This is a genomic window from Zooshikella sp. RANM57 (assembly GCF_050749885.1).
Taxonomy (GTDB): Bacteria; Pseudomonadota; Gammaproteobacteria; order Pseudomonadales; family Zooshikellaceae; genus Zooshikella.
Window position 1 is genome coordinate 114508 of sequence record NZ_JBOIUB010000008.1, and the last position, 57671, is coordinate 172178.

The 57671-nt window shown below is 36.8% G+C and carries 58 protein-coding genes; 25 read left to right on the forward strand and 33 right to left on the reverse strand.

The genetic code is table 11. From position 1 onward, the window contains the following. Nucleotides 1-473 precede the first annotated feature (473 nt). From def to ACQ96U_RS17250, 10 genes are all read left to right on the forward strand, one after another. Nucleotides 474-995 carry a peptide deformylase gene (def, locus tag ACQ96U_RS17205; RefSeq protein WP_431722497.1) on the forward strand — a complete coding sequence of 174 codons (522 nt, stop codon included), beginning with the start codon at nucleotides 474-476 and terminating at the stop codon, nucleotides 993-995. 110 nt (nucleotides 996-1105) lie between these two features. Next, nucleotides 1106-2062, forward strand: a complete 957-nt coding sequence (fmt, locus tag ACQ96U_RS17210; RefSeq protein ID WP_431722498.1) for a methionyl-tRNA formyltransferase — start codon at nucleotides 1106-1108, stop codon at nucleotides 2060-2062. 5 nt (nucleotides 2063-2067) lie between these two features. Further along, a complete protein-coding gene (gene rsmB / locus ACQ96U_RS17215) occupies nucleotides 2068-3435 on the forward strand; it encodes a 16S rRNA (cytosine(967)-C(5))-methyltransferase RsmB (RefSeq protein WP_431722499.1) in 1368 nt (455 codons plus the stop codon). 222 nt (nucleotides 3436-3657) lie between these two features. Beyond that, nucleotides 3658-5031 carry a Trk system potassium transporter TrkA gene (trkA, locus tag ACQ96U_RS17220; protein ID WP_431722500.1) on the forward strand — a complete coding sequence of 458 codons (1374 nt, stop codon included), beginning with the start codon at nucleotides 3658-3660 and terminating at the stop codon, nucleotides 5029-5031. Nucleotides 5032-5057: 26 nt separating this feature from the next. Beyond that, a complete protein-coding gene (locus tag ACQ96U_RS17225) occupies nucleotides 5058-6506 on the forward strand; it encodes a TrkH family potassium uptake protein (protein WP_431722501.1) in 1449 nt (482 codons plus the stop codon). Nucleotides 6507-6758: 252 nt separating this feature from the next. Next, a complete protein-coding gene (locus tag ACQ96U_RS17230) occupies nucleotides 6759-7703 on the forward strand; it encodes a universal stress protein (protein WP_431722502.1) in 945 nt (314 codons plus the stop codon). Between the two features lie 268 nt (nucleotides 7704-7971). Then, a complete protein-coding gene (glyQ, locus tag ACQ96U_RS17235; protein WP_431722503.1) occupies nucleotides 7972-8925 on the forward strand; it encodes a glycine--tRNA ligase subunit alpha in 954 nt (317 codons plus the stop codon). Next, nucleotides 8925-11015 carry a glycine--tRNA ligase subunit beta gene (gene glyS, locus ACQ96U_RS17240; RefSeq protein ID WP_431722504.1) on the forward strand — a complete coding sequence of 697 codons (2091 nt, stop codon included), beginning with the start codon at nucleotides 8925-8927 and terminating at the stop codon, nucleotides 11013-11015. Before glyQ ends, glyS begins: the two co-directional genes overlap by 1 nt. 49 nt (nucleotides 11016-11064) lie before the next feature. Further along, on the forward strand, nucleotides 11065-11613 hold the full coding sequence (gene gmhB / locus ACQ96U_RS17245) for a D-glycero-beta-D-manno-heptose 1,7-bisphosphate 7-phosphatase (RefSeq protein ID WP_431722505.1): 549 nt from the start codon (nucleotides 11065-11067) through the stop codon (nucleotides 11611-11613). Beyond that, nucleotides 11610-12356, forward strand: a complete 747-nt coding sequence (locus ACQ96U_RS17250) for a lysophospholipid acyltransferase family protein (protein ID WP_431722506.1) — start codon at nucleotides 11610-11612, stop codon at nucleotides 12354-12356. Before gmhB ends, ACQ96U_RS17250 begins: the two co-directional genes overlap by 4 nt. Before the next feature lie 25 nt (nucleotides 12357-12381). Here ACQ96U_RS17250 and fghA read toward each other — a convergent pair whose 3' ends face one another. Both fghA and ACQ96U_RS17260 read right to left on the reverse strand, forming a co-directional pair. Further along, nucleotides 12382-13224 (reverse strand): S-formylglutathione hydrolase, encoded by an 843-nt coding sequence (gene fghA, locus ACQ96U_RS17255; protein WP_431722507.1) that lies wholly within the window; start codon nucleotides 13222-13224, stop codon nucleotides 12382-12384. Nucleotides 13225-13260: 36 nt separating this feature from the next. Beyond that, nucleotides 13261-14373 (reverse strand): S-(hydroxymethyl)glutathione dehydrogenase/class III alcohol dehydrogenase, encoded by a 1113-nt coding sequence (locus tag ACQ96U_RS17260; protein ID WP_431722508.1) that lies wholly within the window; start codon nucleotides 14371-14373, stop codon nucleotides 13261-13263. An 874-nt stretch (nucleotides 14374-15247) separates the two neighbouring features. Here ACQ96U_RS17260 and ACQ96U_RS17265 point away from each other — a divergent pair. Both ACQ96U_RS17265 and ACQ96U_RS17270 read left to right on the forward strand, forming a co-directional pair. Further along, nucleotides 15248-15613, forward strand: a complete 366-nt coding sequence (locus ACQ96U_RS17265) for a hypothetical protein (protein ID WP_431722509.1) — start codon at nucleotides 15248-15250, stop codon at nucleotides 15611-15613. A 14-nt stretch (nucleotides 15614-15627) separates the two neighbouring features. Continuing rightward, nucleotides 15628-16305, forward strand: a complete 678-nt coding sequence (locus ACQ96U_RS17270; RefSeq protein ID WP_431722510.1) for a hypothetical protein — start codon at nucleotides 15628-15630, stop codon at nucleotides 16303-16305. A 66-nt stretch (nucleotides 16306-16371) separates the two neighbouring features. Here ACQ96U_RS17270 and gyrB read toward each other — a convergent pair whose 3' ends face one another. From gyrB to dnaA, 4 genes are all read right to left on the reverse strand, one after another. Then, nucleotides 16372-18786: a DNA topoisomerase (ATP-hydrolyzing) subunit B gene (gene gyrB / locus ACQ96U_RS17275; RefSeq protein WP_431722511.1), complete on the reverse strand. Its 2415-nt coding sequence runs from the start codon at nucleotides 18784-18786 to the stop codon at nucleotides 16372-16374. Nucleotides 18787-18811: 25 nt separating this feature from the next. After that, the gene (gene recF, locus ACQ96U_RS17280) at nucleotides 18812-19894 is read right to left on the reverse strand and encodes a DNA replication/repair protein RecF (RefSeq protein ID WP_431722512.1); all 1083 of its coding nucleotides are present in this window, start codon (nucleotides 19892-19894) and stop codon (nucleotides 18812-18814) included. A gap of 1 nt (nucleotide 19895) precedes the next feature. Further along, nucleotides 19896-21005, reverse strand: a complete 1110-nt coding sequence (dnaN, locus tag ACQ96U_RS17285) for a DNA polymerase III subunit beta (RefSeq protein ID WP_431722513.1) — start codon at nucleotides 21003-21005, stop codon at nucleotides 19896-19898. Nucleotides 21006-21069: 64 nt separating this feature from the next. Then, nucleotides 21070-22809, reverse strand: coding sequence for a chromosomal replication initiator protein DnaA (gene dnaA / locus ACQ96U_RS17290; RefSeq protein ID WP_431722514.1), 1740 nt, complete (start codon nucleotides 22807-22809; stop codon nucleotides 21070-21072). An 803-nt stretch (nucleotides 22810-23612) separates the two neighbouring features. On the opposite strand from dnaA, the gene rpmH reads away from it, so the two are divergent. The 4 genes from rpmH (at nucleotide 23613) to mnmE (ending at nucleotide 27536) form a co-directional block, all read left to right on the forward strand. Then, nucleotides 23613-23747 (forward strand): 50S ribosomal protein L34, encoded by a 135-nt coding sequence (gene rpmH, locus ACQ96U_RS17295; RefSeq protein WP_215819843.1) that lies wholly within the window; start codon nucleotides 23613-23615, stop codon nucleotides 23745-23747. Between the two features lie 19 nt (nucleotides 23748-23766). Beyond that, the gene (gene rnpA, locus ACQ96U_RS17300) at nucleotides 23767-24129 is read left to right on the forward strand and encodes a ribonuclease P protein component (RefSeq protein WP_431722515.1); all 363 of its coding nucleotides are present in this window, start codon (nucleotides 23767-23769) and stop codon (nucleotides 24127-24129) included. A gap of 191 nt (nucleotides 24130-24320) precedes the next feature. After that, a complete protein-coding gene (gene yidC, locus ACQ96U_RS17305; protein WP_431722516.1) occupies nucleotides 24321-26030 on the forward strand; it encodes a membrane protein insertase YidC in 1710 nt (569 codons plus the stop codon). Between the two features lie 129 nt (nucleotides 26031-26159). Next, entirely contained in the window at nucleotides 26160-27536 is a 1377-nt protein-coding gene (gene mnmE, locus ACQ96U_RS17310) for a tRNA uridine-5-carboxymethylaminomethyl(34) synthesis GTPase MnmE (RefSeq protein WP_431722517.1), read from the forward strand. Between the two features lie 48 nt (nucleotides 27537-27584). Here the strand turns inward: mnmE and ACQ96U_RS17315 are convergent, their stop codons facing one another. Then, nucleotides 27585-28172 (reverse strand): DUF99 family protein, encoded by a 588-nt coding sequence (locus tag ACQ96U_RS17315; protein ID WP_431722518.1) that lies wholly within the window; start codon nucleotides 28170-28172, stop codon nucleotides 27585-27587. 251 nt (nucleotides 28173-28423) lie between these two features. Here ACQ96U_RS17315 and ACQ96U_RS17320 point away from each other — a divergent pair, with 251 nt between their 5' ends. The 9 genes from ACQ96U_RS17320 (at nucleotide 28424) to ACQ96U_RS17360 (ending at nucleotide 37060) form a co-directional block, all read left to right on the forward strand. Further along, complete coding sequence (locus ACQ96U_RS17320; protein WP_431722519.1) at nucleotides 28424-29869, forward strand: PAAR domain-containing protein; 1446 nt, start codon at nucleotides 28424-28426, stop codon at nucleotides 29867-29869. After that, the gene (locus ACQ96U_RS17325; RefSeq protein WP_431722520.1) at nucleotides 29850-30404 is read left to right on the forward strand and encodes a hypothetical protein; all 555 of its coding nucleotides are present in this window, start codon (nucleotides 29850-29852) and stop codon (nucleotides 30402-30404) included. The genes ACQ96U_RS17320 and ACQ96U_RS17325 overlap by 20 nt, the downstream gene beginning before the upstream one ends. 209 nt (nucleotides 30405-30613) lie before the next feature. Further along, nucleotides 30614-31576 carry an aminoimidazole riboside kinase gene (locus ACQ96U_RS17330; protein ID WP_431722521.1) on the forward strand — a complete coding sequence of 321 codons (963 nt, stop codon included), beginning with the start codon at nucleotides 30614-30616 and terminating at the stop codon, nucleotides 31574-31576. A 41-nt stretch (nucleotides 31577-31617) separates the two neighbouring features. After that, on the forward strand, nucleotides 31618-32988 hold the full coding sequence (locus tag ACQ96U_RS17335; RefSeq protein WP_431722522.1) for a sucrose-specific PTS transporter subunit IIBC: 1371 nt from the start codon (nucleotides 31618-31620) through the stop codon (nucleotides 32986-32988). Next, on the forward strand, nucleotides 32981-34384 hold the full coding sequence (locus tag ACQ96U_RS17340; RefSeq protein ID WP_431722523.1) for a sucrose-6-phosphate hydrolase: 1404 nt from the start codon (nucleotides 32981-32983) through the stop codon (nucleotides 34382-34384). Before ACQ96U_RS17335 ends, ACQ96U_RS17340 begins: the two co-directional genes overlap by 8 nt. Nucleotides 34385-34529: 145 nt before the next feature. Next, nucleotides 34530-35537: a LacI family DNA-binding transcriptional regulator gene (locus tag ACQ96U_RS17345; protein WP_431722524.1), complete on the forward strand. Its 1008-nt coding sequence runs from the start codon at nucleotides 34530-34532 to the stop codon at nucleotides 35535-35537. 24 nt (nucleotides 35538-35561) lie between these two features. Continuing rightward, on the forward strand, nucleotides 35562-36023 hold the full coding sequence (locus ACQ96U_RS17350) for a response regulator (protein WP_431722525.1): 462 nt from the start codon (nucleotides 35562-35564) through the stop codon (nucleotides 36021-36023). A gap of 109 nt (nucleotides 36024-36132) precedes the next feature. Continuing rightward, nucleotides 36133-36741, forward strand: coding sequence for a hypothetical protein (locus ACQ96U_RS17355; RefSeq protein ID WP_431722526.1), 609 nt, complete (start codon nucleotides 36133-36135; stop codon nucleotides 36739-36741). Continuing rightward, nucleotides 36731-37060: a hypothetical protein gene (locus ACQ96U_RS17360; protein WP_431722527.1), complete on the forward strand. Its 330-nt coding sequence runs from the start codon at nucleotides 36731-36733 to the stop codon at nucleotides 37058-37060. Before ACQ96U_RS17355 ends, ACQ96U_RS17360 begins: the two co-directional genes overlap by 11 nt. An 8-nt stretch (nucleotides 37061-37068) precedes the next feature. Here ACQ96U_RS17360 and ACQ96U_RS17365 read toward each other — a convergent pair whose 3' ends face one another. From ACQ96U_RS17365 to ACQ96U_RS17490, 26 genes are all read right to left on the reverse strand, one after another. Further along, entirely contained in the window at nucleotides 37069-37782 is a 714-nt protein-coding gene (locus ACQ96U_RS17365; protein ID WP_431722528.1) for a sigma-70 family RNA polymerase sigma factor, read from the reverse strand. 18 nt (nucleotides 37783-37800) lie between these two features. Continuing rightward, the gene (gene fliP, locus ACQ96U_RS17370) at nucleotides 37801-38541 is read right to left on the reverse strand and encodes a flagellar type III secretion system pore protein FliP (protein ID WP_431722529.1); all 741 of its coding nucleotides are present in this window, start codon (nucleotides 38539-38541) and stop codon (nucleotides 37801-37803) included. Then, nucleotides 38538-38927, reverse strand: a complete 390-nt coding sequence (locus tag ACQ96U_RS17375; RefSeq protein ID WP_431722530.1) for a hypothetical protein — start codon at nucleotides 38925-38927, stop codon at nucleotides 38538-38540. Before ACQ96U_RS17375 ends, fliP begins: the two co-directional genes overlap by 4 nt. Further along, nucleotides 38924-39247, reverse strand: a complete 324-nt coding sequence (locus tag ACQ96U_RS17380) for a FliM/FliN family flagellar motor switch protein (RefSeq protein WP_431722531.1) — start codon at nucleotides 39245-39247, stop codon at nucleotides 38924-38926. The genes ACQ96U_RS17375 and ACQ96U_RS17380 overlap by 4 nt, the downstream gene beginning before the upstream one ends. A gap of 11 nt (nucleotides 39248-39258) precedes the next feature. After that, a complete protein-coding gene (locus ACQ96U_RS17385) occupies nucleotides 39259-40005 on the reverse strand; it encodes a FliM/FliN family flagellar motor switch protein (RefSeq protein ID WP_431722532.1) in 747 nt (248 codons plus the stop codon). A 2-nt stretch (nucleotides 40006-40007) separates the two neighbouring features. Then, nucleotides 40008-41180, reverse strand: coding sequence for a flagellar basal-body rod protein FlgF (gene flgF / locus ACQ96U_RS17390; RefSeq protein ID WP_431722533.1), 1173 nt, complete (start codon nucleotides 41178-41180; stop codon nucleotides 40008-40010). Nucleotides 41181-41190: 10 nt separating this feature from the next. Further along, on the reverse strand, nucleotides 41191-41598 hold the full coding sequence (locus ACQ96U_RS17395; protein WP_431722534.1) for a flagellar hook assembly protein FlgD: 408 nt from the start codon (nucleotides 41596-41598) through the stop codon (nucleotides 41191-41193). A gap of 37 nt (nucleotides 41599-41635) precedes the next feature. Continuing rightward, nucleotides 41636-42268, reverse strand: a complete 633-nt coding sequence (locus ACQ96U_RS17400; RefSeq protein ID WP_431722535.1) for a hypothetical protein — start codon at nucleotides 42266-42268, stop codon at nucleotides 41636-41638. Between the two features lie 215 nt (nucleotides 42269-42483). Continuing rightward, a complete protein-coding gene (locus ACQ96U_RS17405) occupies nucleotides 42484-42951 on the reverse strand; it encodes a hypothetical protein (protein WP_431722536.1) in 468 nt (155 codons plus the stop codon). A 17-nt stretch (nucleotides 42952-42968) separates the two neighbouring features. Continuing rightward, on the reverse strand, nucleotides 42969-44273 hold the full coding sequence (locus ACQ96U_RS17410) for a FliI/YscN family ATPase (RefSeq protein WP_431722537.1): 1305 nt from the start codon (nucleotides 44271-44273) through the stop codon (nucleotides 42969-42971). A gap of 2 nt (nucleotides 44274-44275) precedes the next feature. Then, the gene (locus ACQ96U_RS17415) at nucleotides 44276-44980 is read right to left on the reverse strand and encodes a FliH/SctL family protein (RefSeq protein WP_431722538.1); all 705 of its coding nucleotides are present in this window, start codon (nucleotides 44978-44980) and stop codon (nucleotides 44276-44278) included. Further along, nucleotides 44977-45396, reverse strand: a complete 420-nt coding sequence (locus ACQ96U_RS17420) for a hypothetical protein (protein WP_431722539.1) — start codon at nucleotides 45394-45396, stop codon at nucleotides 44977-44979. Before ACQ96U_RS17420 ends, ACQ96U_RS17415 begins: the two co-directional genes overlap by 4 nt. Next, entirely contained in the window at nucleotides 45386-46786 is a 1401-nt protein-coding gene (gene fliF, locus ACQ96U_RS17425; RefSeq protein WP_431722540.1) for a flagellar basal-body MS-ring/collar protein FliF, read from the reverse strand. The genes ACQ96U_RS17420 and fliF overlap by 11 nt, the downstream gene beginning before the upstream one ends. Nucleotides 46787-46802: 16 nt before the next feature. Then, nucleotides 46803-47087, reverse strand: a complete 285-nt coding sequence (locus ACQ96U_RS17430; RefSeq protein WP_431722541.1) for a flagellar hook-basal body complex protein FliE — start codon at nucleotides 47085-47087, stop codon at nucleotides 46803-46805. A gap of 3 nt (nucleotides 47088-47090) precedes the next feature. Next, the gene (locus ACQ96U_RS17435; RefSeq protein WP_431722542.1) at nucleotides 47091-47465 is read right to left on the reverse strand and encodes a flagellar basal body rod protein FlgC; all 375 of its coding nucleotides are present in this window, start codon (nucleotides 47463-47465) and stop codon (nucleotides 47091-47093) included. Continuing rightward, nucleotides 47465-47848, reverse strand: a complete 384-nt coding sequence (locus tag ACQ96U_RS17440) for a flagellar basal body rod protein FlgB (protein ID WP_431722543.1) — start codon at nucleotides 47846-47848, stop codon at nucleotides 47465-47467. The genes ACQ96U_RS17435 and ACQ96U_RS17440 overlap by 1 nt, the downstream gene beginning before the upstream one ends. A 15-nt stretch (nucleotides 47849-47863) precedes the next feature. Beyond that, nucleotides 47864-48976 carry a flagellar basal body P-ring protein FlgI gene (locus ACQ96U_RS17445; RefSeq protein WP_431722544.1) on the reverse strand — a complete coding sequence of 371 codons (1113 nt, stop codon included), beginning with the start codon at nucleotides 48974-48976 and terminating at the stop codon, nucleotides 47864-47866. Further along, a complete protein-coding gene (locus ACQ96U_RS17450; protein WP_431722545.1) occupies nucleotides 48977-49534 on the reverse strand; it encodes a flagellar basal body L-ring protein FlgH in 558 nt (185 codons plus the stop codon). Between the two features lie 2 nt (nucleotides 49535-49536). Next, nucleotides 49537-50505 (reverse strand): flagellar basal body P-ring formation chaperone FlgA, encoded by a 969-nt coding sequence (gene flgA / locus ACQ96U_RS17455; protein ID WP_431722546.1) that lies wholly within the window; start codon nucleotides 50503-50505, stop codon nucleotides 49537-49539. Nucleotides 50506-50508: 3 nt separating this feature from the next. Further along, on the reverse strand, nucleotides 50509-51267 hold the full coding sequence (locus ACQ96U_RS17460; RefSeq protein WP_431722547.1) for a flagellar hook-basal body protein: 759 nt from the start codon (nucleotides 51265-51267) through the stop codon (nucleotides 50509-50511). A 27-nt stretch (nucleotides 51268-51294) separates the two neighbouring features. Then, a complete protein-coding gene (locus ACQ96U_RS17465; RefSeq protein ID WP_431722548.1) occupies nucleotides 51295-51966 on the reverse strand; it encodes a flagellar basal body rod C-terminal domain-containing protein in 672 nt (223 codons plus the stop codon). A gap of 66 nt (nucleotides 51967-52032) precedes the next feature. Beyond that, complete coding sequence (locus ACQ96U_RS17470; protein ID WP_431722549.1) at nucleotides 52033-54096, reverse strand: flagellar biosynthesis protein FlhA; 2064 nt, start codon at nucleotides 54094-54096, stop codon at nucleotides 52033-52035. After that, a complete protein-coding gene (locus tag ACQ96U_RS17475; RefSeq protein ID WP_431722550.1) occupies nucleotides 54093-55175 on the reverse strand; it encodes an EscU/YscU/HrcU family type III secretion system export apparatus switch protein in 1083 nt (360 codons plus the stop codon). Before ACQ96U_RS17475 ends, ACQ96U_RS17470 begins: the two co-directional genes overlap by 4 nt. 5 nt (nucleotides 55176-55180) lie before the next feature. Continuing rightward, nucleotides 55181-55942 carry a flagellar biosynthetic protein FliR gene (locus tag ACQ96U_RS17480; RefSeq protein ID WP_431722551.1) on the reverse strand — a complete coding sequence of 254 codons (762 nt, stop codon included), beginning with the start codon at nucleotides 55940-55942 and terminating at the stop codon, nucleotides 55181-55183. Between the two features lie 19 nt (nucleotides 55943-55961). After that, a complete protein-coding gene (gene fliQ, locus ACQ96U_RS17485; RefSeq protein ID WP_431722552.1) occupies nucleotides 55962-56231 on the reverse strand; it encodes a flagellar biosynthesis protein FliQ in 270 nt (89 codons plus the stop codon). Between the two features lie 96 nt (nucleotides 56232-56327). Further along, a complete protein-coding gene (locus ACQ96U_RS17490) occupies nucleotides 56328-57440 on the reverse strand; it encodes a tetratricopeptide repeat protein (protein WP_431722553.1) in 1113 nt (370 codons plus the stop codon). Nucleotides 57441-57671 lie beyond the last annotated feature (231 nt).

A 57671-nucleotide genomic window follows, 5' to 3' on the forward strand; every position in this document is an offset into this window, starting at 1 on the left:
TTTACACATATCAATACACACAGTCTGTTGTATATACAAAGTGATCGTGACTCATATGGGCACTCATATCATCAATGCCTCTAAGCGCAATATAGCGCAGGATTTTCTGTATTACCGTTACTTTTTCACAAAAAATGTGAAACATATAACTATTTATTTGTGAATAACCATTATTTAATCAAGAGATACTGATAGCTAAAAATTATAGATGCTGATCTCATATCAAACCAGCCGTTGAACTAATACCTTCATTAAACAGACAAACTGTTAAGAGCAAAAGGCTAAGAAGTGGATGATAGTGTACGCTCACTCACTATTTCTGTTGAGAAAAGCCTCTTGAGTAATTAAAAATAGGAGAGAACACCTAGAAGCAGACCAAAGGCCATAACTAAAGCCAGTTTTTTGTTTTGCGCTATTGTATTATTATGGGCTTCCTAAAGTGGGTAGCGGTTGAATAGAGGTAGAGAGAAAGCATGGCTATCTTAAACATTCTGGAGTTTCCTGACTCTCGTTTACGAACCAAGGCACAACCAGTTGAAAAGGTAGATGATGCTATTAAGCAACTTGCCAAGGATATGCTGGAAACAATGTATGCAGCTCCAGGTATCGGCCTTGCAGCTACTCAAGTCAATGAGCATAAGCGTGTAGTGGTAATGGATACTTCAGAAGAGCAGAATGATCCATTAGTGTTTATCAACCCCGAAGTTACCCCACTTACTGATGAACAGGGCCACCTTCAGGAAGGCTGTTTGTCTGTACCCGGATTTTATGAAGAGGTTGTTCGTCCTACCCGTGTCAGAGTAACAGCGCTAAACGTTGACGGTGAATCTTTTACACTGGAATTAAAAGACTTACAAGCTGTGTGTATCCAGCACGAAGTGGATCATTTGGATGGTAAGCTGTTTGTTGATTATTTATCTCCACTGAAGCGGAATCGCATCAAGAAGAAACTTGAGAAAGCACACCGCTTACAACAACACCCTGTGAGTGCATAGCCCTAACGCTACTTTCAAACATATCTCATCTAGTTCTAATCTCCCTCAATAGAGTATGCTTCTGGCTTGTTTTAAACAAAGCAAGCCTTATCGCCTTGTCAGGAGAAACCATGAGTCAATCACCACTTAACGTTGTGTTTGCAGGTACACCCGATTTTGCTGCAACCCACTTAGCGGCATTATTAAACAGTGAGCATCAGATTATTGCTGTTTATAGCCAACCTGACCGCCCAGCAGGTCGTGGCCGAAAAGTTACCATGAGCCCTGTAAAAACACTGGCTCAACAACATCAAATCCCTGTTTATCAGCCCAAAACATTACGTGATCCTGATGCACAAGCTGAATTAGCCGCCTTAAAGCCTGATGTCTTGGTCGTTGTTGCTTATGGCTTAATACTGCCCCAAGCTGTATTGGACATCCCACGTTTAGGCTGCATCAATGTACATGCTTCACTACTCCCACGATGGCGAGGTGCAGCCCCTATCGAGCGAGCCTTGCTGGCTGGAGATCCAAAAACCGGTGTCACCATAATGCAAATGGATGCGGGGCTAGATACGGGCGATATGCTCGTAAAGTCTGAATGCCCTATTCTCGATTCAGATACAACAGCAGACCTCTATCAGCGCATCACCGCACTTGGTGCACAAACGCTACCTGATGCGCTTTCTGCACTTGCGCAAGGAAATTTAGCTCCTGAGCAACAAGATCATGACCAAGCAACCTATGCTGAAAAAATAAGCAAGGCTGAGGCAGAAATTAATTGGCAGCAACCCGCAGAGGTAATACAGCGATTAATTCGTGGTTATAATCCTCGCCCCATTGCTTTCAGTTATATGGATGGTGAGACCATTCGAATTTGGGAAGCAGAACTGGAAGCTAATACTCAACAAGCTAAGCCAGGCACCATTTTAACGGCTAACAAACAAGGTATTACAGTTGCCTGCCTACACAATGCAATTCGTATTACCAAACTGCAACTTGCAGGTGCAAAAGCGATGAGTGCTCAAGATATCCTTAATAGTCGTGGCCACTTATTTAAAACTAATCAACAATTCACATCCGTATAGACGTTATGAGTGGACAAACGCCCCCTGCTAAAAAATTAAACCCAAACAAGCTTGCAAACAAAAAGCAGGGAGGCAAACTAAGTGCCCGCACTGCTGCAGCCTTGGTTATCAAAGAAGTTATCGTTAATAAGCAATCACTCGCTAGCTTATTACCCAGGTATTCTTTGCGAGTTGCCCAAGCAGAAAGCGGGCTATTTCAAGCGCTATGTTTTGGCTGCTGCCGACACTTTTATGAGTTGCACTACACTGCGCGCCATTACCTGCAAAAGCCCCTTAAGCCCAAAGATCAAGATATGATGGCGCTTATTATGCTGGGCATTTTACAACTAACTCATATGCGAACACCTGCTCATGCTGCTGTATCTGCAACCGTGGCTGGAGCCAAAGAATTAAAAAAACCATGGGCTAATAAATTAATAAATGGCGTTTTAAGAAGCTACCAACGGCAGCAAAGCGATGCATCGCCAAATAACAACACTGAAGCTGTCTTCAATCACCCTTCATGGCTGTTGGCAATGTTAAAAATGCAATACCCTGATCAATGGCAGGCCATTGTAGCAGCCAATAATCAACATCCGCCAATGACCTTAAGAGTAAACCAACGCAACATACAGCGAGATGAGTACTTACAAACACTGCAACGCAATGGCATTGAAGCATTTGCAACCCCTCACTCACCTGTTGGCATTCAACTTAATCAACCTACTGATGTAGCTTTATTACCTCACTTTGCTGAAGGTTTTGTCAGTGTACAAGATGAAGCTCCCCAGTTAACGCCAGCCTTATTAGATCTGGCTCCTGGCCAACATGCCTTAGATGCATGTGCCGCCCCAGGAGGCAAAACCTGTCATATGTTAGAGCATGAGCCAAAGTTGGCCAGCATGCTTGCGCTAGACTGTGACAGTGAGCGTTTACAACGGATCAGTGAGAATTTAACCCGGCTTAATCTTAGTGCGCACTGTATTGCAGGTGATGCCAGTAAACCTGAAGAATGGTGGAATGGTCAGTTATTTGATCGTATTTTGCTGGATGCCCCTTGTTCAGCAACAGGTGTTATCCGTCGCCACCCAGACATCAAATTACTCAGACAAGCCAATGACATAGAAAATCTGGCAAAACTCCAACAACAAATTCTGTCGGCACTTTGGGCTTTGCTAAAACCTGGAGGCAAGTTACTCTATGCAACATGTTCTGTTATGCAACAAGAAAATAGCCAACAGATTGCGCACTTTTTACAACAAACAAGTAACGCTTCATTGCTAAATCTTGAAGTAGATTGGGGTGTTGACACAGGTTATGGCAGACAACTATTTCCGACTGACAATAGCCATGATGGTTTTTTTTATGCACTCTTACAGAAAAAAAATACATAACCTCATTAGAATCATCAGCCTATAGCCAGTAGAGCAAGCTACTTTAAGGATATACGGTCTGTGAAGGGTATTTATGTAAAAATACTTATACCAATTCATTAATGCATAACTATTGTGTACACAACCTCCGTTTTCTGGCAACGCCAGAAAAATAAAAATCATGAATCACGTAGGGTACTCAGCCTGTTGTGAACATCTTGTCAGAGGCTGTAAAGAGCGACTATGAAAATAATTATATTGGGTGCTGGTCAAGTTGGCGGCACACTCGCTGAAAATTTAGCCGATGAAGCAAACGATATTACAGTCGTGGATACTAACGGTGATCGTTTGCGAGAACTACAAGACAGGATAGATATTCGAACCATTCAAGGCCATGCCTCTTTTCCTAACGTGCTACGGCAAGCTGGTGCAGATGATGCGGATATGCTGGTAGCTGTCACTAACAGTGATGAAGTGAATATGGTAGCCTGTCAAATTTCTTATACCTTATTTCGTACTCCCACAAAAATTGCTCGTATCCGTCAAACGTCTTATTTAAATCAGTCCGAACTATTCAAAAACGATGTCATTCCTATCGATGTACTGATTAGCCCAGAACAAGTCGTCACAAACTATATTCAACGCTTAATTGAACACCCAGGGGCCTTACAGGTACTTGATTTTGCCGGTGGCAAAGTACAGCTGGTAGCAGTAAAAGCCTATTACGGCGGTCCTCTTGTTAAACAAGAGTTACGCTTCCTTCGTGAGCATATGCCTTCCGTTGATACCCGTGTCGCGGCTATTTTTCGTCGAGGCAAAGCCATCATGCCTGAAGGATCAACAGTCATCGAAGCCGATGATGAAGTTTTTTTTATTGCTGCACGAAAACACATTCGCGATGTTATGAGTGAGTTAAGACGACTGGATAATGTCTATAAGCGAATTATTATTGCTGGGGGTGGAAATATTGGTCAGCGCTTAGCGGAGTCTATTGAGAACCGATATAACATAAAAATTATAGAGCGTGATTTATCTCGCTGTCATTTCTTGTCTCAACTACTCAATAAGTCAATTGTCTTCCATGGTCATGCATCAGACCGAGAGTTATTACTTGCAGAAAATATTGAAGAGACAGATATATTTTGTGCTTTAACGAATGACGATGAAGCCAATATTATGTCAGCGATGCTGGCCAAACGTTTAGGCGCAAGGAAAGTCATGGCGTTAATTAGCAATCCAGCTTATGTTGACCTCGTTCAGGGTGGAGAAATTGATATTGCCATCTCTCCCCAAATGGCAACAATTGGCAGCTTATTAACCCATGTGCGTCGTGGTGATGTTGTTAATGTCCACTCATTAAGAAGAGGCGCGGCAGAAGCCATTGAGGCTATCGCCCACGGGGATGCCAAAAGCTCAAAGGTTGTTGGTCGCACCATAGGGGAAATTGAGTTACCTCCAGGCACATCGATTGGTGCTATTGTTCGCAAAGAACAAGTCTTAATTGCTCATGATCATATTGAGATTGAATCTGATGATCATGTCATTTTATTTGTAACCGACAAACGCCGTATTAAAGAAGTTGAGCGTCTATTCCAAGTGGGCCTCACATTCTTCTAGCGTAAAGGACTACTTTTAAGGCAAGCATGCGCTTTTCTATTATCATTAAAATTCTTGGCATTTTGCTCATGCTTTTTAGCTTTACACTATTGCCTCCAGCAATAGTGGCTAAATGGTATGGTGAGCAAGAGGTGGCCATTTTTGGGTATGCCTTCCTTATCACACTAGTAACTGGTTTTATAAGCTGGGCTCCAGTCTGGAAAGTGAAACAAGAGTTACGAATTCGTGATGGATTTTTGGTCACAGTTTTATTTTGGACAGTGCTAGCCACCTTTGGAACACTGCCATTATATTTAATGACCAACCCTCAACTGTCGTTTATTGATACACTTTTTGAGTCATTGTCTGGACTGACCACAACAGGTGCGACAGTTATAACCAACTTAGACACCCTGCCGAAATCTATTTTATTCTATCGCCAGCAACTTCAGTGGCTTGGCGGTATGGGAATAATTGTTCTTGCTGTGGCAATTTTACCCATGCTGGGTATTGGAGGCATGCAGCTTTATCGGGCAGAAACACCCGGCCCAATCAAAGATACTAAGCTAACACCGCGAATTACAGAAACAGCTAAGGCGCTGTGGTATATCTATTTATGTTTAACCCTAGTCTGTTTCCTTGCTTACTGGTTAGCTGGAATGAGCTTGTTTGACGCCATTTGTCACAGCTTTTCGACGATCGCAATTGGTGGATTTTCTACACATGATGCCAGTTTAGGCTACTTCAATAATAGTACTATAGAAGCCATCGGTATTATCTTTATGACCCTGGCAGGTATTAATTTTGCGCTCCATTTTTTTGCCTGGAGGCACAGAAGTGTAAAACATTACCTAAATGACTCAGAGGTCAAGCTCTATCTATGGTTACTTATTTCAATAAGCTTTGTCGCCGTTATCGTTTTATATTTTGATTCTCCCTACAACCTTTCAGAATCAATCCGTTATGGTGTTTTTGAAGTTGTATCCATCGCAACAACCACAGGGTTTGGCACTGCAGACTTTTCAATTTGGCCACACTTTTTACCTTACTTACTCTTTTGGACTTGTTTTGTTGGGGGCTGTGCGGGATCAACTGCGGGTGGTATCAAAGTGATTCGTGTTCTATTGATTTTTAAACAGGGTATACGAGAAATTCAAAAGCTTCTTCACCCCAATGCCATTGTGCCGATTAAACTTGGAAAAAAAGCATTGCCTGAACGTGTTATTGAAGCCGTCTGGGGTTACTTTTCTGTTTATGTGTTTATTTTTATCGCGTTTTTCTTGACAATGCTGGCTCTGGGTTTGGATTTACCCACATCTTTTTCAACCGTTGCATCCTGTATGAATAACTTAGGGCCTGCTCTTGGTGATGCAGCAGCAAATTATGCAGATCTACCTGATGCAGCAAAATGGATTCTTTGTTTAGCAATGTTATTAGGTCGCTTGGAGATTTTCACATTACTTGTATTATTTTCTCCATCATTTTGGCGACGTTAAGAAGCTATATGGACAGCCTGCTATTTTTTATGAAGGGATAAGCGTTTCCCTTACCTTAAATTCATATGAAGTGACTAAGTCAATACTGAACAAGTTAATATATGATATCTAACAAGTGAAACAGGCTGTTTCACTTATAGTGTAATACAACTGATTTAGATCGTTAATTTACCTTAAGCTTATCGACCTATGAGGTCTAATCTATAGGGAATATGCTGATAAATATAATAAACAATTCTTCAGGAGCTGGACATGAATGAGTTTAAAAATATTCTGGTAGCCATTACTCACACTCATTACAACAATGATGAAGTCGACAAGGCCATTAAACTTGCAAAAGCAAATAATGCAAAACTCACTATTGCAGCAATAGATGAACCGATCTCTCGCCTGGCCGAACTGGCTATGGAAACAAAGTTAAAACGACTATTTACTCACCAGTTAGATGAAGTGGTTAATGAGTTTCGCAATAAAATAACTCAAGCGGGTATTAGTAACTTTGATACCCGAATTCTTTGGGGCAAAGCTTATACCGAAATTACACGACTGGTTCAAAAAGAAAGTTTCGATTTAGTCATCAAGCTAGCTGACCCTTTTGTTAACTTTAGCCGTAAAAAGCTAACGGGAGATGACCTTAACTTATTACGAAAATGCCCTGTTCCTGTTTGGTTACTGGTCGATACTGGAACACACACCGGTGATGTGAAGAAAATATTAGTGGCTATCGACTCTGACTTTGACAACGATGAGCGAGTCAATCTTAACAAACGGCTGCTCAACTATGCTGATTATCTATATAAGATGGAGCAGGCTGAAGAGCTTCACATCATACAAGTATGGAGCCTATATGGTGAAGAGCGATTAAGAGGACCATTTATTAATCTTCCCGAAGAAGAAATTGATGAAATGCTCGAAAAGACCCGCAGTGAAAATGAACGAGCAATGAACAACTTAATCAGTGCAGAAGGAATGGATAAACCTGGTGTTATCCCACACCTCATCAAAGGGAGTGCCTCCGTTGAAATACAACGCCTCGCTCAAAAAGAAGATGTTGATATGATTGTGATGGGTACAGTGGGTCGAACAGGTCTTGCAGGATTCGTCATAGGTAATACGGCTGAAAACGTACTTAATGAAGCAAGTTGCTCTGTGTTAGCGGTAAAACCAGAGGGTTTTGCCGCTCCTACCATAAAATAGCTTATACAACGAGAACACTATCAAGTAACCTCAATCCTATAGAGGGTTTTGCAGCCCTCTATAGATGAGTAAGAAGAAATACCAACCAACTTTGGTACATGGATTGCCAATCACACAAAAGTCTCCAAGCAAGAAACGTTTATGAAAGTAGCTACTTTCACTTTCATGTAATGCAAGTATTTGGGGCTTTCTCTATATTTTCATACTCATAACACGCTATAATCCCGCTCATTTTTCCATCGCATAATGCTATTACCGAGGTGGTATTGTGGCTAAGCAGAATTCACCAGACATCAGTACATTTCAGGGATTGATCCTAGCACTCCAAGAGTACTGGGCAAACCAGGGCTGTGTTATTTTGCAACCATTGGATATGGAAGTAGGTGCAGGCACATTTCACCCAGCCACCTTCCTACGTGCTATTGGTCCTGAGCGCTGGAGTTCTGCTTATGTGCAACCCAGTCGTCGGCCTACTGATGGTCGTTACGGTGAAAACCCAAACCGATTACAACATTACTATCAATTTCAGGTTGTCATAAAACCTTCTCCAGACAACATTCAAGAACTTTATCTCGGCTCGCTGAAAGCCTTGGGAATCGATCCACTGGTTCATGATATTCGCTTTGTTGAAGACAATTGGGAATCCCCCACTCTAGGTGCTTGGGGGCTTGGCTGGGAAGTCTGGCTTAATGGTATGGAAGTCACTCAGTTTACTTACTTTCAGCAAGCAGGTGGCATAGAGTGCTATCCCGTAACAGGTGAAATTACCTACGGTTTAGAGCGTATTGCAATGTATCTGCAAGAAGTGGATACCGTATATGACCTAGTATGGACTGATGGCCCATTAGGTAAAATAACTTATGGCGATGTTTTCCATCAAAATGAAGTGGAAATGTCGACGTTTAACTTTGAACATGCTGACACAGAGGAATTATTCAAACAGTTTGACTTCTTTGAACGAGAAAGTCAGCGCCTCGTCGACTTAAACTTGCCTCTTCCCGCTTATGAGTATGTATTGAAGGCTTCTCACACATTTAACCTGTTGGATGCCAGGCACGCCATTTCAGTGACAGAAAGACAACGCTTTATTTTGCGTGTACGTACACTGGCTCGAGCTGTTGCCCAAGCTTATTTCAACACACGTCAAGCATTGGGCTTTCCTCTCGCTGATCCATCTATTCGCGCAGAAGTTCTGGCTAAATCTCACGAGGAACAAAAGTAATGGCAAAGCAAGATTTCTTAGTTGAGCTGGGAACCGAAGAGTTGCCACCTAAGGCTTTACAGTCACTTTCCATTGCCTTTGCCAACGGGATTATTGATGGCTTAAAAGCGGCCAACCTGAAGTATGCTAACCACCAAGTATTTGCGACTCCACGCCGATTAGCACTGCTTCTTAACCAGCTAGAAGTTCAACAGCCTGATCAGGAAGTAGAGCGAAGAGGTCCTGCACTTACAGCAGCGTTCGATGCTGACGGAAAACCGACAAAAGCAGCAGAAGGTTTTGCTAGATCCTGCGGTACAACTGTGGATAACTTGGATACATTAACTCAAGGGAAAAATGCCTGGTTAGTTTATCGTACAGTACAAAAGGGCTCTAAAGCATCGACCCTACTACCATCAATTGTGGATAAATCTGTTGATAGTTTGCCAATACCCAAGCGTATGCGTTGGGGGGCAAAGCGCGATGAATTTGTCAGACCTGTGCAGTGGCTCGTCATGATGCTAGGACAAGATGTCATCAACTGTGAAGTATTAGGTCAACACGCTAGCAACATAACTTATGGGCACCGTTTCCACTGTGGTAAACCTTTACAACTGAAAGCACCACAGGACTATGCTGAAGTACTCAAAGCACAAGGCTCTGTCATAGCCGACTTTGCTATGCGAAAAAAACTAATTCATCAACAAATTGAGGACTTAGCCAAAACAATCTCTGGCCATGCTGTCATTGATGAAAGCTTATTAGATGAGGTAACCGCTCTGGTTGAATGGCCTGTTGCGCTGTTAGGTTCATTTGATGAGCGTTTTCTGGCAGTACCCGCTGAAGCGCTCATCTCATCAATGAAAGGTCACCAAAAATATTTTCATTTAGTTGATAAAAACCAACAGTTGTTACCTAACTTTATCACTATCAGCAACATTGAAAGTAAAGACCCCAGCCAGGTCATTTCAGGTAATGAAAAGGTAATACGTCCTCGCCTGGCTGATGCAATGTTTTTCTTTGAAACAGATAAGAAAAAGACTTTATTTGATTTCAGAGAAAAACTTAAACCTATTGTATTTCAAGCAAAACTAGGCAGTGTTTTTGATAAAACCGAACGCGTAGCCAAACTAGCAAGTTACATTGCCACTATCATAAATGGTGATGCAGAACTGGCTTTACGTGCAGGTCAGTTATGCAAGTCAGACCTTGCTTCAGAAATGGTGCTGGAATTTCCAGAACTACAAGGCACTATGGGCTACTATTATGCCCAAAATGATAATGAGCATACTGAAGTTGCAAGCGCTCTATGCGAGCAATATATGCCTAGATTTGCTGGTGATCAGGTACCCACCACTACGACAGGTGCAGCACTCGCGATTGCAGATAAGTTAGATACCCTAGTAGGTATTTTCGCGATTGGTCAGCTCCCTACAGGAACCAAAGATCCATTTGGTTTACGTCGTGCAGCTTTGGGTATTCTTCGTACCATTATTGAAAAATCGCTTGATTTAGATTTATTAAGCTGTATTCAAAAAGCGATCGAACTTCATACTGAAAACAACTCAAAACTTAACACCACAGATGACTTACAAGAGCTTGTCTTTGAATTTCTGTTAGAACGTTTTAGAGCGTGGTACCACGATGAAGGTATAGCCGCAGAAGTGTTTTTAGCCGTTAAGGCACTCAAACCAGCTAAACCTTTAGACTTTGACCAGCGTATTAAAGCCGTTGCCCGCTTTACTGAGCTACCAGAAGCAGCTGCTCTCGCCGAAGCCAATAAGCGTGTTTCTAATATTTTGGAAAAACAAGGTAAAGCCTTTGCTGAGCAGCCTGTTAATAAAAAACTGCTTCAAGAAAAAGCAGAGCAGCAATTAGCTAAAGCGCTCAATAGCAAACGCCAAGAAGTTGCTCCACTCTTTCAACAACGCTCTTATACTGCAGCGTTAGAATCATTAGCATCACTTAAAGATAGCATTGACCACTTTTTTGATGATGTTTTGGTAAATGCCGAAGATACTGCATTACGTCAAAATCGTTATGCATTACTTAGAGAATTACGCACCTTATTTTTAGGCGTAGCGGATATTTCTCTATTAACCACTAAGTAAAAAAATAAAGCAGCTGTTTTGCAGCTGCTTTTTTCACACCAGAGCAGTTATGAGCAAGCTAATCATTCTCGATAGAGATGGTGTCATAAACCAAGATTCAGACAGTTACATTAAGACTGTCGAAGAATGGCAGCCGATACCAGGCAGTATTGAAGCTATTGCAAAACTTTCTCAAGCAGGTTATACGATTGCAGTTGCCACTAACCAATCTGGCATTGCTCGTGGACTGTTCTCAGAAAAAACATTACTGGCCATGCATGACAAACTCTTATCAATGGTTAATGATGCGAAAGGCAAAATAGAGTGTATTGTTTATTGCCCTCATGGACCCAATGACGCATGCGACTGCCGGAAGCCACAAATTGGCTTAATAAAAAAAATTGAGTCAACTTTAAAAACATCAGCCATCAATGCCTGGTTAGTGGGTGATTCCTTACGTGACATCGAAGCCGCTCAAAAAGCCGGTTGTAAACCTATATTGGTTAAGTCAGGTAAAGGTCTGCGCACATTAAAAGCAACACCAGCAATAAAGGCAGAAATATATGATGATTTGGCAGACTTTGCCAAAGCTCTTTTATCCCAGGACCACATAGCATGAAGGATAACACTATTATATTATTTTCCAGAACCATTTTATTTTATTTAGTACTATCAATATGGACATGTTTGTGGACAAGCTTTTTTATTTTAGTAGGGCTTGCTATCCCTCCACAAAAACGTCATGCCATTATTGTCAGTCCTTGGGCTAAAGTGGCTGTTTTTATATGTAAAATTATTTGTGGTATAACCTTTGAAATAAAAGGTAAAGAAAATATACCTAAAGATAGCTGTGTTATTATTAGTAACCACCAAAGCGCCTGGGAAACTTTTTTCCTTCAAACACTAATTAGTCCACAAAGTCAGGTAATAAAACGAGAACTTCTTTTCATTCCTTTTTTTGGCTGGGCTTTCTGTCTAGTGCAACCAATTGCTATAGACCGTAGTAATAGACGTCAATCGATGAAACAAATTTTGAAAAAAGGATCTAGCTTACTTAAAAAAGGCTATTGTGTTTTAATTTTTCCTGAAGGCACACGCAAACCATCAGGCCACTTAGGTAAATTTTCAACGGGTGGTGCAGTCTTAGCAGTGAATTCTGGTAAAAAAATTCTACCTATCGCACATAATGCTGGTGACTGTTGGCCACCAAAATCATTCATAAAACGCCCTGGTCATATTACTATTCATATAGGTAAACCTATTCCCACGGCAGGTCGTGAGTATAAAACCATTAATGATGAATGCCGCCAATGGATTTTTTCAGCATTAGACTCAACACGTAATGAAAGTGAAGCAGCCTGACTGCTTCACTACAGCTCTTATACTTTTATAAAAACCGTTTATGAAAACGTAAATGATCTTCGATAAAGGATGCTATAAAGTAATAGCTGTGGTCATATCCTGGGTGCAGCCTATATTCCAAAGGGTAGTCGATAGCATCACAAATATTTTTTAGTTGATCTGTTTTGAGTTGATTCACTAAAAATTCATCTTCACTACCTTGATCCACCAGCATTGGTAAATGACTGATATTCTCCTTTTTTAGAATACAACATGTATCGTATTCATCCCACGCTGAAATATTTTCTCCAAGATAATTTCGAAATGCTTTTTTACCCCAAAGAGAATCAGTTGGATTAACAATAGGTGCAAATGCAGATACTGATTTAAACTTGCCAGGATTTCTTAATGCAATCATCAATGCACCATGACCTCCCATAGAGTGACCACTAATACTCCAATCCTCACTTAATGGAAACTCCTTCATCACAAATGAGGGCAATTCATTCACAATATAGTCATACATTAAGTAATGTTCAGACCAAGGTGACTGTGTTGCATTGATATAAAAACCAGCGCCAAGCCCCAAATCATAGAGTCCATCAGGATCATCTGGAATGTCATTTCCTCGAGGACTGGTATCAGGCATGACCAATGCAATACCTAATTCTGCTGCAATACGCTGAGCCCCCGCTTTTTGTGTAAAATTTTCATCAGTACAAGTCAATCCTGATAACCAATATACAACAGGTACCGACTGCCCCATTAATGACTGAGGAGGCATATAAATAGAAAATGTCATCTGACAGTTTAATGTGGATGATTGGTGACTATAGCGTTGCTGATGTCCGTTAAAACAATAATTATCTGCCAGCTTTTCTAGTACCATGGCCAAACTCCTGATGGCTGGTTTTAATCTGTCTTACTAAAAGTGGATAACTGTTCGTATCGACTTACCTTCGTGCATTAAATCAAAAGCAGTATTTATCTCTTCTAATGGCAAAGTATGGGTAATAAATGTATCTATCTCAAATTCACCTTTTAAATACCTTTCTACATAATCAGGTAATTGAGATCTACCTTTTACACCACCAAATGCAGAACCTCTCCACACTCGTCCTGTTACTAATTGAAAAGGCCTTGTGCTTATTTCTGCTCCAGCTTCAGCAACACCAATAATAACAGACTCGCCCCAACCTTTATGACAACACTCCAATGCTGAGCGCATGACATCAACATTACCAATACACTCAAAGGAAAAATCCACACCGCCATCAGTCATATCAATGATCACTTCCTGAATAGATTTATCGTGTGACTTTGGATTAACAACATCTGTTGCTCCAAGCTGCCTTGCTATTGAAAACTTATCTTCATTAATATCTATAGCAATGATACGACTTGCTTTAGCCATACGAGCACCAATGATGGCAGATAATCCAACTCCACCTAATCCAAATACTGCTACTGTATCTCCCTCCTTAACTTTTGCTGTATTAATCACAGCCCCCATGCCCGTTGTGATACCACAACCAAGTAAACATACTTTTTCTAAGGGTGCTTCTTTACTAATTTTAGCAAGTGCAATTTCAGGCAAAACAGTATATTCAGAAAACGTTGAAGTCCCCATGTAGTGAAATATTGGCTTTCCATCTAGGTAAAAACGCGTTGTTCCATCTGGCATTAAACCTTGTCCCTGCGTACTTCGAATCGCCTGACAAAGGTTTGTTTTACCTGATTTGCAAAATTTACAAACTCCACACTCTGGTGTGTAAAGTGGGATTACGTGATCTCCAGGCTTTACACTGGTCACACCAGAACCAACCTGTTCTACAATACCAGCCCCTTCATGCCCTAAAATAGCAGGAAAAACACCTTCAGGGTCTTTTCCTGATAATGTGTAATCATCCGTATGACAAACTCCAGTTGCCACGATTCTTACTAAAACTTCTCCCTCTTTCGGGGGCATAAGATCCACAGTTTCTATGGACAAAGGTTTACCAGCTTCCCAAGCCACGGCTGCACGTGTTTTAATCATTTTGTAACTCACTCCATTTATACAGTGCACACATGTATCTTGTTAGATTATAAATTTTGAAAACATAAATTAACAACTAATGATTATACATAAACATAAGTATAAACTTATACAACTCGCATTTGAGTATATACTTGTTTAATTAATATAAAGTAAAGTTATCTACTATTTATAAAAATGGACTTTCATAACAACTAAGATAGCTCACAATATTCAGTGGTTAAAAAAGGACATTACATCACTTCGTTATAAATGAATACAGTTTCTATTTTTATAAATTTTTAAGGAGAATTTTAAAAGGTATTGGTACTAACAATTAATCGACCATAGCGAGAAGTAATCTTCAAAGAATAGGGTAGTTTTCACTGTGTTTCAGAGTCGAACCATTTATATTATAAACTTATCAAAATACATTTGTTAATCTATTCAATAAGCTTTTTAAATAAGCAATAGCTAAATCCTTAGTTTTATTTTTTAACATGTATCATTCATAGAAGAACACATTTATTTTATTTCAATGCGTATAAGACTCTTGATTTCAAGTAATAAATGCAATCCTTTATTAACAATACAAAATAATGTGCTGTTTAAAAATATAACTCTACTTTACTGATTACAGCAGAATAATACGCCTAACCCAAACCAATTCATTCCTTGAAAAGTTTTGTTTATCAAATTTATTTATTGCCTTTTGCCACTAAAACAAGCTTTTCTTAAATTATAAATTTAGCTTTCGTCTAACTTTAATAATTTTTAAATACCCCTTAAAAATCTCAATTAGATTGAGAACCTTTTAACTATTTATGATTTTTAATTAATTAATGATGAATTATTTTTTATCTTTTAAGCCTAATTTTCAAGAGGTATACGCATTATGGATAATAGAAAATCATATACTGAAAAAGAAATTTCTGACTTAAAAAACACTTTAAAATCAATGAAACAATGTACCCCAAAAAAACAGAAAAAATCTGCTTATGCAGTAATTACAACTCTAGAAGATGATATTAATGATCTCATCGAGCTAGGCTTTTCTTTAGATGAAATTTATCAACGCTTACAAAAACAAGAGTTTGATATTACGTTAAAAACGTTTAAAAGTTACTGGAAAAAAATCAATATTAATCCAAAACCACTGAATAATTCATCTAAGTCCATTCAAAAAGAGAAAACTCCTCTTACTTATTCGTCAAGAACACAAACAGACTTCGTTCAAGATATTCCAGATAATGAACTTTAAATAGGTAGTCGACTATGAGTAATATTATTTTTTTCCATGGCGATAAAGGCGGTGTTGGAAAATCCTTTGCTGCAAATTTATTTATTGACTTTCAAGTCAACCTAAAACAGGCCAAACCAATTGTAATTGATGCCGATTCAAGAAATCCCGATGTCGCTAGAGTTTGGCACAAACTAGTTGATGTTATACCTGTAAATTTACATCGTCATGAGGGTTGGATGGATCTGATGGATATAATGGCAGATAATCCAAAACTAGATCTTATTGTTTCATTACCAGCGGGTGTTGGTGGAGTCATTAGACGAGAAGCAGCTACTTTTAAAGAAGCACTTCGAACACTTAAACGACAGTTTATTCTATACTGGGTCATGAATAGATTGAAGGATTCAATTATTCTATTAAAAGAAGCACAGCAAGATCTAGGCGATATTACTTATAAAAAGGCAATAATAAAAAATGGATTTTATGGAGATGAAGATAAATTTTATCGGTGGGAAAACTCCCAAACACGACAAGAGTTTTTAAATACCGGCGGGGCTGAAATTTTCTTACCCGAGCTACATGAGCGTGTAACAGATAAAATTCATAATTTACCTTTTTCTCATGCTATTAGTAATTCCGACTTAAAATTCTCTGAAAAAAATGAGCTCCAGCGTTGGCTAGCTCATGCTCATAAAATTATTAATATTTAAAATTTTTTTATCTCACAAAAAAACCGGGCTACACAAAGTAACCCGGTTTTTTTAGGTTTATAATTTTTAAACGTCTAAGTTTGCAACGTTTAAAGCATTACTTTCAATAAAATCTCTACGAGGCTCGACCTGATCACCCATAAGTGTAGTAAAAATCTGATCCGCAGCAATAGCATCTTCAATGGTTACTTGAAGCATACGACGTGTATCTGGATCCATTGTCGTTTCCCATAACTGATCAGGATTCATCTCTCCCAACCCTTTATAACGTTGGATAGAGTGACGCTTAGTTGATTCATTCATGAGCCAAGTTAAGCCTTCATCAAAATTTGTTATGTTTTTCTTTCTTTCACCTTTTTGAATAAATGCAGATTCGCCAAGTAATCCTTGTAAAGCTTGGCCAAGTTCAACAATTAACCTGTAATCTTTTGAATTAAAAAACTCAAAACTAATGGTGTATTTATAGTCGACCCCATGATTAATCATCGTCAACTTTGGCAACCAATGATGATGTTCTTTATCTTCAAGTAAACTTACCTGATAAATTTTACCTTCACCAATCATAGAAGCTAACTGTTGTGAGAGCGTTTCAACCCACTCTTCCATAAAAGCTTTATCTCGTAAAAACTCTTCGTTTACAGGTTTTGAGTAAATTAAACGATCCAGTACTTCTTCAGGATAGAGTCGTGATAAACGTTCAATAGACTGTCTAACTTTACGATATTGCAGTACTAGCTTCTCTAACTGTTCACCCTGAATTGGCAAAGTATCTTCTGCTGTAAATAAACAAGCACCTTCTAGTGCAGAGTTCGTTAGATAACTACTTAAAGCTTCATCATCTTTAATATATTGCTCTTGTTTACCTCTCTTAACTTTATATAAAGGAGGTTGAGCAATAAAAATATGCCCTCTTTCAAGAATTTCGGGCATTTGTCTAAAAAAGAAAGTTAATAACAATGTACGTATATGTGATCCATCCACATCCGCATCAGTCATTATAATGATGTTATGGTATCTTAATTTATCAATATTAAATTCTTCCCGACCAATACCACAACCTAGAGCCGTAATTAACGTACCCACTTCTGCAGAAGAAAGCATTTTATCAAAACGAGCTTTTTCTACGTTCAGTATTTTTCCTTTTAACGGTAGTATTGCTTGAGTTTTTCGATTTCTACCTTGTTTTGCAGAACCACCCGCTGAGTCACCCTCCACAATATATAGTTCAGATAACGCAGGATCTTTTTCCTGGCAGTCTGCTAACTTTCCAGGTAAACCAGCAATGTCTAAAGCTCCTTTTCGACGAGTCATTTCTCTGGCTTTTCTTGCTGCTTCACGTGCTCTTGCAGCATCCACCATCTTACTTACAACAGCTTTTGCATCTTGCGGATTCTCAAGCAAATAATCATTAAGTGCTCGATTCATTTCCTGCTCAACAGCACTTTTTACTTCAGAAGAAACCAGTTTATCTTTAGTTTGTGAGGAGAATTTGGGATCAGGAACTTTAACAGAGACAATTGCAGTCAATCCCTCTCTAGCATCATCACCCGTTGTGTTTACCTTTTGCTTTTTCTGTACACTTTCATTATCAATATACTGATTCAATGTACGAGTAAGTGCAGCTCTAAATCCAGCAAGGTGTGTTCCGCCATCACGCTGAGGAATATTATTAGTAAAGCAAAAAATACTTTCTTGGAATCCATCATTCCACTGCATTGCTACTTCAACCCCAACACCATCTTCACGTTGGTGTGTAAAGTGAAATACTTTGTTTAATGGGTTTTTATTCTGATTTAAATATTCAACGAAAGCTTTTAGTCCACCATCATATTTAAAAACATCTTCCTTCGTTGTTCTCTCATCAAATAATCGGATTGATACCCCAGAGTTTAAGAAGGATAGCTCCCTTAAACGTTTAGCAAGTACATCATAACTAAAACTGATATTTGTGAAAGTTTCTTCTGAAGGATAAAACTGAACTTCAGAACCTGTTGTATCAGTTTCTCCAACAATAGTTAGTGGTGCTTTAGGGATACCATGTTCATAAATTTGTTCATGAACATTACCACTCCTGCGTATAGTCAACCTTAAGTATTTTGAAAGGGCATTAACTACTGAAACCCCAACACCATGAAGTCCACCAGATACTTTATATGTATTATCATCAAACTTACCACCAGCATGAAGAACCGTCATGATTACTTCTGCAGCAGAAACACCTTCTTCTTCATGAATATCAACAGGTATTCCTCTTCCATTATCTTTTACTGTTACTGAATCATCAGTATGGATAATGACATCAATCTCAGAGCAAAAGCCAGCTAGTGCTTCGTCAATCGAGTTATCAACTAACTCAAACACCATATGATGTAGCCCAGTACCATCATCAGTATCACCAATGTACATACCAGGCCGCTTACGAACTGCATCTAAGCCTTTCAATACTTTAATATTAGATGCATCGTAATTATTATCCGCCATATTTTATGCTCCTATACAAACATCGTTATGGCTGCATTTCTTTTACCTGACCATGTTCCACGTGGAACATTTTCACTTTAGACATATCTTTCCAACTATCAGCAATCAAAATATTATCTATTACTGTGATGAAAACCTGTGCACCACTACTTTCCAATAATTGGCAAATATTTTCTCTAAAGTGTTGATCAAGCTCTGAAGCCAGATCATCAATCAAAAAAATACAAGGTCTCTTTAACTGTTTTTGGAACAAAAGACCTTGAGCAATTTTTAAAGCACAAACAATAATTTTCTGTTGTCCTCTAGAGAGAACATCAGTTGCTAATTTATTACCTACTTTTATTTTCAAGTCTGCTTTGTGCGGTCCTAGGCTTGTATAACCTAATTTACTATCTCTTTGAAAATTACTAGTTAAAACTTCAGTGTATTCTTTGTCTTTATCCCAACCACGATAATAGGAAAGCTTTAGCTCTTTAATTTCAATTAATGTTTCTACTATCTGATTGAAAATATTTTTGAGTTGACTGATATAGTGTGATCTAAGTTGATCAACTTTTTCAGCATTTTCAATAAGAGATAAGTCCCATGCAGCAACTTGCGAATGGTTAATTGTACCATTTTTAAGCAGGTTATTCCTTTGTTTAAGTACCTTTCTCGTGTTTTTCCAATGAGTTAGAAAACTATGTTCCACGTGGAACACACCCCAATCAATAAACTGGCGTCGTAAAGAAGGAGACCCAGACACTAATTGAAAAGTATCAGGAGTAATGATTATTAAAGGTAATTTACAAGCAAGGTCAGCAACAGAGAACAGTCGTTTCCCTGCATACTTAATTAACAACTCACCATCTGTTAATCGTTGAATTCCAATCGGATAACCATCATCGAGTCTACCAAAAACAGTACAACAATTTACTCCGTGCTGAATAACAGGCTGGATTTTTGAGCTTCTAAAAGAACGAGCAAGACCAAGTAAATGTATAGACTCTAGTATTGAGGTTTTACCACTACCATTAATACCACAAATAATATTAATGGTAGAAGAGGGCTCAATGACCACCGACTTAAGGTTACGAACACCTACGATCTGAAGATGGTCAATAGGCATATTATAACCGCATAGGCATTACAACATATAAAGACTCGCCACCTTCAGAGTCTTCAACAAGTGCACTGCGATCAGGACCTGATAGAGTTATTTTCACAGACTTCCCAGATATAACAGAGAGAACATCAAGCAAATATGAAACATTAAAACCAATTTCTAAAGTTTCACCATCATAATCAACAGGAAGTTCTTCTTGGGCTTCTTCTTGTTCAGGGTTGTTTGCAATGATTGTCAGTTGGTTAGGTGCAAAAGTTAAACGGACTCCACGATATTTTTCATTAGAAAGTATTGCGGCCCTATTTAATGCTTGTCTTAGTAACTGCCTGTCAGCAATAACCTCTTTATCCCCACCTCTTGGTAAAACACGCTCATATTCAGGGAACTTTCCATCCACTAATTTTGAAGTGAATGTATAATCCCCAGTTACAGCACGCATATGATTTGAACCAAGCAAGATATCTACAGTTTCTGCTCCATCTGTCAAAATTCGTGCAAATTCTAAAATACCTTTTCTTGGAACAATTACTTGGTGTCTGTCATCAGTACTTCCATCACGCTGTAAGCTACTGGTACACATTGCTAACCGATGACCATCTGTCGCAACAGTCCTTACATGCTCATCCGTTAATTCAAGTAGCAAACCATTTAAGTAATACCGGACATCCTGTTGAGCCATAGCAAAACCAGTATTATCAATTAGTGAGCGAAGCATATGCTTATCAGCACTAAATGAAATGGAACCAGGATCTTCATCAATACTTGGGAATTCAGCTGCTGGAAGGGTAGATAAGGTAAAGCGGCTGCGGCCTGCTTTGACTATAACTCGCTGATCATCTTGTTTAAATTCAATAATGGCATCATCAGGTAAAGACTTACAGATATCCATTAACTTACGAGCGGGAACCGTGATTTCACCATCCTCTGCACCTTGCTGTAAATTAACACGGCCAATCAATTCAACTTCTAAATCAGTGCCAGTCAGTGATAAGCGATCACCTTCAACAACCATCAATACATTTGATAAAACAGGTAGAGTATGTCTGCGCTCAACTACACCAGTTACAAGTTGAAGAGGTTTAAGTAATGCTTCTCGAGTGACTGTAAATTTCATAATCCTGTTCTCTCGCCTTAACTAACATGGAGATTAACCAATGAGAGCTTAATAAATAGAAGAATCAAGTTGTTAATAATCGCAATAAGTTTTTATAGTCTTCTCTTATTTCTGCATCAGCTTCAGTAAGCTCTTTGACTTTGCGACAAGCATGCAAGACCGTTGTATGATCACGGCCACCATATGCATCACCAATTTCAGGTAAGCTGTGATTTGTCAGTTCTTTTGAAAGTGCCATTGCTATTTGACGAGGCCTGGCAACAGAACGGCTTCTTCGCTTTGACAAAATATCAGAAATCTTTATCTTGAAGTATTCAGCAACTGTCCGCTGAATATTATCAATGCTAACTTGCTTATCCTGCAAAGCTAATAAATCCTTTAGAGACTCCCTAATTAGGTCTAGGGTAATATCACGCCCCATAAACTTTGCACTTGCAACAACACGTTTAAGCGCTCCTTCTAGTTCTCGGACATTAGAGCGAATTCGTTGTGCAATAAAAAAAGCTGAGTCATGGGGTAAATTAACCTTAATTTGCTCCGCCTTTTTCATCAAAATTGCAACACGTGTTTCTAGTTCTGGAGGCTCTACAGCAACAGTAAGTCCCCAGCCAAAACGAGATTTCAAACGTTCCTCTAGTCCAGAGATCTCTTTTGGATATCTATCACAAGTTAGAATCATTTGCTGTCCACCTTCCAACAACGCATTAAAAGTGTGGAAAAACTCTTCCTGAGATCGCTCTTTACCAGCAAAAAATTGAATATCGTCAATCAACAACGCGTCTACAGAACGGTAATAACGTTTAAAATCGTTGATTGCGTTGAGTTGTAACGCCTTCACCATATCTGCAACAAAACGCTCTGAGTGTAAATAAATTACTTTTGCAGAAGCATTTTGTTGAACTAAATAGTTACCCACAGAGTGCATTAAGTGAGTTTTACCAAGACCCACGCCGCCATATAGAAAAAGAGGGTTATAAGCTGCTCCAGGATTTTCAGCCACTTGTCTTGCAGCAGCAAGTGCTAGCTGATTTGATTTACCCTCAACAAACGTTTCAAATGTAAACTCTTCATTTAATGAGCTGTTATGCTTAAGACCACCCTCAACATCCACTTGACGCTCATTCAGCTTTTTACTGGAACTAACGATAGCTGGTGGTACAGATTGTCCAGCAATGTTGTCTTCAAGTTCAGCAAGCAGAGAGTGATTGATTGGAGGTAAAACAGAATCTTTGAATACCTTATCTTTTAATGCTTTTGATTCATTTGACGTTCGAGTAGTATTTTGCTTTCTATTCAGTGTACGAGAAACATCATAATCACTGGTTGCTCTATCAAGCGGATGAGCAGATTTAGAGATACCTTCACTGGTTCTACTTTCTGTAGTATCTAGGTCATTAACAACTTCATCAGAAACGTCTAACAAATGTGAGCTATTACTATTGAAGCTCTGTCGTGAAGTTGACAAATTACGAGTCGAGGTCGGGGGGGAGTGCATAACCTCATCATTTCTTGCACTCGAGCGTGAAAAATTATTTCTAGTTGATAAAAAACTTTGGGTTCTGTTTACCACACCTAATGTTACAATTGGTGCAAAACCTTCAGACCAATCATTTAAAATTTCTTCAATACGCTTTAAAAACTTTTCTTGCACCCAGTCCTTAACAAAACGATTGGGGGCTATCAAAACTAAGCCTCCATTTTCAAGGACTTCTGTCTTTAATGGGCGGATCCAGGTATTAAATTGCTGAGATGGCAATTCATCCTGTAACGTTTCAAGACACTGTTGCCAGAGAGTTAGTGGCACAGAATTATCCCCTCAAAAACAGCTGAGTTGTTAATAAGCATCAGTTAGCGTGTTAATTCTATACTTATCCAATCTAGTTATCCACACCCTAATGCAAAATTTATCTTATTTACTTTATACAAACTAATATACTTGATTTATCAAGCACTTTATGTGGATAAATCAAAAAATTTGTATCAAATTTAGTGACAAAATTGAGTTTGAATAAACTTGTGGATAAATTGTTATTATAAAGTAGACTTTCTTGTGGATATGTTGGGGGTTTTTATTAACAGTAAATCAGTCAACAGGTTATACATCCATAATACTCAGGTAACTGACAGATAATTCCCGTGTTTTTAACAGAGTTATACTTTTCATAACTTATTGATATTTAAGATAATAAATCAGTTGTACACAGAATAAGGGGACTATAATAAACAATAACAACAATAAATAAATAAAAAATATTAAATATATATATTTAATTAACTTTATTTATATAAATTAACTTGGCTAGAAAAAATTTGGTCAATAGTTGAACAGTAAGATACTAAATAACAAAATTGCATAAAAAAATTCAGTATTTTGAAAGTAATGTCTTTTAATAGATCAGCATCTAAACTATACACAGGTCACGATCAATCAGGTTATTTAAGAAAGTTATTCACTGTCCCTATAAATAATGCTCAGATCAAATTGACGATTGCATTGATATTCTCTAGAATTACGCGCCTTAAACTATATCCACAAGAGCCCGGTTCATTGTTAACCTGCTCTTTAACTAACGTAATAGGTTAGTGATTACTGCTAGTAGGTGAGCTATGAAAAGAACATTCCAACCTAGTTGTCTTAAGCGTAAACGCACTCATGGTTTCCGTGCACGCATGGCTACCAAAAACGGACGTCAAGTATTGAAACGTCGTCGTGCTAAAGGGCGTAAGCAACTAGCAGCTTAAGCTGTCAGGCTTTAATAGCGTGCGGCAGTTATTTCCAAAACGGTTTCGGCTCCTAACATCAGCTGATTATCGTTATGTCTTTGATCACTGTTGTATCAAAGTGCCGCACAAATTTTTACTGATGTTAGCTGTACCCTCTAAAACAGAAGATTCTCGTTTAGGGGTTATAGTGTCTAAAAAAGTTGCTAAAAAAGCAGTTCAAAGAAACCGCATCAAGCGGCTTTTCCGAGAGTCATATCGACTCACTCATAACAAGCTTCCTGCAATAGATATCGTAATCTTAGCCCGGCCAGGTCTGACCGAGCTGGAAAATGAACAAATATTTCGTCTCCTAAGCCAGTCATGGTTGCGTTTAAATAAACGTGCTGCAACCCAAAAATAGTTTTAATAACTACTAGTGCGCTAAAGGGGGGCTGTTGACCTAAGCTAAAAGAACACAAAAACGACAACTTTGGGTTGGCAGTAAAACTGTTTTTTTTCGTATAATCACTAGTTTCCATTGCGGCTGGATATGTATTATTCAGACCTTCATTGGGATAATTTTTATTAACTACAACGTTTGGCCCTTGAACCATGGATTTGCAGAGAACTTTAATCGTTGCTGGCTTAGTCGTTGTGGGATATTTAATGATCCTGCAGTGGAATCAAGACTTCAACCAGCATAATGTTACCGCTGAGCAAACTGCCAGTGTTACAAGCTCGATACCTGAAGTTGGTCCAACAACGACTTTAGATAATACTGATGCACCAACAATTGTTGAGGCTACAGACGATGATGCACCAAAGTTAACAGAAGCTACGGCAAGTGCAGTTCAGCCCAGTCAGCAGATAATAAAAATCACCACAGATAAGCTCTATATTGAGATTAATCCTGAGGGTGGTGATATTATCAAAGCTTCGTTAATCGATTACCCTGTTACACTTCCTTCAGAACAAAATCCATCTCCTGAACCTTTTACAATTTTAGAAAGCTCTAAACAGCGTACTTTTGTAGCTCAAAGTGGCCTTGTAGGTAAAAATGGTCCACATAGTAAAGGTACTCCAACTTACTCATCTCCAAAAACAACATATGAACTTAAAGATGGTGAAAAGCAATTAGTTGTTGATCTTTCTCTAAGTACTGCAGAGGGCGTTGAGTTAGTTAAGCGATACACATTCCATAGAGATGACTATGCTGTTGATCTTGAGTATTTAGTAAACAATAAGTCTTCTAATAGCTGGAAGGCAGTTTTTTATGCACAATTAAAGCGGGATAACTCACCAGATCCCAGTTCCACACAAGGTGCTACAAGTTTTAGAACCTTTTTAGGGGCAGCAGTTAAGTCTACTGAAGAAAAATATCATAAGTTACCTTTTGATGAGTTCAAAGAAGAACCCTTCAAAGAAAAAGTAGAAAAAGGTTATGCTGCCATTTTGCAACATTACTTTGTTGCTGCTTGGGTTCCAAAGCATGAAAACCCTGTTGAATACTCTACGCGTGAAAATGATCAATCTCAGTACATTGTCAGTATGGTTGATGTGAATAATCCGATTGTTTTAGCGCCTGGAGAGCAGGGTAAAGCGAGTGCCACACTCTACGTTGGGCCAAAAATTCAAGATAAGTTACAAGCGTTAACTGATGGCCTGGAGTTAACTGTTGATTATGGCATTCTTTGGTTTGCAGCTAAGCCATTATTTTTATTGTTAGGATTTATTCACAGCCTGATTCCAAACTGGGGTTGGTCCATTATCATCCTGACTATTATGGTCAAAATGGCATTCTTCCCTCTGTCTGCAGCTAGTTATCGCTCCATGGCAAATATGCGGCGTATAGCTCCTAAGATGCAGGAGTTGAAAGAAAAGTTTGGCGATGATCGCCAAAAGATGTCTCAAGCTATGATGGAGCTTTATCGCAAAGAGAAAGTGAATCCCATGGGGGGTTGTTTGCCCATACTTGTACAAATGCCTGTGTTTATCGCTTTGTACTGGGTGTTAATGGAATCAGTTGAGTTACGTCAGGCTTCATGGTTAGGTTGGATCCATGATTTATCACAAATGGACCCATATTTTATCCTCCCATTAATTATGGGGGCATCGATGTTTGTTCAGCAGCAGCTTAATCCAACACCTCCTGATCCAACTCAGGCTAGGGTGATGAAATTACTACCTGTGATATTTACAGTGTTCTTTTTATGGTTCCCTGCAGGCTTAGTATTGTACTGGGTAGTGAACAATGTCTTATCAATTTTGCAACAATGGATAATTACTCGACGAATTGAGAGTCAGGCTGAAAGTAAGAGTTGATACACTGGTTACTCACAGAGTTATCCACAGGCCTCGGTTACTACCGAGGCCTTTTAGTTTCAGGCTTTAGCTAATTTAGGTGTTACTCTAAAATTACTGTTGTTAACAAGCTGTCAAAAGAACGCAACAATGACTGCAACAAATTATAACCCTGATACGATTGCGGCTATTGCAACACCTCCTGGAAGAGGGGGCGTTGGAATAATTCGTGTTTCTGGCCCACTGTCAAAACTTATTATGAGTAAGATGTTGGGTAAAACCATTAAACCTCGATACGCACATTACGGACCCTTTTATAATCAGTTAAAGCATGTCGTCGATGAAGGACTTGCACTGTTTTTTGCAGGACCAAATTCTTTTACTGGAGAAGATGTTCTTGAGTTACAGGGACATGGTGGACCTGTTGTGCTGGATATGCTGTTGAAAGATGTATTAAGTCATGGAGTACGACTTGCTAATCCTGGAGAGTTTTCTGAGCGAGCATTTTTAAATGACAAACTGGATTTAGCTCAAGCCGAAGCGATTGCCGATTTGATTGAAAGTGCTTCTGAACATGCTGCCCAAAGTGCAATTCGTTCATTACAGGGGGTTTTCTCAGACAAAGTTCGTAGCCTTGTGGATAAGCTGATTCAATTAAGAATCTATGTTGAGGCTGCAATTGACTTTCCAGAAGAAGAAATTGATTTTCTTGCTGATGGAAAAGTGGCTAATGATTTAGAAGGTATCATCAGTCAGTTTGATGCTGTGTTAAAAGAAGCAAATCAAGGTGCAATCTTACGTGAGGGTATGACAGTTGTTATTGCTGGTCGACCAAATGCAGGTAAATCAAGTTTATTGAATGCCCTTGCTGGTAGAGAAACTGCGATTGTGACTGATATTGCGGGTACAACACGAGATGTGCTTCGTGAGCATATTCATATTGAGGGAATGCCTCTGCATATCATTGATACTGCTGGACTAAGAGAGAGTGACAATGCAGTAGAACAGATAGGGGTTCAACGTGCCTGGCAAGAAATAGCTCAAGCAGACCGAGTATTGTTGATGGTTGATAGCAGCACGACTGATGCTACTGACCCACATATTATCTGGCCTGAGTTTGTGGATAAGCTACCCCACCCTGAAAAAATTACTGTAATACGTAATAAAATAGACTTAACAAAAGAAGGGGCAAAGCAATACGCTACAAATGAAAAGTTACCTGTTATTGGTCTATCAGCAAAAGAAGGTAAAGGGGTAGATTTATTGAGAGAGCATCTCAAAGCATGTATGGGCTTTACAGGTAGTACTGAAGGAGGATTTACGGCTCGTAGGCGACATTTGCAGGCATTATATAAAGCTAGAGACTACTTAGCAAATGGCCAATTACAATTATCAGGTTATGGTGCTGGTGAGTTACTCGCAGAAGATTTAAGGTTTGCGCAAAATGAGTTAAACACAATAACGGGTGAGTTTACCTCTGATGACCTTTTAGGCAAGATATTTGGTTCTTTTTGCATAGGAAAATAACGTTATTATAAATGTTCCTTAAATCACTCTTTTGTATTGACTCATATCCTAAGCTCTACTGGAACTTTGGCCTGTTTTCACTGCAGCACCAATTAAGTGAGCTAGTCGTAAAACCTCAGGTACGTTACCTCGGTCAATAAGCTTATCTATGATTTTAGCTGCCGTCATAGATGAGCAGCCCGCCACCTGGAAATAAAGCTTATCATGTGTATAAATTTTTCCTGCCTCCTGAAGTATCTTTTTTCGTAATTGATAATCTGAGAAGACTTGAAGTGCTTTATCAATACGTTCTAAATCAGGAAGCTTGCGCATAATAGCAATACATGGCCGCTGTAAACTTTTGCTCAATAAAGTTAAGTTAATAAGATTAAAACCACCTATTGCAATACCATCAGTTAATACAACATGTGTTTGTGGATAAAATTTACTGTTGATAAGCATTTTTGTTAAGATTTGTGTAGCATCTAACCCATCCTTCGTTGCTTCTCCCCAAAGCATGCCTTCAAAACGTGTATTGGCACAAACTATTCCTGAGAGATTAACAGGACTACCTCGTTCTTTCTGAAAAGGCGCGTCATCAAATCCTACGGCTCTTACGATCTTATTTAAACGTAAAAGGTCTTCAAGCGAACGCATAATCAAAATATATTCATTGGTGAGAGAAAGTTATTTGTATGTGAGTGAATTAAGCTCACAATAATACAAAACTTTTCATTTATAAGTATCTAAATTTTATAAGATTATCTCTTTACAAATTATACCTGCTGTAAAGAGTGTAAACACGATAAATCGTGCTTTAAGTTTAAGAGAAGATACCTAAAGAAAAGAGTATCGTCGGTAACCATAATAGTTTTTAAATTTGCTGTGATGTAAGAATAGGAAGTGTTATGTCTGGTAAACCCGTAGCGCGTGTCGGTGATACAAATGCGTGTGATGATCACAAGCCCAATGCAATTAGTACGGGTTCACCCAATGTTTTTTTCAATGGTATTCCTGTTGCTCGAATGGGTGACAAAACGGCTTGTGATGACACTATCGTTGAAGGGATTCCAAATATATTGATAAATGGCCAACCTATTGCACATGTGGGGAGTAAGACGGCTCACGGTGGTGTTATTGTTTCGGGCTCTCCAACAATTATTGTTGGTAGTGGTGCTGGTGGTGCGTCAATAGCTAATGGGGCATATAAAGTAGCTTCAGGGGATACTCTTTGGGATATTGCTAAGCGTCTTGGTGTTTCATTAGCTGCGCTAATTAAAGCTAATCCCCAAATCTTAAATCCTGATGTTATTCACCCTGGTGATGAAATCAATATTCCTGGTGAAGGCCAGCAACCTCAGACTTCTGCTTCAAACAACCAAAATGATGAACAAAAACAAAATGCCAGTGAAGAAGAGTTTGGGAGAAAAATAACGCATATTGTCATTCACTGTAGCGCAACTGAAGAAGGTAAAGCATTTCGAGCTGCTGATATTAAACGTTGGCATGTAAGGGATAATGGTTGGCAGGATATTGGTTACCATTATGTTATTTGTCTTGATGGTACTCTAGATAAAGGCCGTTCTATAAAAATAGCAGGTGCCCACGTCAAAGGTCATAATAAAAACAGTATTGGTATTTGTTTGATAGGTGGGTTGAGAAATGGAAAACCTGCAAGTACTTATACACAGAAGCAATTTACTACGCTTAATTATATAGTGCATAAACTAGTGGATCGCTTTCCTCTAGCCGAAGTCCTTGGTCATAGGGACTTTCCTGGTGTGAGCAAGGCGTGTCCCTGTTTTGATGTAGCTAGCTGGTGGAATAAACATAAGTCAGACACGATTACAGAAGAAGTATCAACAGAAAGTACCACCACCCAAAATACGTCAGGCGTTGGTGGTATGGGTGGTGGTGCCAATGAAAGTAATAACACCCAGTATGGGGATGGTCAATCAGATGGGTTATACAATCACCATCATGATTTTAAAGGTGAATGGCCTTGGTTGGATATTTCAATTGAGCATTTAGCCTGTAAATGTTGTGGGGAGTACTATCACTGTAGTCAGTCATTAAATATGTTACAAAAAGCGATAGATATTGCAGACAAAACTTTCTTGCTTAATAGTGCTCATCGATGTGTTAAGCATAATAAAGAAGTTGGTGGGGCTGTAAATAGTGAACACTTGAAAATTGCCTTCGATATCGACGTAACGAGCATTGCTAGGAAAAGAGTTTATCAAGCCTTACAGCAAGCTGGATTTAGTACTTTTGGTTTTTATAAACAGTTTATTCATACTGATAAAAGACCTGGTAGACGTTGGTGGGGAGAAGGTGCAAGGCCTTATTGGTAATGTTTGTTTTCTTAGGTTTGCTATAATTATGTGCAAAGGTTGTATTACTGCATTTCTATTACTTATTATGTCTCTTTGCTCCGTTAAGCTAGTAGCTTCGGAAAATTTATGTAAGATAGGGGAAAAAATAATTTTTTCCTGTCTTACTTCAAAAAAGAAAATTATTTCACTTTGTTTAGAAAAAAACAAAAATAAATTGCAATACAGGTTTGGTAAAAAATCTAAAATAGAAATGATCTTTCCGAATCAAGAAAGTAATACATTATCATATTTTAAATATTCTAATTATTTTAGATATCAAACTGAATATAGCGCTATTTCATTCAAAAATGATGATTTTATTTATAGTATATATAATAAATATGAAGGAAATGGATATAAAGAAAACATGTCAGGTATTGACGTTTACCAAGTTAAAAAACACAAACATATAGTTGCTATTCAATGCAAAAAAAATTCATTAGAAAATTTTCCACTCGTTAGCGACCAGTTAGCATGCGATACGGACAATCCATTATCGAGTTGTATCGACTAATAAAATTTTTCTACCATTTTTTGCGAATAATAATCGTAAGGAATGTAGTTCAATACGGCAAAAGTAATACCATTTAGTATTAGTAAAAATAGATATAGTCTAAATTTTAACCCCTCTTCACAAAACTTAATCGATTAAGCATAATATTGTTGCTAAGCTAAACCGTTTTAGTATGCTTGATTTGTATTGGTATCATCATAGGAGGGTTAATGAGTAACCAGGTGTGGGTATTAGGAGATGCAGTCGTTGACCTTATTCCAGATAGCAGAGATAGGTATCTCAAGTGCCCTGGCGGTGCCCCTGCTAATGTAGCTGTGGCTGTTTCTCGCTTAGGGAGCAGAAGTAGCTTTATTGGTCGAGTAGGGCAGGACCCTCTAGGCGAGTATTTGAAAACAATTCTGGAAAGGGAAAGGGTCAATACGGAATACCTTACTTTTGATATCAATCATCGTACCTCTACGGTCATTATCAACTTAGATAAGACTGGGGAGAGGAGTTTCACCTTTATGGTGAAGCCGAGCGCTGATCAATTTCTTCAGGTTGGGGATCTGCCACATTTTGCAAAAGGCGAGTGGTTGCATTGTTGTTCAAATGCATTTGCTAATGAGCCAAGTCGTTCGACAGCATTTAAGGCAATACAAGCTATGCAAAATGCAGATGGATTTGTTTCATTTGATCCAAACTTGCGTTCTGAAGTTTGGTTACATCCGGAAGAAATGAGAGATGTAGTAAAGCAAGTGCTTCTCGTTGTTGATCTAGTGAAATTTTCTGAAGAGGAGTTGCTTTGGCTGACAGAAACAAGTGATATCAAAACAGCGTTGAATAAGTTGAAATCAGTTGCTATCCCCCTTGTAGTGATAACACAAGGCAAACAAGGGGCTTTGCTCTCCATTAAAAATAAAGAACCAGTGTTATACAAAGGAAAAGCAGCTAAGGCTGTTGATACAACAGGTGCTGGTGATGCGTTTGTGGGTGGGTTATTAGCTGTACTAGTCCAAGAGAATAATTGGTTTACTGAGGCAACTATAAGTAAAGCAATGGCATGGGCTAATTCATGTGGCAGATTAGCTATTTCAGCAAAAGGGGCTATGACAGCACTTCCAACACGAGAAACACTAATAAAAGAATTATCTACTGAGAGTGCATCTTTAAAGGTGACCGACAATAAATAAGTAATAAATCAAATCGACTTCAGACTGATAGGAGTAGCCTGATGAATACTGCTGAGGTTGTAAAAAACTTAGTTCCATTATTAGGTGGTGTAGAAAATATTGCAAGTGCAACACATTGTGCAACACGATTAAGGTTAGTACTTCATGATGATAACAAAGGAGATAAAGTCGCAATAGATCAGCTAGATAATGTAAAAGGATGTTTTGCCAATGCGGGCCAGTTTCAGATTATCTTTGGTACAGGACTGGTTAATGAAGTATATGACGAGTTTATGAGAGTGACTCAATTAGAACAACGGAGTAAAACTGAAGTAAATTCAATTGCTTCTCAAAAACAAAATATCATACAACGTTGTGCTCGAACGCTTTCCAATATATTTGTTCCCATTATTCCAGCAATTGTTGCATCGGGTTTATTAATGGGATTATTGGGAACACTACGTACCTATAATCTTGTTGACTCACAAAGTACTTTATTTGTTCTGCTTGATATTTTTAGCTCATCTGCTTTTATTATCTTACCTATATTAATTGGTTTTACTGCAGCAAAAGAGTTTGGAGGTAATCCTTATTTAGGCGCAACATTGGGAGGTATTTTAACTCATCCTGCTTTAACTAATGCTTGGAGCGTTGCTGGTGGATTTGAAACTATGCAACTTTTGAATTTTGATATTGCAATGATTGGTTATCAGGGTACAGTTTTTCCTGTTGTGTTAGCGACTTGGTTTATGAGTGTTGTTGAAAAAAATATACGCCGAGTTGTTCCAAATGCACTAGATATTATTTTAACTCCTTTCATAACAGTGGTACTCACAGGCTTTGTTGCCATGATATTCATTGGCCCTGCAGGTAGAGCCCTAGGGGATGGAATCTCATGGGTACTTAATGTACTTTATACTCATGTAGGTTGGTTTGCAGGTATACTGTTTGGAGGTAGCTATTCAGCAATAGTTATTACAGGAATACACCATAGTTTCCATGCTATTGAGGCTGGCTTACTGACAAATCCAGAAATTGGTATAAATTTCTTGTTACCTATTTGGGCTATGGCAAATGTAGCTCAAGGTGGTGCCTGTCTTGCTGTTTATTTTAAAACGACAAATGAAAAAATAAAATCAATTGCTGTTCCTTCAGCCGTATCGTCTTTATTGGGAATTACTGAAGCTGCAATATTTGGAATTAATCTTCGTTTTGTTAAGCCTTTTTTTGCTGCGCTTGCGGGTGGAGCCTGTGGTGGTGGTTACGTTGTATTTAGCAAAGTAGGTATGACTGCCGTTGGTTTAACTGGTTTACCGGGTATGGCCATTGTTCAACCTAATACACTCATGCATTACATTATTGGTATGGTAATAGCCTTTGTTATTTCATTTATTATTTCTTACACATTGAAATATAGTACTGAAAATGTATAAAAAAGAAGAATTATACCAAAAGCTCATTACTAAACTATTGAATGATTCATGTACTGTTGAGGCTGATTATTATCGGCCTCAATGGCATATTTCTGCTCCTATAGGTTTACTTAATGATCCTAATGGATTAATTCACCATAAAGGAGATTACCATTTATTTTATCAGTGGAATCCTCTTTCATGTAGACATGGAAAAAAAGTTTGGGGACATATGACCTCAAAGGATTTGGTTTCATGGAAACATTATTTCCCTGCACTAATTCCGGAAGAAGAATATGAGTCTCATGGTTGTTATTCTGGATCTGCAATTGTTATGAATGACCAAGTGCAACTATTTTATACAGGTAATGTTAAGTTTGAAGGAGGGCGCACCGCATATCAGTGCTTGGCTTCATTGAATGATGATGGCAGTGTTCAAAAGCTTGGGCCAGTTATTTCAGTTCCTAAAGGATATACAGGTCATGTACGAGATCCAAAGATTTGGCTGCATGAAGAGTATTTTTATGTAGTGTTAGGTGCCCAGAATATAGATAAACAGGGTAAAGTTATTTGGTATCGCTCAAATGATCTCTTAAACTGGCAGTTTTTAGGAGAGTTAGCTGGTTCAGGACTTAATGGATTAGATAAGTTTGGTTATATGTGGGAATGCCCTGATCTGTTTAACTTGGAAGGGAAGGATATATTGCTTTTTTGCCCTCAAGGATTAGAGAAAGAAAATGGACATTTTGCAAATTTATTTCAAGCAGGGTATGTCATTGGTGCGCTCAATTACCATACTAAAAGTTATCAACATGGTGTTTTTCAAGAGCTTGATTTAGGGTTTGATTTCTATGCGCCTCAAACAATGAAAGATGAATATGGTAGAAGAATATTAATTGGGTGGATGGGGTTGCCTGATGAGAATGAAAGCTATCATCCTACTATTAAAAATGGTTGGGTTCATCAAATGACTTGTCCAAGGGAACTGATCTTGAAAAATGGTAAGTTATACCAACAACCTGTGGAAGAATTAAAAGTCTTACGTAAAAATAAAACAACAAAAATTTCAGTTGCTAATAATATTCCTTCTTTAAAATTAAGATGTGCTGAAATGATAATAGAAGGAGGGGTGAATTACCAAATTGACTTATCTGATGTTGTTTCAATACAGGTTGATAATAATGAAATCACGTTAAAAAGAAAAAATTGGCGCACAAACTTATGGGAATCACGTTCTTGGCAAGGCCATATCGAACTACTGCAAATATTACTTGATCATTCGAGTATAGAACTTTTCATTAATAATGGTGAAGCTGTGCTCAGTAGTCGGTTTTTTTCTCTTTGCGATAAATCATTCAATATTATATTCAAAGGCGGTGAAGTTATTCACCTTACTTATTGGACGTTGTCTTACTAGAAGATTGGAGTAATTGATAAGGCTGCATAAGTATACCTACAGCAGAGGATATTAGGGGCTGCCATCAATTCAACCATTTTATATTCGTTTATTAAAGTAATGTGTTATAAAATAGTAAAGCTATGTTGGATTGACTAGGTGGGTTGTGAAAGAGAAAAAGCGTATAACTCTGGCAGAAATAGCGAAAAAAGCGGGTGTATCAAAGTCTACAGTGAGTTTCATTCTTAATGGTAAGTCTGAAACATTTAGAATTAGTGAAACAACCCGAAAGAAAGTACTGGAAGTAGTTCAGGAGCATAACTATCGTCCTAGTATCCATGCCCGTGCACTGCAATCGAAACGAAGTTATACCATAGGTCTGGTGATACCTGATTTAACCAACTTTGGTTTTGCATCAATTGCCAAAGAGCTTGAAAAACGCTGTCGTGAAGATGGCTTACAGTTACTCATTGCGTGTTCAGAAGATAATCAAGTGCTTGAAAAAAAAGTAGTTGAGCACTTGGTTGAGCGTCAAGTTGATGCTCTCATTGTTGGTTCAGCAATGATGGATGACCATTTTTATACAAAGTTAACAAATCAATTACCCGTCCTACAGTTAGATAGGCAAATAGATAATTCAAGCTTACCACTGGTTTGTAGTGATGCATGTAACTCTACTGCACAAGTTGTTAGCCAATTATTATCAAACGATAGCCAGGAATGTTACTTCTTTGGTGGTCAGCTAGAGCTCTCACCCAGCAAACAAAGACTCAAGGGTTATAAACTTGGGTTACAACAAGCAAACCTGAAACTTAAACCTGACTGGATAAAACACGCTGATTACCAGCCTCACTCAGGTTATAAAATGATGGCTGAATGTATAAAACAGTTGGGACGGCCACCTTCTTGCCTATTTACTGCATCTTATACATTACTTGAAGGTGTTTTACGTTATTTACGTGATCATCAATTATTAAACTGTGATATACGAATAGCAACGTTTGATGATTATCACATACTTGATTGCTTACCTATTGAAATTGATTCGATTGCACAAGATTGTACTTTACTTGCACAAACAGTGTATGTTCTGGCAAAAAATATGCTGGAAGGTGAAGAAATGGGTAAAATGCAATATATTTTACCAGCCAAAATTTGCTGGCGTTCCAAATGAATTTCAGCAATGCGATATAATTTTATGAATAAAAATAAGCTATCTGTACTCGTTATTGATGATCAAAAAGAATATCAAGATGAAATTAAAAATATACTGGTCAGACTTGGTATTACAAATGTTACAGTATGTGAGAATGGAAATATTGGATTATTTTGGTTAAGAAATAAGTTCTTTAAGTTTGATCTTGTCATAACAGACTGGTGCATGCCACTTTATAGTAGAAATACAATTGAAAAATTACAAAGGCAGTTATACCGTGATAATGAATTAAGAGAACTACCGATTAAAAATGGTATTGAATTTTGCCAATATGTAAGGAGAGATACTGCCTTATATGACATAAAACTTATTCTTTGCTCTGCATGTCTAGATAATGAAAAACAAAGTAACCTTATTGAGGCAGGTATCATTAATGCTAGTTTAAAGCATCCTCCAGGCTTTAATGATATTAAGCAATGTTTAAGTGAGTTGTATGAATTTTGACCTAATGGTACCTCTAAAATGGTTTGTTAGTAATAGCTTATATGTAATGCTTTGAAAGTTAGCACATAATAGAATAAAATTCCTTTAACTTTAGAGGTGAGAGTGATAGATGAAGTTTACTGAAAATTTAAATCTTGATGAGTTATTTCATTGTGCACTATCTGCAAGTGAACAAGGGGATCATGCTCAATCGATAACACTATTGAAAGAATGCATTCAACAAGAAGATCGTGCAATTTATTATTATATGTTGGCAGCAGAACATGCTGAGATTGGATTATACCAATATGCAATTGAAGAAATGACGCTTGCAATTAATAAAGACCCAAGTCTATGGATTGCAAAATTTCAGTTAAGCTTATTATACTTGACTGTATCTAATATTGAAGAAGCAGTCAAAGTTTGGTATGAGCTAAAAGACAGTAACGCAAATAGTTATTTACGAATTTTTGCAGAAGGGCTTGTGTATATTCAGGAAGGAAATACATATTTAGGTATAAAAAAATTAAAGGAAGGAATAGAAGCTAATAAAGAGAATAATCCGTTAAATAATGATATTAATAATATAATACAATCATTAGAAGAAAATGACATCAATGAAAAAGCTCAAGTTAATGATGAAGATAACGAAAGTAAGCTTGAAGATAAATCAAATAAAGACAGTGCAATAAATAAAATATTTATATCAAAATATCAACAAAATGATAATGAAAATTGATAACAAATTAGATAGTATCGCTAGTATACTATCTAAATTAAACAAGCAAAAATCAACTAAAGCTAGTAGCGTATCGAGTACACATAAGCAGGAAGATTTGATAAATGACGTATTAGCATCAACATTTTTAAAAATTAATTTGAATCATTTGTCGGATAGAGAACTCTGTAATAAACTTGTTTCAATATTGCTACTAGATAAGTTTGGTGCAGAAAATGTAACGGAAGATATGATTAACAAAGTATCTCAAACACTTTATGATATTATTGAAAACCAAAGTAGTTTTGTAGATTTGAGGAAGCTTATAGTTAATTTATAGTTTATTATTTAAATTAAAGTACATTCGTCTGAAGATAAAAATTTCGAACGAATTTCAGTAATTGCCTTATTATGTAACTGTGAAACTCTCGCTTTAGAATATCCTAATCCATCCGCTATTTCTTGAAAGGACTCATCAAGCAAATAATGCTGAATAACTATTTGCTTCAATATTACATCAAGAGAGTCTATTGTTCGATATATCGATATTGCTAAGGGAGTGTCAATCTTATTTTTACTCAGAGCGTGAGTATCATTTAATAATATAAAATTCTCAAACTCATTCGATAAAAAATAAGTAATCCCCAAATCCACTGTAATATTAATAATCGTTTCAATATCTAATTTGATCATTGATGTTGATATTGCGTTATTATGTTGATTCTCAAGTTTTCTTTTCCAGTGATAATAGTTTGAGTATTCGGAAAAGGTATATGCTGAATTTAAAATTGAGCCTTTTATTCTTAAAGAAGCATAAATATCAAAGCTTGATCTTTTATCTAAATTAAAGTTTTTAATACTCTCAATGAGTCCGATAAAACCATACTGAATACAGTCATCAAGTGATATTCCTGACATAAAAACTTTTTTGAAATAGATGTTTGCTATTTTATATACAAGATAGCTGTATATATTAATGAGCTTTTGAAAACAATCATTACAAGCATTCTGCTTATAATTCTGCCAAAGACTATCAATACTTTCTAGGTCTTCAGTTGGCATAAAAAATGACTAAAGCCGCTAAAAAAAACTTCCGACAAGAGCATAAGTAATTAAAGACCAACCATCAATTAACACAAAAATTAATAGTTTGATTGGCAAAGATATCATCATTGGAGGTAACATAATCATACCAACAGACATTAATGTACTTGAAATTAATAGGTCGATAAGTAAAAAAGGAAGAAATATAATAAAACCTATTTGAAAAGCTGTTTGTAGTTCACTTAGTAAAAAAGCAGGTATTAATGAGATGAGCTCAACTTTCTCTGTAGAATTTGGTATTTCTTTTCCTGATAAGTCAAGAATCATGGTAAGATCTTGCTCTCTAGTATGTTTGAGAAGAAAGCGTTTTATAGGTTGAGATGCTAATTGAGCAGCTTGAACCGTAGTAATTTCTCCGTTATTAAAAGGTTGTAGTGCTTGATTATCAATCTCTTGCCAAACAGGTTGCATGGTATAAAAAGTCAAAAATAATGCTAGTGCTATTAAAACATTATTAGGTGGCGTTTGTTGTAGACCTAAGGCATGCCGAAGCATTGATAAGACAATGATGATTCTTGTGAAGGAAGTTAGCATCATCAACAAAGCAGGTGCTAAGCTTAAAATAGTTAGCAATAAAAGTACTTGAAGTGGAGAAGAAAGATCATTACCCACATTATCAAAAACAATAGATAAACCAGAAATATTAACTAGTTCTGAGCAGTTAGCTGTAGGAACAACTAATAAAAAGATTAAAAAAATATAAATCTTTTTATTCATGATATATTGTCACTTGTAGATTGAGGTGATGCTAGTGGCACTATTTGATTGTGATTATTATTATGAGAAACAATAAAATGCTGGTTTTCAACTTTTATAATCGTTACAGTATTTTTTGAATCAAGTTTTTTTTGCCCTATGATTTTAAAATCAAAATTCTGTTGAATATTTTTATTAAAAGTTATATTAGTTCTGAAATAAACAGCAATACATGTTAATATTAATATGACTCCAATAGTTACACTATAAGATGTGAATTTATAATTTGGAACTACGGATTCATTTTTAAAAACAAGATTGTCATTACTTAGTTGTTTATTATCTGCATAAGAAAAAGATGCGATAGATAAAAAGTATATAAATATTATAATATATAATTTACTCATATATTATTCTCAAGTATATGAGTAATGCGAATACCGTAGTTATTATTGACAACGACAAGTTCACCCGTTGCTATAGTCTGTCCATTTACCTTAAGTTCTAAAGGTTGATCTATTAATGTATCAAGTGTAACAACATCATTTTTTTTCAAATTGAAGAAATCAGATACTGATATTTCAGTTGAACCTAGTTCAGCTTCAATTGAAACATTAAGATTCTCGATAATAGATGGTTGAATTTTATTGAAAAGAGTTTCTTTTGATGGAGGAATATTGCTATCAGTATAATTAACTTCAGTTAAATCAATAGACTCATGTTTCATAATTTAATGCCTTAAAACTTTACTGCTTTATCAGTAATGTAGACTGCTTTGTTTTGATTATCGCAACAAGGTTTACAATAGAAAATTTCTTTACTATCAGTTGACTTAAGGAAAAGAGTATTTTGTGAGCTACTGTTTAGAGATATCACATCACCTATACGTAGGCTATTTAATTCTCGTATTGTTAAAGAAATTGGCTCACATGTTGCCTTTAGTGATATCATTTTATCTGATATTGTATTGAGTCTATTTGAAAGTTTTATTCCATTATTTGTAACTTCAGGTATCTGTAAAATAGGTTTTATAGATAATGAAGGAAGTAATATAGAAAAATAATTACTGTTTGAAATGAAAAGCTTAATAATTATCCATCCACTACCAAATTTGAGTATTGATGATTGATCTGCCTTAACATTATGGATTAGCTTAACTTCTAAAGTGTTAAGTAAATCTAATATACACTCATTAAGAATAGATTGGCAAATGGGGTGTGTTAATTGTTCATCAGAAAAATTTTTATCAAAAAGAGTTGAGTACAAAACTTTTTTCCAATTTGAAAAACCATAAAAAGGAATGTTTAATTCATTTTGTATCTCATTTTTTGTATCAAAAGATAAGCTTTCTGTTGGTATATCTATTGCTAAAGAAGTATCACAAGTAAGAAACCACTTTTTAACCCACCTTGAATAGAGAGCATTATAATGACTTACCAAAGAAAATATGTGCTCTTTGCTATAGAGAGTTAGAGGATAAATCAAGGTTATTTTCCTCGAGCACTATTATAAAGTTCTTCAATCATTTTATTTGTTACACTCAGTACTTGCGAGCTAGCTTGGTAACCACGTTGTACTATAATGATTTCTGAAAATTCATGTGACATGTTGACATTTGACTTTTCTATAGATCCACCCTTTATCGTTCCAAACATATTTTGGCCCCCATGACCATATACGATTTCAGAACTTTCTTGGTAGATAAACATGCTATTACCAACAGATGTTAAGTATTGTTCATTGGGTAAATTAGCTAGTAGTACATGTAAAGTATCTTGTTTGTCACTATTCGTATACTCAATAGACAATTTACCGGTATGATCAAAAGATAGATTTTTAATTTGGCCTGCGGTTCTTCCATCTTCAGCATTGAAGGCTACAGTTGAATTTGCTGAAGAATAACCTGTTAAGTTAGAAAAATTACCAGATTTTCCTATATTTAGCTTAATTGATTGGTTATCATCGATTTTGACAGATAAGTCAGAGCTATCTTCATGAGGTGAACCATTGCCATTAAACTTTATAGTATGAGTTGCAAGAGTTTCAGTATCTGATTTCTTTACTTCTACACTCCATTCATTTCCAGCTTTTTTGGTAAAGTTAAAATAAAGTGTATGTTTTTCACCTAGTTTATTGAAATAAACAGCTTCTAGTTTATCTTCACCTTCGGCAGGAACTTTTGTGCCTGTAGCTGCACCTGCATTTAAGTTACCTTTGAGTTGAATGCTCGTTGTAGACTGTGGTGAGCTGATATTATAGTCGATTAGATTAAAGTTTTGAATACTTCCATTAAGTACTCCTAATACTTTATAGCCTGTTGACTTATCGACCAGTTGCCATTGATCAAACTCAAACTGACCTGCTCTAGTATAGTATTGATGTTCACCATCTGTAAGAACGAACCAGCCTTTACCATCAATCGCTAGATGAGTATTTTGACCAGTACGACTTATATCACCTTGAGTGAGCTTTAATGTTTCTCCTGTATAATGGACACCACCACCATTGTTTTGGTCTGATAACATATCCCGAAAGTGAACAGAGGTACCTTTAAAACCTGGTGTGTTTATATTCGCTACATTATGACTGAGGTTGTTTAATGAGCGAGAAAAGCTTTGTAATCCAGAAAAGCTTTTATAAAGAATACTTAAAGTTGACATTGGACGATTATCATCGGACGATTGAAATCATTGAGGGTTTGATATCTGGTACAAGTTCACCATCTTCCTTCTTTATTGTTAGTAATGGTGTATTTTGTACAAAGCGCAAAGTTGTCACTTCGCCTACATGTTTTTGATCGTCGAATACAGCCTCGACGGTTTTCCCTATTAAACCAATAGATTGAGAGTTTGCTGTAAGTTGGGCTAGTTCAGTAAGTGTATCTCGTGATGATCGTTCAAGCTCAAGTTGGGAAAACTGAGCCATTTGAGCCATAAACTCTCGATTATCGACAGGGTTTAATGGATCTTGATAATTTAGTTGAGTAATAAAGACATTAAGGAACTCTTCAACACTGATTGTATTATTCTGTACAGCCTGGTTGGTTGAGTTAATTTGTCCTACTGCATCAATAGCCATAATATGAATACTGCCAGTATTAGCTTTATATATTGCGTTATAGAGATAGAGTCATGTTGATGCCATTGATCATAACAGCATCAATTTTTATATTAAACTCACTACACAAAGATCTAATCTTTGAAAGTAGTTTCTTTTTGTCTAATGATTCATGGGATACATAGTTTCTTATATACAGCTTTAACTTACCGTCACTGCTATATAAAAGCTTTGCATTTTCAACAGGTAAAAGCCTTGACATTGTTTCAGATAACTTAGTTATAGCTTTTGATTTGTTCTTTGAAACAAGCACATCGGAATCATTTGTTATCAGTGAACCTGATGCAACTTTACTATCTATCGTTATATTTTGTAGCCTACTATTATACCAATCTATATGACTATTAGATAGTGAAAGATGTATCTGAGCTTTCTTTGTAGCTACTTTGCTGTTTAAATTGTCAATAGCCTCTTTACTCAATGTTTCAGCATTGTTATGAACAAAGTTTTTAACCTTGTTAGCATGGCTGTTTTTTGCAGAATAGTTGTTTTGAGGATTTGCAGAAGTTTCATTAACAAAATTTAAAGTTTCTTCCCACTGTTGAAGTACTTTTTGCTTTTTATTCGTTTCCTGAGAGTTTGAATCACATATCTTAATTGGGTTGATATTGCTTGGTAAGATGGTTTTCAAGGTTATGCCTTTACATTGCCCTTTGTGGATAACTTTTTGAATATATACCCTTCGCCAATCAATTTTGTACCCCAAGGATATAAGGTGGTTGCTGCTAGTCTTCTAGATCAACGAAGTGGTTGAGAATACAGTTCATGCAAAAGTTTCAAACCGTCCACACAGTCACTGAGTAGTATAAGTTCTTTCAATTCATCACGTGATATCATTTTTAATAGTCATTTACATTGGCGATAGAAGGATTGTGTAATGTACAGTTCCAGGTTTTCTTCTGTATCTTTAAAATCAAGAAAAGCCCTAGCATCATTCATATAATTTGATAGCTTTTCATTTAGCTTTGTCTTGATATGTAATTCTTTACTTAATATTTGTTGATTAGACATGTAGTCTTTATTGATTTCATCGTTGATAGATAGAAGCTGCTTTTGATCATTAGAAAGTTTATGATGATAATCAAGTAATCTTTCATGCTTATCTGCTTGATAATATTCGGGGTTTGTTAATATATTATCTAGCATGTTTTCCAGTGATGTAATTTGATCTAGATTATATTTAAGTTGAATATTATTAGATTTTAGCAGTGTTGAAAGGTTTTCAAGTACCTTTGTATAACCCTGAATACGTTCTGAGCATTTTAAAAGTAAGTACTTTATAAATACTAATTTCTTTTTAGATGTCAGCTTCATTTATAGTGGTAGTCGTATTATAACCAATGACTAATAGTTTTAAGTACATTTGAACTTTGGGCATATTTATCTGCGTATAAAACGGGTTCTAGCTTTTTATATAACGATATAATTTGATCATGTTCAATATTCTTGCCTTTTTCATAAGCACCAAGTTCGATCATTTCCCGTATTTGGCTATATTCTGCCAAGTATTTTCTAAGACGGTTGATAAGTTTCTGGTCGTAATCAGAAGTTAATCTACTATATAGTCGACTGACACTTTGTAAAAGGTTAATTGAGGGATAGAGGTTTCTATTTGCAATTTCTCTTGAAAGTACGATGTGACCATCTAGTATTGAACGAACATGATCTGCAACAGGTTCATTATGATCATCACCTTCAACAAGTACACTAAATATACTTGTAATGGAGCCCTGGTTTTTAAAGTTACCTGCTCGCTCAGCTAATTTTGCAATAGTAGCAAAAGATGAAGGTGTATAGCCTCTAGAGGTTGGCGGTTCACCCACTATAAGTCCTAACTCTCTTTGAGCCATGGCTAGTCGAGTGATAGAGTCCATTGCAAGTAGGACATCTTTGCCTTTAGCACAAAAATATTCTGCTATAGACATTGCAGCATTTGCTGCCATAATTTTCATTATAGGTGGTTCATCTGCAGTGGCTACAACAATAATTGCACGCTTACGTTGTTCTTCTGTTAGGGTGTGATAGATAAATTCATTGACTTCACGGCCACGCTCACCAATTAAGGCTATCACAATAATATCGGCAAGTTGAGTTTGTGTGATTTTACCAAGTAAAGTACTTTTTCCAACGCCACTACCCGCAAATAAACCGATACGCTGTCCTTTACCAAGTGGTAAAAAAATATCAATTAAGGGAATCCCTGTTTCAAGTCTTTCATTAATCAGCTTTCTGTTTAAAGGGTTCTGAGAAGAGCCTTCAAGACTTATGTTACTTCCTACCTCAACTTTAGTTGATTCATCAAGCGGTTCTCCAGCGCCATTTATAGTACAGCCAATTAATGCATCACTGACTACGATTGACGGAAACTTTCCTTGAGCAGTAACGCGGCTACCCAATCGGATACCCATTGTTTGCCCGAATGGCATTAATGTAAGCTTACCATTATTAAAACCAATGACCTGAGCAGAAATAGGTTGTTGATTATGGCTCGTAATAGTACATAACTCGCCCATAGCAGCGTCAGGACCATCACTTTCAATAGCATAGCCACGCGCTTGAGAAACAAGGCCAATGGGGGTTATTGTTGAAGCTCTTGCTATTGCCGATTCAAATTGTTCTACCAGATTACTTAGCATTTCTACTTGTCATTGAATAAAAAAGAAATACTTTCGAGTAAGTTAGACAATTGATTGTCTAGTTGAGCATCCCAGCCCTGATATCGACTCTTTAAAATACAGCCTCCTGTTTTTAATGAGTCATCAGTTGCAAACGACAACTTAATTGGTTTAACTTTAGCCTGTATTTCAGAAGAATAGTGTTTAACTCTGTTGTAATCATACTTATGCAGATAAACAACAAGCTCATGTTGACTGTCAACAGTTTGTATAGCTTCAGTTATTAATGAAATAATTGTTTCTGATTCACTATAAGCTTTACCTAAAATTTTGACTAGTGAACTTTGAAGTATAGTGAACAGAGCGTATTTATGAGTCTCGATGTCTTTAAGCACCTTATCTTTGAATAAAATACAGCATTCACTTAAAGTATCATTAAGATCAGAGAACTCTTGCTTGGATTTTTCCAAACCTTCATTGAAGCCCGTTTTGTATCCTTCTTGCTTGGCACTCTGGTATTGGCTTTCAGTTGACTCTGATAACTCTTTTTGTAGTTCATCAAGCTTGCTGTATAGCATTGAGTTTTCATTTTTTAGTTGATCTACAAGCTTATGAAGTTCACTTATTTTTTTATTGTGCTCTACTAAAGATATTTGCTTGTTGTCAACTAATTCATATTTATGAGTATCTAACTTATTTATAGCTTCATCGCGAATTATTTGAGTCATGAAGATACCTCGGGTTTTACTAAAGTATCTTCAATAATCTTGTTGAGTATTGCTTGTGTATGTTCTGTCATTTTTACAGAACAATCAGCATGACCATTTTTATATACTTTATTAATCGTGTAGTTATATAAAAATGGTGGTAAGCCTTCATATATTTCAGTTTTAATATTATCAGAGTAATTATCATTCAAGTGAATAGTGCTATCATTCAGAGTATGTGTAGCTTGACTTATCAGTTCATTGGTTTCATTAAATGAAAGTTTTGAAAATTGTGATTTTTTAATAACCTTAAGAGTAGACTTAATTTGAGTGCGTTGCTTTTTATTAAGTCTACGTAATATCCAGTAGCGATCAAGCCAACTTAATTGTGATAATTTTAGAGCAACAATCTTTTCAGAAGGTAGTTCAGTGCTCATTTGAATCAACCCTTAGCCAATCTTTTACATCAAGAAGTAATTGTTGTCTTTCATCTTTTGATAACCGCTTTGATGAGCTTCTTCTAATACTGAGCAGAACAATAAATAATAAAGTAATGCCTATTACTGAGAAAATAAGAGATACTGATGTTTTCTTTTCAATAGCTTTATTTATGATGGTTTGTACAAATGTTGTTTCTGAATTAACTTCATCAGCATTAACCAGGGCATTTTCCTGTGCTATATTACTTTTGGATTCTGATAGATGTACTGCAGGAATAACACTGACTGAAATGCTATCACCTCGATTTGGCTGTAAACCTACTGATTTTGCAATGAGATCTGTAAGTTTGTTTTGTGCGGTAGTATCTAAATTTGAAGAAAGTAGTACCGCGACAGTAATAGAGTTAATAGTACCTGCTGGTTGTTTTTTTGTTCTTGTTTCTTTTGAGAAAACAAACTCTCTTATTATATGTTCATCTGTTAGCCTTTCGGTTAACGTCATATCACTTTGTTTATCATTTGAAACATGATATTTTTTGTCTTCTATGGCTTGCTTAATAATGGCTTTGCCATTTTCACTGACTGGAATAGATCGTTCTTGATGAATTGACTCACTGACTTGATTTAATTCAATATCTATATTAACAGTGTACTGATCAGTGTCGACGACTCTATTTAATAAACGTTCAACTTTCTTTTGATAAAATAACTCTAAATCCCGCTTTTGATTGATTGAACTGAAAGCAGAATATTTATTGACGTCAGTTGATAGCTGTTGTCCTTTTTGATCTATGACCATTACTTGATTAGTTATTAAACCTGGAACAGCAGAAGCCACAAGAGTACGTAACCCCTCTATTTGCTGTGCATTTAGTTTTTTTCCTGGGTGCAAAGCTAATGTGACTGATGCTTTTGCTTTAGAAGCGTTGGTTCTAAATGCACTGGTTTCTGGTAATACTATATGTACTCTTGAAAATTTTACTTCCGCAAGGGTGTTAATCGTTCGAACAAGTTCGCCTTGTAGAGCGCGTTGATAGTTAATTTTTTGTGCAAATTTAGAAATGCCGTAGTCTGCTTGATCAAAAAGCTCAAATCCTGGTAGTTGATTTTGTTCTAATCCACTATTAGCAATGGCTAACCGAGCTTTATGTAGCTGGCTAGGGTCAACATATAAATTGCTTTGATCATCAATGGTATAATCAATATTTGATCTATTCAGTTCTTTAACAATTAGACCTTGTTCTTGCTGAGATAAATTACTAAAGAGTAGCGTGTAATTATTTGAAAATAAGAAAAAAATAGATATAGCTGTAAGTAAAAGAACAGCTACTAAAATTATAATAAATGATGCTCGATGTTTTTGGCTGATGCTATGCCAGATATTCATAAAATTGTTCATTAATTTAAACTTGTAAACGCATTATTTCTTGCAACCCTTCAATACACTTGTTTCTGACTTGAATAGCCAAGTTCAGATTACGAGTTGCTTTATCCAGCTGTTGCATAACTTGATGTAGATTGTCGATATCACCTGATGCCATATTAAGCGCACTTGACTCAGCAGTCTTGTATTGCTGATCTAATGCATTAATTTGTTCCATAATAGTATCAAAGCCACTGACTGTTTTAGCTTGATGACGTTGACTATGATGAAGGCTGTTAATAGCCTCTATTGCTTCAATATCCACAGGCTACCTTTCTAGTACAAGTTGTGCCATTTTTTTACTGGCATTAAAAACACTTAAGTTTGCTTCATAAGCACGTGTTGCCATCATCATTTTCATCATTTGATCAGCCATATTAATATTTGGCCGCTCTATAAAACCATCCCTATTTGCTAAGGGGTGGTTTGGATCAAATGTTCTTATAGGTTGTGCTTTTATTTCTTTTATTTGCGCTGGGCCTATATTCAATGGTTGTGATGGATTGCTCACTACTAGCTCTAAAGCTCTATAGCTTTCTCCTGGTTTGGCGACAGTATTTGCATGAGCAATGTTTTGTGCAATAAGATTTAATTGCTGTTTTTGTAGTGACATACCTACTTCGCTTAAGGAGAAGCTATCCATTATGATTTACCTTCCTTTATTGCCAGCGTTAGCATATTGTTTAGTTTACTTTTGGCTGAAAGAATGGCTTGATAGTGAATAACATTTTTAGACAGTTTCGCAAGTTCTTTTTCAAGCTCTATTTTGTTCGCAGTAGCGTCTGTTTGTATATTTTGTTCCGGAACCCAGTTTTTAATAGTATTTATCGTACTTGCTGATGATTGCGTATTCTCTAAGCTATCAATAAGCGCAGTAAACTTATTATTGGTCTTAATAGTTTGTGTTTTATAACCTTGGGTATCAATATTAGCAATATTGTTTGCAATTAGCTTGTGCTCGAACAGTGTTCCTTCTAAAAACTTATTAAGAAGGCCTACAGTCGTTGTTTCTAGTAAGAAACTCATAAAATATTTGCTCCGCTATTTTATGACAAGTTCGGCATGTAAAGCACCAGAAGACTTAATTGCTTGCAAGATAGATATTAAGTCCCGTGTACTAACACGTATTTTACGTAATGCTGAAACTAAATTGCCAACCGTTGTACCTGATGGCATTGAAATAGCTGTGACAACATCTTCTCTAACTTCAATTTGAGTATCAGGCACAACGGTAGTATTTATACCAGAAGATGAATTGATGTTAGCTTGAATATTTATATTAGGTTGTGACGTTATATAATCGGTAGTAATTGAAAGCTCAATGTTACCATGAGATACAGTAACACTATCAATTACAACATTACTTCCAGATACCACTGTACCTGTTCGCTCATTAACGATAATTTTTGCAACATTATCGGGAATAATTGTAAGGTGTTCTATTGTAGCGATTAGATCAACATAATCATACTGGTTATTCTGACTAATAATAATTTTACCTGGACTGATCGCTCTAACCTGAACCCCCTTTAGTTGTTTTCTTAGTTTTTGTTTTATGCGAGCAGCAGTTGTAAAGTCTGGCTCTTTGAGTAAAAGAGTAATTTCTCCATTATGATTGACAATGTTGTTTGCTACCGCTTTTTCAACGGTAAGTCCATCAGGAATGCTTGCTACCGTTGGGTGATTTTTTTGAATGACATTGCCGTATAGATCATATTTAAAACCACCTACTGAAACAGGGCCTTGGGCTAAACCATAAATTTTACTATCAGCCCCTCTTAAAGGTGCAAGTAATAAAGTTCCACCAACCAGACTTCTTGCATCTCCTATTGAAGATATGTTGACATCTAATTTATCACCTTTATTCGCAAAGGCTGGAAGCTTGGTGGTTACCATAACGGCGGCAACATTACGGCTACTTATGTCGGAATCACTAACACGTATGCCAAAGCGAAGTAAGGCATTTGCAATAGAATGGACAGTGGCTTGACTGCGTCTACTATCACCAGTACCTGCTAGCCCAACTACAATGCCATAGCCAGTTAAAGCATTTTCACGAATACCTTCAATTCTAACAAGATTTTTAAGTTGAATAGGGGTAGCATGTGCTGTTAATGCAAGTAGCATTGTAAGGACGATTACAAACTGCTTCATTTAAAAGCCTAACCATGAAAAAAATCGAGTGAAAAAGCCGGGCTCATCGTTATCGAAGCCAGTGTATTCAATATCAGCCTGGCTAATTCGAGTAGATAAGATATTATTATTTTGGTCTATGTGTTCAGGTCTAACCCAACCTTTAACAGATATAAACTGTTCTTCGCCATCGATCAAAATTTTTTGTTTACCTTCCAGTCTTAATCTACCTAGTCTATCTTTTTCGATAATATCTACTGTTATTTGTGCTTGAAGCTTACCGTAACGAGTTGAAGTATCTGTACCGTCATACCCGAAATTTAGTCCTAGATTAGCTTTTTCATCTCGTGTTGAAGTGGAAAACTTGCCACCTACATTTAAGCGTTGATCATTATTGCTTTGATTGTTAGTTGCCGCTGAAGATTTTTCAACAATTAAAACCGTTACACTATCACCTACTTTTTTGGCAATAGGGTCTTCGATTAACGACTGATATGTTTCTTCAGAATAAAGAGACGTGGCAGTCGCTTGTCCATAAACAATACAACTCGTTAATAGTATAAGTGTAAGCTTTCTCATTTTTAGTTTGTTACATGAATCATGTTAGTGTTGGCTACTATACCATAAAAAAACTCACCTGAACTCAATGATTGTAATTTAATTCTTTGATTAATATTACCATCTTGAAGCGCTTTGACCTGAGTTCTGATGGTTATACCGTTATGCGTAACTTGCGCTATTATTACTGCATTTTTTTCAACTGTAGGTAACTCCTCAATGTGAGTTGTCAGTAATACAGTTCCTGTAGGTAAGTTACGTTTATATCGGTGTTTAAGCTTTTGCGGATTTTTTACCAACTTTGTAATAGGGTATTTCGCTATGTCAATGCGTTGAGAAGTAACTTGGGAGTGATGGAAGTGACTATTTGCTTGTTGTGATTGAGATAAAACCCAAGCATGTTGTTTTAAAGTTACATCAAACCAGATAGGAACGGATTTTATACTTGTATTGGTTTTAATAGTTACCCATACACAAGTACGCTTTAGGAATTGGCTGGCACTATTTCTTTTAAAGCTTAAATGATAGTGCTGTGCATTTATATATACCTCAGGTATATCACTAACTGGTTTGATGATGACTTCTTCAGCAAGTGGAGATAGCTGAAGCTTCAGAAAGTGCTTAGTTTGGGTTAGGAGTTTTTTTATAGGCACAATATAGCCTTTACGAGTAACTTTTACTGAGTCAAAGCCTCGAATATAAAACTCATTTAACACTAAAGCTAAGTTACGCTCTAATAGATTTTTAGTCAGTACTTTGTCATCAGCAGGCTCTAACCCTAAGATAATTTTCTGATTTAAAGCTTTGGCTATCTTTTTTGGTGATTCTGTAGTGGATGTAAGTTTAACTATTTCACCGAGAGTTGGATTTGTATTTTGTACAGTAACTGCAGGAGGTAACTCAAATATTGTACCTCCTAATGCTTCTCTAGCAAGAATAGGTCGTATCAGTAGAATAATAATAACTACAGATAGTAGCTTATTCTTTGTCATACTCTAGGATCTTAAACTATTGGTAATTCGCATAATATCGTCAGCGGCACGAATAATTTGCGCTTTAACCTCATAACCGCGTTGTGCCAGGGTAAGCTGCATTAGTTCTTCTGTGAGATCTACATTTGATGACTCTAAAAACCCTTGTTGGATTTTTCCTGCGCCACTTTCTCCCGCAGTAAGATAAAAGGGTGTTCCTGACTGTTCATTTGCAAGGTATATACTGTTTCCAACAGCATCTAATGCTTCTGGATTGGCAAACTTAACTACTTGTATGGAGCCTAGAGGGATACTTTCATATCCAACTTGCGCACTTACTTCGCCTGCTTCATTAATAGTAAGACTTTTGGCATCCGTTGGCACTTGAATTCTGTCTGCAAGTAAATTACCTTGTTGACTGATTAAGAAGCCGTCTTGATCTAATCTTAATGAACCATTTCGAGTATACGCTAACTCACCACTCGTTAATTCCACCTCCAAAAAACCGTCTCCTGCAATCGCAACATCAAGATCACGATTTGTTGGTTTTAGGTCTCCACTATCAAACTGTACTGATGCTTGGTTGAAGGTTACACCTGCGCCTTGACGTATTGGTTGGTGGGTGTATTGATCAACTTGTTGAAGTTGCATCACTTCATTAAATGTCAAACGTCCTTTTTTGTATGCCGTTGTATTTAAGTTAGCTAAGTTATTTGCAATAACATCCAGCGCTTTTTGCTCTGCGTGCATACCACTGGCAGCAATATGTATTGCGTCAATCATTACCTTACACCTAATAAAAAACTTATATTAAAAGTCGCCCAAATCAGAAATTGTTTTTTCGAGTAAGCTGTTGTAACCGTTGGCCACCTGAAAAATAGATTCATAATGTCTATTTAAATTTATAAGGTTAACCATTTCATCCATTGCTACTGCATTAGACGACTCTAAATGTTGTTGGATAATATCTTTATCTTGTTGCTGTACTGGAGTCGTATTTTCATTACGAAATAAGCCATTACCAAGATAATGATCTCCAGTCAATTTTGCATTAACTACTTGGATTGAATCTTTAACTACATTATCTTGAATGATGTTGCCATGTTGATCAACACTGAAATTTTTAGGCTCTAGTATAATATCACCACTTTGTCCCTGAAGACGTTCACCTGAAGATAATGTTAAATATCCTTCTTTACTGACTTCTAACTCACCTCGACGGGTTAAGTAAGTTTGGCCATTTTGCTTTACAATGAAGAACCCACTTCCTTTTAATGCAATGTCTTTATAACGGTTAGTACGGTGAAGACTTCCTGTTGATAAGTCCATTGAAGATGCATTTGTTGATGTAAGGCCTTTGTTGACATTTACCCACCGTTTATAGGCATTGGTATTCGTATTAGCCAGGTTATGAGTAATATTGTTTAGTGATTGTAGATCCTGACTGGCTGAAATATTGAGGACACTCATCAAATCTGACATGTTTAAACCTTTTACAAAACTATGCTCATTCAAAGCACTGCATGAAAATAAATATAATCAAATCACTTACGATGACTCTTGAATACTCACGGTTGAAAAAGATGTGATTGCAATGACAGAAGGTATTTCTTGTATAGAGAGTATCGTTAAATGTTTTAGTGTTCTCTCAGTGAGTAGTTTTAAATGTGGCCTTAATACGGCAGAACATAACAGTACGGGTTTTAAATTATTCATCGCCATTTGTTCTGCAGTATTTGCAATTGCTATAACGAGTCTTTCAGTTAACAGTGGATCAAGATGAATATTTGTTGTCTGCTCAGTGTTGGGTTGAAGTTGTGAAACAAGCTGTTGCTCTAGCTTCGGTGATAGTGACATCACATGTAGGGTATTATTATCATCAAGAAAAGACTCACAAATGTTTCTCCCCATATTTTGTCTGATAGACTCACTTAGAAATACGGGATCTTTTGTTACTTTACCATGATCTGCTAACGCTTCTAAAATAAGCTCCATATTTCTTATGCTTACACTTTCTTTAACAAGACGCTGTAATACTTTCTGAACATCTGTGAGGGAAAGCATGTTAGGAATGACTTCTTCATAGAGAGAGGTATGAAGCTGTTTTATGGGCATTAATAGCTTCTCAACCTCACTTCGAGTCAGTAATTCATCTGCATGTCTTCTTATAACCTCACAAAAGTGCGTAAATATAACTGTTGTTGAGTCAACAACAGTACACATTTGCTGTTTAGCAATACTTGTTTGATCATGAGTTATCCACACCGCAGGAAGTTGATAAGAAGGGTCTTTATCTTTTATGCCTTCTAATGCTATATCTGATTGTGTAGAAATAGCTAAATATCTATCTAAGTAACAGTTATTACTATCAACCCTTGATCCATGAATTCTAATTTCGTAGTGATTCTCTGTGAGCTTGCTGTCTGCAATCATTTTCACTTTCGGAATCACAAGGCCACTTTCCATGGCATATTGCTTTCTGAACGATTTGATTTTTTCTGATAACAGGCTGTTTTCTGTACTAAAACGATCAGCAAGATGCTTTCCCAAAGAGAGTTCAATAGGGCTTATAGCGAGTTGGTTATATAAAGTGTCGCCTTCACTTTGCTGATTATCTTGTTGAGCTATATTTTCTTCTGCTTCATTTTGGCGATGCGCATTAAGCGCTTTATAAATTAATAAGCAGACCACAATCAGCACAGCAAATACAGGCAACCAAGGAATTCCTTTGGTGAACATAATGCAAAATAGTGCTAATGCAACCAGAATTAAACTTTTTGGATAACGTGTGACTTGTCGGCTAACTTCCTGGCCAAGAAAAGAATCACTTGCTGCGCGTGTAACAATAATCCCTGTTCCTGTGGAAAGGATTAAAGCAGGTATTTGTGTTACAAGCCCATCACCTACCGTCATTAATGTATAGGTATGTAATGCTGCAGACCAGGATAAACCATTTTGGCCAATACCTACGGATAATCCGCCAATAATGTCAATCAAAACGATGATAATCCCTGCAATAGCGTCTCCTTTTACGAACTTACTGGCACCATCCATTGCACCATAAAAGTTTGCTTCTCTTTCTAAGTCAGAGCGCTTTTTTCTCGCTTCTTGCTCACTAATAATGCCCATGTTCAGTTCAGCATCAATACTCATTTGCTTCCCTGGTAAACTGTCAAGTGTAAAACGAGCAGCAACTTCTGCAACACGTTGAGCACCATTAGTGACTACGACATATTGCACAACAATCAGAATAAAAAATATGACTAAACCAATAATATAGTTACCACCAACGACATATTCTCCTATTGCATTAATGACTTGTCCGGCATCTCCATCACTTAAAATGAGGCGGGTTGCTGATATATTTAATGCTAATCGAAATAGTGTTGCTATTAGCAGTAGTGATGGAAAGGTTGAAAAGTCTACTGGCCGATCAATATAAAAAGTAACTAATAGGATAAGGAGTGCAAAGCTGAAATTAGTAATAAGTAGTATATCAAGAACAACAGCTGGAACTGGAGTAAAAAGCACAAGAAGGATGCCAACAACAGCAACCACAAGCAGTAGTTCACTTTGTGAACCTAACAAATCTTTAATTGTTATTGACTTCATTCGTTATATTCAGCCTTGGCAAGGGAACTTCTTTGCTGATAAATTTTGTGGAGTATAATTGCAATATCTAAAAATGTTGACTCTGGGATTGTACTATTAATGACGGCTTTTTTGTATAAAGTGCGAGCAAGGGAAGGTTTTTCAATAATTGGAACATTAGCCTTTGCTGCTTCGTAGCGAATTTGTTTTGCAAGATGATCTGCTCCCATTGCGACCACTTTAGGGGCGTCCATTTTATTACGTTGGTAGCTGATTGCAACTGCAATATGGGTTGGATTTGTAATCACTACATCGCTGCTTTTGACGTTATTTAAGCCATCAGTTTGTTGGCGAAGTTTGTTTTGGATTTCTTTACGCTTTTGCTTGATTAAAGGGTCACCTTCGCGTCGTTTATATTCATCCTTAACTTCTTGTTTCGTCATTTTAAGTTGTTTGATGTATTGTTTTCGAGTGAACAGGTAGTCAAGCAAAGATAATGCTAAAAGCAAGGATATAACAGTGATACATACCTTGGATAATATCTGCAGTACTGAAATCATTCCTTGAAATAACTCTTGATGATGTAACCTAATGACAGTGCTTACAATGTCTTCGCTGTATAAATAAAGAACGATAATGAGAATGACTATCTTTATGACTGACTTTAACAGATCAAATAAACTCTTAATTGAAAATAGCTTTTTGAAACCTTTTATAGGATTTATTTTTTGTATATCCCACTTAAGTGGCTCAGAAGAAAAGACTATGCCTGTTTGTAATACATTGCCAAGTATACCTGATATTACTGCAATGGCACTTAACGTGAAAAGCATACTACACATTAAAGTGAACGAATCTTTAATTCCATCAAGTACAACTTTTTTATCTGAGGCAAATTCTGCTAGATCAAGAGTATTTTGTGTTAACTTTGCTATTTCTATTATACTTTTAATTCCATAGCTGCTGATTACTAAGACAAATACGGATATAACGACTAAACCTGTTACCTCCATACTTTTTGCTAACTGACCTTTTTTCCTTGCTTCTTGAAGGCGAAACTGGGTAGGTTGTTCTGTTTTTTCAGAAGTGCTGCTAGACATGAAGTTTAACTAAGTAGTGACTGCCAAAAATCAACGAGTGAACCTAAAATATCTATATTTAGATTTGTGAGTGATGGTAGAAGATAGATCAGCAACATTAGTCCTAGTAAGATTTTGATTGGGAGTGTAAGAAAGTATACGTTAAGTTGCGGCATTGTTTTCGATAACAAACTGAATATTATATCCCCAATAAATATAAGTGCAATAATAGGTGCTGCGAGTCTTATACCGAATAAGAATATATTTGGCAGAAATTGAACCGCGTGAGCTACATTTATTTCATAAAACTGAAGTGGATTTAGTTTTTGTAAAGAAAAAGCCAACATATATAACAGGTTATGATGTTGATTTGTAAAAAAGAAGACCGCTAATGCCAGGAGGCGAAGTAATTGAGAAGCAAATCCTGACATTGATTGAGAATGAGGATCAAATGCTGCCATAGCATTAATACCTGTTTGAGTATCAATAACCCGACCTGCCAGGTTAATGGCTCCGAAAACAAAATATATCCCTGTTGCTAACAGTATACCAAGAATCACTTCTTTAATAACAAGAAGCGTTAGAAAAATAATTTCTAAATGGTCCAGTTGAACAGATTGATCAACAAATGGTAATAGAATAAAACCAAGGGTAATCGCCAGAATACCTTTGATTAGCCAAGGTAGCTTTATACCTCCAGCATGAAAAAGTGAAAATAATACAATCCCAATTCTTGTTGTTGTCAGTATTAAGGCATATAGCCAAGTAACATCAAAGTTAATTACCATTTTTTACAGAATCGTATTTCTAGCCTATGTAACTTGGTATTTCACTAAATAGGGCTGTTGCATAACTTGATATAGTTGTTAATATCCATGGGCCAAAAATAAAAAGAACACCTAAGATTGCAAGCATTTTAGGCACAAATGTCAGTGTCATTTCCTGAATTTGGGTAATTACTTGAAAAATACTTATTATTAAGCCAACCACTAAGCTGGTTATCAGAACGGGTGCAGCTACTTTTGCGGTGTTCCATAGCATGCTATCCAATAACGAGTTTGCTATATCAAGATTCATGGACTTAAAATTATCTATACTGGGTTTGTATTAGTGCAATACCTAACACAATGAGTTTAGGTGGTTTACATCTTTTTAAAAAAAGGAGTATTTTGTTTAGTGCTTTTGTTGGCGGTTTATATTTTTTTTCAGAACAGAACCAACCGTAACTTGCTCAGTAATAGAAATATTCATTAACTGGTCGAGCGTGTCTTTTGCTTCTTCAGGATTTAAGCGCGCCAAAATTAAGTATTTTGCATAAAGGCCTGCGAGTGAGTCTGCATTCAGTAACAGCGCTTTTCGATAGTAAGTTTTAGCTTCATCAAAACGATTTTGAAAACAAAGTACGATAGCCATCATACCTTGGGACTCAGAAAAAGCGGGCGAGATAGCCAATCCTTCATGTGCTGCTTGCTCTGCTTCATCAATTTGGTTATTGATGATTAAGCACCATGTAAGCGTATTCCAACTTCCAGGGTGATTAGGCATATACTGAGTTGTATTGCGGAGCGCTGTTATTGCTTGATTAAGGTCATTTTGTTGCATACAAATAAGCCCAGTACCAAGCCATGCCCTTCCACTTTTTGGTTTGAGTTTTAGTACTTGGTTAAACGTTGCTTGGGCATCTAATAGTTTATCAGCTGATAAAAGCTGGAACCCTTTTACAATATTCGCTTCAAGCTGCTTAGGGTTAATCGTAAGGGCTGTGTCAGCAAGTGAATAGGCGGTTTCAAAGTCTTCAATATCCCAATATAGAAGTGCTAAGTAACCCACGCATTCTGCATTTGTGTTGTCCTCTGCAAGCACAGAGATTGCCTTTTGTACTTCACCTTGATTATGTAATGCTCTGGCAAATAATAAACGCGTATGCGTGCTCATTTGTTCTACAGGCATTACTTGCAGTGTAATAAGCGCATTGTCACCTTGGTTAAGGCGAATATAAGCTAAAGCAAGCAAATAAATAACAGCTTCTTCATGGACATCTTGGTGTTGTTGCAGTAGAGCCACAACCTGTTCATCATGACCTTGATAGGAGGCGAGTGCTGCCTTTGCAATTATTAAGTGGATGTCTTCACTTTCAGTGATAGTGCTTATAATTTCTTGTGCTTTCTGAGGGGTATTTGCTTCAAGGTAAAGCTCCACTAACTTCCGCATAATAAGCGTATTATTTGGATCATAAGATAAGTATCCAATGTATTGCTTAATGGCATCTTGAAGAGAGTTGGTCATGATTGATTACTGCTCATGGAGCTAAGTGTTATAAGAGAATTAGTAAACAGTTTATGTTTGTTTACTCACTCTTTTTAAATAGAGGTTGTCAATATAGCCTAAATGTATTGTGTGCAGTTTTTATCATAAGAATGGTGATATTTCAAACAAAAGTTCCATAGAAGATATTAATTAGAAGGGGGGAGTAGATATAAATAACTGCTTGCTTCTGTCTGTGGTAGCTTATAGGTA

Excerpts from the sequence above, each read along its gene's own strand:
- def (WP_431722497.1), top strand. The coding sequence starts at position 474 with ATGGCTATCTTAAACATTCTGGAGTTTCCTGACTCTCGTTTACGAACC.
- fmt (WP_431722498.1), top strand. The coding sequence starts at position 1,106 with ATGAGTCAATCACCACTTAACGTTGTGTTTGCAGGTACACCCGATTTT.
- rsmB (WP_431722499.1), top strand. The coding sequence starts at position 2,068 with ATGAGTGGACAAACGCCCCCTGCTAAAAAATTAAACCCAAACAAGCTT.
- trkA (WP_431722500.1), top strand. The coding sequence starts at position 3,658 with ATGAAAATAATTATATTGGGTGCTGGTCAAGTTGGCGGCACACTCGCT.
- ACQ96U_RS17225 (WP_431722501.1), top strand. The coding sequence starts at position 5,058 with ATGCGCTTTTCTATTATCATTAAAATTCTTGGCATTTTGCTCATGCTT.
- ACQ96U_RS17230 (WP_431722502.1), top strand. The coding sequence starts at position 6,759 with ATGAATGAGTTTAAAAATATTCTGGTAGCCATTACTCACACTCATTAC.
- glyS (WP_431722504.1), top strand. The coding sequence starts at position 8,925 with ATGGCAAAGCAAGATTTCTTAGTTGAGCTGGGAACCGAAGAGTTGCCA.
- gmhB (WP_431722505.1), top strand. The coding sequence starts at position 11,065 with ATGAGCAAGCTAATCATTCTCGATAGAGATGGTGTCATAAACCAAGAT.
- ACQ96U_RS17250 (WP_431722506.1), top strand. The coding sequence starts at position 11,610 with ATGAAGGATAACACTATTATATTATTTTCCAGAACCATTTTATTTTAT.
- fghA (WP_431722507.1), bottom strand. The coding sequence starts at position 13,224 with ATGGTACTAGAAAAGCTGGCAGATAATTATTGTTTTAACGGACATCAG.
- ACQ96U_RS17260 (WP_431722508.1), bottom strand. The coding sequence starts at position 14,373 with ATGATTAAAACACGTGCAGCCGTGGCTTGGGAAGCTGGTAAACCTTTG.
- ACQ96U_RS17265 (WP_431722509.1), top strand. The coding sequence starts at position 15,248 with ATGGATAATAGAAAATCATATACTGAAAAAGAAATTTCTGACTTAAAA.
- ACQ96U_RS17270 (WP_431722510.1), top strand. The coding sequence starts at position 15,628 with ATGAGTAATATTATTTTTTTCCATGGCGATAAAGGCGGTGTTGGAAAA.
- gyrB (WP_431722511.1), bottom strand. The coding sequence starts at position 18,786 with ATGGCGGATAATAATTACGATGCATCTAATATTAAAGTATTGAAAGGC.
- recF (WP_431722512.1), bottom strand. The coding sequence starts at position 19,894 with ATGCCTATTGACCATCTTCAGATCGTAGGTGTTCGTAACCTTAAGTCG.
- dnaN (WP_431722513.1), bottom strand. The coding sequence starts at position 21,005 with ATGAAATTTACAGTCACTCGAGAAGCATTACTTAAACCTCTTCAACTT.
- rpmH (WP_215819843.1), top strand. The coding sequence starts at position 23,613 with ATGAAAAGAACATTCCAACCTAGTTGTCTTAAGCGTAAACGCACTCAT.
- yidC (WP_431722516.1), top strand. The coding sequence starts at position 24,321 with ATGGATTTGCAGAGAACTTTAATCGTTGCTGGCTTAGTCGTTGTGGGA.
- mnmE (WP_431722517.1), top strand. The coding sequence starts at position 26,160 with ATGACTGCAACAAATTATAACCCTGATACGATTGCGGCTATTGCAACA.
- ACQ96U_RS17315 (WP_431722518.1), bottom strand. The coding sequence starts at position 28,172 with ATGCGTTCGCTTGAAGACCTTTTACGTTTAAATAAGATCGTAAGAGCC.
- ACQ96U_RS17320 (WP_431722519.1), top strand. The coding sequence starts at position 28,424 with ATGTCTGGTAAACCCGTAGCGCGTGTCGGTGATACAAATGCGTGTGAT.
- ACQ96U_RS17330 (WP_431722521.1), top strand. The coding sequence starts at position 30,614 with ATGAGTAACCAGGTGTGGGTATTAGGAGATGCAGTCGTTGACCTTATT.
- ACQ96U_RS17335 (WP_431722522.1), top strand. The coding sequence starts at position 31,618 with ATGAATACTGCTGAGGTTGTAAAAAACTTAGTTCCATTATTAGGTGGT.
- ACQ96U_RS17340 (WP_431722523.1), top strand. The coding sequence starts at position 32,981 with ATGTATAAAAAAGAAGAATTATACCAAAAGCTCATTACTAAACTATTG.
- ACQ96U_RS17350 (WP_431722525.1), top strand. The coding sequence starts at position 35,562 with ATGAATAAAAATAAGCTATCTGTACTCGTTATTGATGATCAAAAAGAA.
- ACQ96U_RS17355 (WP_431722526.1), top strand. The coding sequence starts at position 36,133 with ATGAAGTTTACTGAAAATTTAAATCTTGATGAGTTATTTCATTGTGCA.
- ACQ96U_RS17360 (WP_431722527.1), top strand. The coding sequence starts at position 36,731 with ATGAAAATTGATAACAAATTAGATAGTATCGCTAGTATACTATCTAAA.
- ACQ96U_RS17365 (WP_431722528.1), bottom strand. The coding sequence starts at position 37,782 with ATGCCAACTGAAGACCTAGAAAGTATTGATAGTCTTTGGCAGAATTAT.
- fliP (WP_431722529.1), bottom strand. The coding sequence starts at position 38,541 with ATGAATAAAAAGATTTATATTTTTTTAATCTTTTTATTAGTTGTTCCT.
- ACQ96U_RS17375 (WP_431722530.1), bottom strand. The coding sequence starts at position 38,927 with ATGAGTAAATTATATATTATAATATTTATATACTTTTTATCTATCGCA.
- ACQ96U_RS17380 (WP_431722531.1), bottom strand. The coding sequence starts at position 39,247 with ATGAAACATGAGTCTATTGATTTAACTGAAGTTAATTATACTGATAGC.
- flgF (WP_431722533.1), bottom strand. The coding sequence starts at position 41,180 with ATGTCAACTTTAAGTATTCTTTATAAAAGCTTTTCTGGATTACAAAGC.
- ACQ96U_RS17395 (WP_431722534.1), bottom strand. The coding sequence starts at position 41,598 with ATGGCTATTGATGCAGTAGGACAAATTAACTCAACCAACCAGGCTGTA.
- ACQ96U_RS17405 (WP_431722536.1), bottom strand. The coding sequence starts at position 42,951 with ATGAAGCTGACATCTAAAAAGAAATTAGTATTTATAAAGTACTTACTT.
- ACQ96U_RS17410 (WP_431722537.1), bottom strand. The coding sequence starts at position 44,273 with ATGCTAAGTAATCTGGTAGAACAATTTGAATCGGCAATAGCAAGAGCT.
- ACQ96U_RS17415 (WP_431722538.1), bottom strand. The coding sequence starts at position 44,980 with ATGACTCAAATAATTCGCGATGAAGCTATAAATAAGTTAGATACTCAT.
- ACQ96U_RS17420 (WP_431722539.1), bottom strand. The coding sequence starts at position 45,396 with ATGAGCACTGAACTACCTTCTGAAAAGATTGTTGCTCTAAAATTATCA.
- fliF (WP_431722540.1), bottom strand. The coding sequence starts at position 46,786 with ATGAATATCTGGCATAGCATCAGCCAAAAACATCGAGCATCATTTATT.
- ACQ96U_RS17435 (WP_431722542.1), bottom strand. The coding sequence starts at position 47,465 with ATGGATAGCTTCTCCTTAAGCGAAGTAGGTATGTCACTACAAAAACAG.
- ACQ96U_RS17440 (WP_431722543.1), bottom strand. The coding sequence starts at position 47,848 with ATGAGTTTCTTACTAGAAACAACGACTGTAGGCCTTCTTAATAAGTTT.
- ACQ96U_RS17445 (WP_431722544.1), bottom strand. The coding sequence starts at position 48,976 with ATGAAGCAGTTTGTAATCGTCCTTACAATGCTACTTGCATTAACAGCA.
- ACQ96U_RS17450 (WP_431722545.1), bottom strand. The coding sequence starts at position 49,534 with ATGAGAAAGCTTACACTTATACTATTAACGAGTTGTATTGTTTATGGA.
- flgA (WP_431722546.1), bottom strand. The coding sequence starts at position 50,505 with ATGACAAAGAATAAGCTACTATCTGTAGTTATTATTATTCTACTGATA.
- ACQ96U_RS17460 (WP_431722547.1), bottom strand. The coding sequence starts at position 51,267 with ATGATTGACGCAATACATATTGCTGCCAGTGGTATGCACGCAGAGCAA.
- ACQ96U_RS17465 (WP_431722548.1), bottom strand. The coding sequence starts at position 51,966 with ATGTCAGATTTGATGAGTGTCCTCAATATTTCAGCCAGTCAGGATCTA.
- ACQ96U_RS17470 (WP_431722549.1), bottom strand. The coding sequence starts at position 54,096 with ATGAAGTCAATAACAATTAAAGATTTGTTAGGTTCACAAAGTGAACTA.
- ACQ96U_RS17475 (WP_431722550.1), bottom strand. The coding sequence starts at position 55,175 with ATGTCTAGCAGCACTTCTGAAAAAACAGAACAACCTACCCAGTTTCGC.
- ACQ96U_RS17480 (WP_431722551.1), bottom strand. The coding sequence starts at position 55,942 with ATGGTAATTAACTTTGATGTTACTTGGCTATATGCCTTAATACTGACA.
- fliQ (WP_431722552.1), bottom strand. The coding sequence starts at position 56,231 with ATGAATCTTGATATAGCAAACTCGTTATTGGATAGCATGCTATGGAAC.
- ACQ96U_RS17490 (WP_431722553.1), bottom strand. The coding sequence starts at position 57,440 with ATGACCAACTCTCTTCAAGATGCCATTAAGCAATACATTGGATACTTA.